Source organism: Bartonella sp. ML70XJBT, assembly GCF_028618425.1.
In the GTDB taxonomy this organism is placed as follows: domain Bacteria; phylum Pseudomonadota; class Alphaproteobacteria; order Rhizobiales; family Rhizobiaceae; genus Bartonella.
This window is the reverse complement of the sequence record NZ_JAQISX010000009.1, coordinates 1-57,671: the sequence shown is the minus strand read 5'-3', so window position 1 is coordinate 57,671 and position 57,671 is coordinate 1. Positions and strand designations below refer to the sequence as shown.

The following is a 57,671-nucleotide window of genomic DNA, read 5'->3' as shown; positions in this document are numbered from 1 at the left end:
AACCTTGATCAATGGGTGGCGCGTGTTGGTGGACGCTTAACTAAGAATCCTACAGGTTCTGAAGGCGTGAAAGCTGTTGCTTTCTATGGTAAGCTTTATCTTGCTCATGGTTTTGGAGAAAAACAGTCTGTGAATTTCAGTGATTCTTTCAAGTTAGGGGCGTTTGGTTCTTCACTAGAGGCTGGGGTAGGATTTAATGCCAAACTATTGCCACAGTTCTCTCTGCATGCTGATATTCTTTATCAACATAAGCTTAATAAGGCTGGTTTTTCTGGAGCAAGTTTCTCCGGAGGCGTGCGTTATCAGTTCTAATATAAGGTATAGGATGTACTTTTTTAAAAAAGGCAGCACAATGTGTTGCCTTTTTTCTTTATAACAATTTGTATTGTTCTTAAAAGATTCTGGTCTTTTTAATATGAATTTAATGTGAATAGAAAAGACAACGCTTATTGTGCGCACGAGCGCTTTTTTCTACGCTAAAGCAAATTTTCTTAACATTTTTGCTGATGATGATGCGATAGAGTAACACACTTGTATGGGCTTTTAAAATATTCAGGAGCCCAGTCTGTGTTATGTTATCTTTTTAAGTTCTGTATTTGATATTATCTAATATAATATTTGATGCTTTTTAAAGCTCATTTTTGAGCGCTTTTTTCACTGATTTAAATCATTTTTTCATTCATTTTGTTGTGGAGTAATTTTTAAAATCATACAATGATAAATTGTGCCTTTAATTAATTACACGTACTGATTTTATTTTTTCTTTACACGAAATACAGAATGCATTATACACCTATAAATTGTGTTTTGTAATTATTCTCTTTTAGATGGTTTTGTGCCTAGAGCTTCTGCCAAGTTTATAGGGATAATTTATTACACAATTCAAATGAGCATGAGGGAGATGTCTTTTGTACACCTTTTGTATGTTGAGGTGGTGCAGGTGGATGTTTTGTGAGTGCTTTTATTTTTAATGAGAGGGGAAGGAAAGTTTCGAGGGAACTATGATTAAAGTGTTTAGAAATCATGTATGTTTATGTGCTTGTACAACAGCTATCCTTTCTTTACTCCAAAATGGAGGAGTGGTTTATGCAAGTGCAGAGGAGCGTCTTAATCGGTCTTCTTATGGTCTTAGCGTTAGCGATATCGGGGCTGATATTTATGTCCTCCCAATTGTTTCGCCCATTTCAAACAGAAACTATCTTATCAGTAGTGTTGAGGGGCATCCTATTATGCCTCCTCATATAAGTAGTGTTGAGCCCTCCTCCCCTATCAGTGCTCTTCCTAATGATAATGTTATCAGTGGGAAGGGAGGCTATAGTGGTCATCTTAGTGGAAGTAATGTGCATAAGCCTCCTCTTAAGGGACAGAGTGGAGATAATTATTCTCCTCCTAATAAGATTAATATTGGCAATAACGATGATGGTATTCGTGGCGGGAGTGATTATCGTGAGTTGAGTGGCGTGGATGGAGAGAATGGACGACAGGAAAATATAGATAACTCTGTTAGAGATGCAGACTCTGATAAAAGAGGTGTAAATCCTGGGTTTTATTACTATAGTGGGTTGTATTATATATGCGATAACTGTGGCGAAGCTAGGATTGATAATAAATCTTATAAGATTACGAATGAAAATGCTTCAAACTATCCTGCTGATCCAACGGCTATAACGGTAAAGCAGAGAGGAACTAGAGTTGAGGGAGAAAATGTAACGGTTAGCAGTGACGTTCTTGGTCGATCTTTTTTGCGTGGGGTCGCTGTATCAGATAATGGAAAGATTGTTTTGATAAACCCTACGCTTCGAAATACAAAGTTAGCTCTTTTTGCGAACGACGGCATTATTGAGGTCAAACAAGGGCGTATAGAGGAAAGTGATAGGGCTGTTGAAGCTATAGGAAATTCATTGGTTATTTTAGAGAATACAAACATTAACACGAGTGGTGGACCAACAAGCCTCTTAAGTTATAGTGGGGCTGAGATCGGGGTTGAAGGTGGTAAGATTAACTTTGTGGACAGTCACGGTGTTTCGGCAATGTTAGGGGGGAAGGTCTTTCTTGATGGTGTTACTGTTACTGGAAAGGGGAAAAAAGGCAAAAACCATGCGGTCTTTTTAATGGATGAAGGGGGAGGGGTTGAGTTTAAAGGGGGGAATATTAAAGCTGAGGGTGTGCATGGTATATTGTTAAAAAATTCACTCAAGCCTTTATATTCTGCACCAGAACGATCTGAAGAAGAATCTGATACCGAAGACGCTGTTGGGGATTTATCGAATAACTTTTATGTAACTGAGGCTAATTTTAAGTCTTCCTCTGTTACCGTAAAGGGTGAAGGATCTTATGGTATCTATTTTCAGGGAGAAAAACCATGGAGCGAAGGTAGGGATAAAAAGGAAGAGACTTCATTAGAGGATGAAAAAGCACCACCACGATTAGAAGTTGTTAATTTTGATACAACAGAGTTTTCTGTTTTAGACGATACGGCTCTTTATGGTGAAAATGTTATTTCTGGTGCAGTGAGTTTGATGAAAAGCACGCTTCGTTCTGAAAATTTTTTATTAAAAGCTGAGAAAGGGGCTTCTATAACGGTTTTAGCTGATGGTTCTACTCTTGGAGGTCGTGCTCACGTTGATAAAGATTCTAATGCCGAACTTTATTTGGGAGACTCTACGTGGATTCTACCACAAAAGCTGCAGAGAGATCAACAGGAGGATGCAAGTAACTCTTCTATTTCTCTCGTCAGTCTTATGGGCAAGAGCTCTATTCATTTTAAAAGACAAGAATCTTCTTCTGTTAATGATTATCAAACCCTTCGTATTGGAAAGGGAAAGGGTGAAGTTTATAAAGCACGGGACGGTGCCTCTATTTTTCTTCATAGCTATCTGGATAAGGGGGGGGATCTTGGTCAGCAAAAGACGGATCGTGTTTTAATTCATGGTGATGTTTCGGGAAAAACAATGCTCCGTGTGCATGCTGTTGCAGGAAGTCCAGGAGGATATACGGGAAAGGGGGGGAATGAGGAAGGTATTTCAGTCATTCAGGTTTCTGGAGAAGCAAAGCAAGATTCTTTTCAATTGGAAGGGGGGTATGTAGCGTTAGGCGAATTACCTTATCAGTATAAGCTTTATAGTTATGGCCCAGGGTCTCTTTTAGGAAAAGCAAGTGCAAATCAAAGATTAGTTGAAGGGAATGGAGAGTTTTGGGATTTCCGTCTTGAAAGCCAATCGATAGATTCTGATGTAAAACCTCAACCAGATCCTCGTCCAACACCTCCTCCTGCTCCAACGCCTCCCCCAGGACCGGCTCCGGAGCCTCATCCTCGTCCTAAGCCGGGCGTTAAGGCTGTTGTTCCGCAGGTTCCGACTTATCTCCTTTTGCCTAATGCCTTACGTCATCTTGGTTTGATGAATGTTAGCAATCAAAATCAGCGATTAGAAGCTTTGCGAATTGCTTCTGGCGGTTTGTTAGAAAATCGCGAAAAACCTCTCTTTTTTGTGCGCGGTTATGGTGGCAATCATCGTTATACTTCAAATCTTTCTGCGCTTGAATATGGTTATGGCGGTGAGCTTGATTATAATGCTGTAGAGGCCGGTGTTTTACTAAAAGCAATTGAAAATATGTATGGGACCACTTCTTTTGGAATTATCGGGTCTTACGAGAGATTTTCTTTGCAACCTTTGAATGTTGAACAGAGTCAAAAAAGCACATTTAATAAATGGTCAGTTGCAGCATATGGCGGTGTGCAGCATGATACAGGTTTTTACGTTGATGGCCTTGTGTCTTATGGTTTGTTTAAGGGGGATGTTCTAACAACAGCACGAGGCAAAACAGCAACATTAAAGGGAAATCCTTTAAGTGCTTCATTGACAGCTGGTAAAACATTTACGGTAGGAGAAGACGGTTTTGTTTTTGATCCACAAGTTCAGGTTGTTTATCAATATCTTCAATTTAATAAAGTGCGTGATGTAGACAGCTTTGATATTGAATTAGGAAAGCTTCATCAGTGGGTAGGACGTGTTGGTGGGCGTTTAACAAAGATGCTGGTTGCCACTGATGAGTCTCAAGTTATTTCTTTCTATGGCAAGATTCATCTTTCTCATGGTTTTGAAGGAAAACAATTTGTGCACTTTAAAGATCCTTTTCAGCTAGGTGCTTTTGGTTCTTCATTAGAAACTGGATTAGGTTTTAATGCCCAATTATCTCAAAATTTTGCGCTTCATGGTGATTTGGTTTATCAGCACAAGCTCACAAAAGCTGGTTTTTCTGGAACGAGTTTTTCGGGTGGACTGCGTTATCATTTCTAGTGTTGTTCTTGATTTTGTTTAACCTTTGAATGTTTAATCTTTGAAAAAGCCACAATCATGACTTGTGGCTTTTTATTTTCTATTAATTTTGTTGTTATAGCCTTTTATAGAGTATGAGTTTTACATCTCTTTAATATGTTTTAGGGCTGGATTTCTTTTATTTTTCTTAAAAAATTGCACGTTATCGTTTCAAAACGCGTATTTCAGAACTTCTTTCATATTATTTATAATATGCTGATTGATAAAAATATTTTCAATGTTCTTGAATTCATAAAAAAGCTTTCGTTTGCATGGAGAGGATGGATAAGTGGATAAACAATCATTGAAGAAAAGACGTCAATATCGTTTTGTAAATTCTATTAAGAGGAAAGAAGTGATACCATTAAAGTTGGTAAAGGATACACTTCAAGGGTAAAGAGGTTGTATTCAATCAGCTTTATATTTTTTCTGCCGTTGTGAAATGGGGGTGGAAGAAATGAGAGATATATTTGAGAAAATTGGTGAATAAGAAACATAATATTGTTTTTTATGAAATGTGTTGTCTTAAAAGGAATACGATAAATGACAGAATGAAGTCATCTGGAATCTTCATTTTTTTAAGATTAGGAGTTTGGATGCTTTTGAATGTTGTAAAGTTGTGTTGAAAGAGACGGTAAGGATAGGAGTTGATTTTGATTTTTATACATTCCTATTCTAAATTAGGCTTTCTTTCCATGAAGATTATCTAGAAACAGACGTGTGTGCTCTTTTTATTTCCTAATTTGGACATATGGTTTTTTCTGCTTACAGAATGCTTATCCTCTTAATAGAATATTTATCGTAAAGATGTTGATTATATTTGCTTTGGTGATGATTAGGCAACATTTAAAGGGAAGCATCTAATGTATGCAAACCGATTAAAACCATTTTTGCAGAAAGCAGCTTTAGAGATGATGTTTGTTTTGTTTTTCAGCTCTATTTTATAATTTTTTTGTAAAAATGACAGAGCTAGATTGTATTTTTTAGTTCTTTTCTAATTTCATATTTACATAAAACACAAAAAATACTAATAAACTCCATATATCAAATCAAAACGTATTAAATTTTCTTTTGGTTAAGTTTTTAATACGTTATGTATTTTCTATAAGTAAGGGGGGAAAAATTGTGGTGGAATTATGGCTGATCTCTTAAAAAATCGTTTCTCCTTATTTACTTTCACGACAGCACTTCTTTTTTTGACACATCCTATTGATGGTTTTGCGCGCAATGCTGAATCTCAAGTTCTCTCTGGGAAAAAGCAGTCTTCATGCGATCAAAATGCAGCATTTTATCAGTGTGATGATGGTGAAGCGCATGAAATTAATAATAAAGTTTATTCGCTCACAGATCAAAATGCTCATGGTGTTCATGGAGCTATAGAGGCGTCTAAGGCTAATACATCTCTTCGTGGAAAGAATATAACTGTTAAGGGTATTGGGGATGAAAAGAATAACTCGGAAAAGAAATTTTGGAAATATGGCGTAAAGGCTTCAGAAAAGGCGCACGTCTCTCTGTCCGATTCCACGTTGAGTGGGGTTTTAGTGGGGGTTGAATCTCAAGGTGCCTCCATTGCAATATCTGGTGGATCGATTGATGCAATTAAAGTGGGGGCTTTGGCAGAAGGGAAATTTCAAAGTTCAGTTCATTTAACAAATACTCAAGTGAGTTTCGGGGGCATTGGGGTTAAAGCAGGAGAAAAAGGGAAATTTATTTTAGAGGGTGTCTCTATGAGCGGTAAGGGTGGTCCTAGCAAAGGGGGACAAGGACAAAATACGGATTATCAGGGTGATAACGCTGCTTTTCATATATCTGGAAATGGTTATGTTCAGTTTGTGAAAGGTTCTGTTGATGTGAGTGATGCCCATGGGCTTTTATTTCTGGCAAATAAAGGTTCTCAGATTGATATTGGAGATTCCAATATCACAGTAAAAGGAAATGCATTTCATGGTATGCACTTTGAAGGGCAGGAAGCATCAGAAGGGCAGGGAGCAAAAGCACGTGTTGATTTGAAAAAGACGCGTTTTGTCGTTCCAGAGAGTATAGCTCTTTACAGCAGTAAATTGGGGAAATCTGAGATATCTTTAAAGGACACAAAGCTTTTTGGAGATTTGTTGCTGAAGGCTGAAGGGGGCTCTTCTATAAAGGTTACCACTGATGCTTCTGCACTTGTTGGTCAAACTCAGATTGATAACAGTTCTATAGCCGATCTTATCTTGAAAAATAATTCACAGTGGGCTTTGTTGCGACCAAGACATAAAAATTTACAAGACCCTGATTATAGAGATGTTTCATTTATTTCATCGCTCCATCTTGTTGACAGCTCTATTGTTTTTGAAAAACCAAAATCCAGTACCGCTCATACCTATCAAACACTTCATATTGGAAAAGGAAGTGGTGTTGTTTATCAGGCATCAGGTGATGCTTGGATTCATTTGAATGCACGATTAAATCCTCATGATACAAGTAACAATCAAGTAACGGATCGGCTCCTCATTCATGGTGATGTTAAGGGAAAAACTATAGTAAACATACAAGGGGTTGCTGGAGGTTTAGAAGAAAAAAACGAAAAAGCGCATAGCGTTTCAATTATTCAAGTTTATGGCAACGCGTGGTCTGACTCTTTTCAATTGAATGGGCAGTATGTTGCATTGGATGGCGCGCCTTATAAATATGTTCTTCGTTCTTATGGCCCGAAGGCAACTGGAAGGGAAGAACATGTTAAACAGCGATTTGCTCAAAACGGAGGGGCGTTTTGGAATTTTCGTTTAGAAAACGAATATGTTCAAACATCTCCTGATTATAGAGATACTCCTAGAGTTTCTAAACGAACTCCTCCTACACGTGCTTCTTTTGAGGATATTATTCCAGCGTCTTCTGCGGGTGTTGTTCCGGCGTTTTCAGCAGATAGTCTTTCTAAGATTGAAACTGTTTCTCTATCTGGGCGTGGTGTAAGATCGGTTGTTCCGCAAGTTTCAACTTATCTCATTTTACCCAATAGTTTGTTCCATACTGGTTTGATAGATATCAGCAATCAAAATAAGCAGTTGGAGGTACAGCGTGTTCATCTTCGTGAAATGTTGGAAATTCGTGAAAAACCTGCTTCATTTTTGCGTGGTTATGGGGGGAGTTATCGTTATACTTCAGATTTGTCTGCGTTCGAATATGGTTATGGAGGCGATCTAGGGTACTATGCCCTAGAGGCGGGTATTTTGTTACAAAAAATTGAAAATGTTGAGAGTGCCGTATCCTTTGGGGTTATGGGATCGTACGGAAAACTTTCTCTGCAACCTTTGGATGTTGAACAAAGTCAAAAAAGTACATTTGATAAATGGACTGCTACAGTTTATGGTAGTCTGCAGCATGATACAGGATTTTATGTTGATGGTCTTGTATCTTATGGTTTGTTTCAGGGTGATGTTGTGACAACTGTACGGGGTAAGACAGCAACATTGAAGGGAAATCCTTTAAGTGTTTCCTTGATAAGTGGTCAGAAAATTGCCACAGGATATGAAGGTGTTGTTTTTGATCCACAAGCGCAAGTTGTCTATCAATATCTTCAGTTTAATGAAGCGCGTGATATTGATCATTTTAATATTGAGATGGATAAGCTTGATCAGTGGGTGGTGCGTGTTGGTGGACGTTTGATGAAGACACTTGCTGCGCCTGAAAAGGATCGTGATGTTTCTTTCTATGGTAAGATTCATTTTGCTCATGATTTTGGTAAAGAAAGATCTGTGCGTTTTAAAGATTCTTTCCAATTGGGCGCTTTTGGTTCTTCTCTAGAGGCAGGATTGGGGCTTAATGCTCACTTGTCTCAAAAAATCGCACTTCATGGTGATTTGGTTTATCAGCATAAGTTGAGCAAAGGTGGTTTTTCTGGAATTAGTTTTTCTGGTGGATTACGCTATCGTTTTTAGAATGATTGCCTTTGGGATTAATTTAAAAAAACCACAAGTATCGCTTGTGGTTTTTTTATTATTATTTTGTTTGCAACTTTGAAGATAAGCTTTTTAAAAGAATGTTTTTTTGCATGAAAAAATTTGTTTCTTTTTAGAAACGAGATAAGGCTTTATGGGGCTCAATTTTTGCTTTTTATGCTGTTTTCTTCTATGCAAGATACTGATCTATAATAATTGATTGTTTTTTTATTGAATGAGAAACACAAAATATCGTGGGATTCTCTTATTTTAAATCTGTTCTATGTTGAATCGATAAAAATCATTCGTTTACACATTACAAGTGGGGAGAGCCGTGTGAATAAAAACTGGATAAGAGAGAAGTTAAAATGTCTCTTCTGAGCTGTCTTAAGGAGCCAAGGGCTGTTATAACATTTTAGGATTGATAAAGTAGGGGGTCTCGGTTTACTTATTCATAAGTGTAAAAACGGGATGTTTAATGAATTTAATATTATACTCTTCATGGGCGCTATCGCAAAATGAGCTTCGGTGTGTTGAGAGATGTGTTTTTAAAACAAGCATGTGATTGGCAACATATCTATATGCTGTTTGGGGCTATTTTATATGATGATTGTGATTTTCTTAGAGAACGCGATAAACATAAAGTTATGAGGCAATATGTCTCTCCTTTTTTATCAATTTACAAATTTTCTTGAGATTACTGCTTTGGGATGCGGGGGATTTCATTCTATTTTTACGCGTTTTTTTGTAAATAATACAATTTAAAATTGTGATATTTTTAAATTATGGCTTTACATAAAGTGCATAGTGGATATATAAAACACAAAACGTATTTTAATTATCACGCGTAACTAACGTTATTAAATAGAACGCGTGTTTTTTTATTTTTAGAGAAGGGGAAGAAAGTTTGTAGAAAATTATGTTTAAAAATCATCTCTCTTTATGTCGTTTTACAACGGTTATTTTTTTCTTTGTACACAATGCTGATGCCGGTGAAGTTTCCTCTCAGAAAAAGCAATATTCATGTAATGAAAGTGCCTCATTTTATCATTGTAATGATGGTCAAACACATGAAATTTCTAGGAAAACTTATCAACTCACGGGTGAAAGTTCTAAGGCAGCTTTAGAGGCATCAGGAGAAAATACACTCATTGAGGGAGAAGCTATAATCATTAACAGTGTTTTGAATGCTGATGGACACTCTGAAAAAGACACTTGGACAACAGGTGTAAAAGCTTCAAAAGGGGGAGGCGTTGCTCTATTTAATTCCATGTTAAATAATGTGTCGATAGGAGCCGATATTGAAGAGGATGGCGCTTTTGATATGCAAAACGGGGTGATCAAAGCAACCAGAATGGGGATCAGTGCTTCGAGTGAGCAGTCGCTTGTTTCTTTGACCAAGACAGAGATTAAGACATCTGCTGGTGCAATAGCTCTTTTAAGTCATAATGGGGCAAAAGTCTATATGAAAGGAGGAAAAATTGACTTTGCGGATGGTATTGCCGTTCAAACAGGAGGAGGGGGAGAATTTAATTTAGAGGGAGTTTCTATAACAGGAAAGGGAAAACAGGCAACAAATACAGACAATCACCATAAAAGTTCTGCTTTTAGTATGCTTCAAGGAAAAGGTATGATTCATTTTCAGAAGGGAAATGTTCATGTTAACAATGCTCATGGCCTTGTCTTGCAAGGGAATAATCATAATGCTGCTCATATCAAACATTCCAATGTTTTTGTAAGAGGACAAGCATTTCATGGTATGCACTTTTTTTGGCAAGCTGTCTTGAATGATAAAAAAACAATCATACCTGGAAAAGGGGCAGTCCAGTTGACTCAGACAACTTTTATGGCCCCAGAAAGTACGGCTCTTTATAGCCACGAATTTGAAAGTTCTGTTAAACTCCTACAAAATTCAAAAGTTTCTGGCGATTCACTTCTGAAAGCAGTTGAACATTCCAATATCAAGATTGAAGCTGATGCTTCTACCTTACAAGGAAGCGCATATGTTGATGAAAGTTCTACAGCTGAGATAGTGTTAAAAAATGGTTCAAAGTGGATTTTATCGCGACCAAAATATGGACAATTACAAAGCTCTGATGTGTCTGGTTCTAGGTTAGGAAATTATTCTTCTATTTCATCGGTCGAACTTACGGATAGTTCTCTTATTTTTGAGGAACTCAAATCCAAAACAACAGATGGTTATCAGACACTTCTCATCGGAAAAGGATTAGGGACTGTTTATAAAGCGTACGGTGACGCATATCTTTATCTTAATACCTATTTAGATAAAGGAGGAAGGCTTGAAGATCAGAAAACAGATCGTCTTTTAATCAATGGTGATCTTGAAGGAAAAACAACAGTTGATGTTTATAAGGTTCCTGGAAGCCCAGGGGCATTGACAGGAGAGGGTGGTAATGATCAGGGAATTTCCATTATTCAGGTTTATGGACAAGCCGCTGAAGATTCTTTTCAGTTAAAGGGGGGGTATGTTACACTTGAAGACTCCCCCTATCAGTATCATCTTAAAAGTTATGGTCCAAGCTCTGTTTTAGGAACGGCTGATTCCAATCAAAGGGTGCTTAAAAACACTGGAACATTTTGGGATTTTCGCCTTGAAAGTAAAATGGTTGATTCTTCCTCTTTTGATCCCACTGAAGTTTTTCCTGTTCTTGATTTCATTGACCCTCCTGTTTCTGATGAGGTTCCTTCTTTCCCTAAAACTCATCCTAATATAACTAGAGGTGAAGAGGAGGCTATTGATCCTAATTCTCAGCAAAAGCCTCAGGAGCCAAGTCTTTCTTCTTCTGTAGATTCTTCTGATAGGGATTCCCATCTTAAAACTATATCTGATGCTTCTGATGTTTTTGTGCTGGATGTTCCAAATCCTCCTCCTGTTTCTCCTCCTTCCTCTCTTGCACCTGTTATTCCAGTTATGACTCCATCTCATCCAGTTGTGCCAACATCTGGTTTATCTGTCCCGCCCTCTGTCGCTCCTACTTCTTCTGTTGTTTCTCCCCCTGCATCTGGCTCATCTGTCCCGCCTTCTGTTACTCCCCCTATTTTTGAGCTTTCTTCTCACTTTTGGCCAAATGTGAGGACTATTGTTCCACAGGTTTTGACTTATGTTCTTGTGCCAAATACCTTATTTCATGCTGGATTGGTGGATATCAGTTATCAAAATAAGCAGTTGCAAACACTGCGAACTTTTTCTCGTCGATTGTTGAAAACTAATGAAAATCCAGCTTTATTTTTGCGTGGTTACGGGGGACATCATCGTTATGCTTCCAATTTGTCTGCACTGGAATATGGATATGGAGGCGACCTTGATTATAATGCACTAGAGGCAGGTGTTTTACTCAAGAAAATCGAAAATGTATATAGTACGACATCTTTTGGAATTATGGGAAATTATGGCAAACTTTCTTTGCGTCCTCGAGAGGTGAAACAACATCAAGAAAGTATATTTGATAAATGGACAATCACAGCATATGGGAGTATGCAGCATAATACGGGACTTTATATAGATGGTCTCTTCTCTTATGGTTTGTTTAATGGCAATGTTCTTACACGTGAGCGAGGTAAAACGGCTGCATTGAGAGGCAAGCCCTTAAGTTTTTCCTTAACCGCTGGTAAAACATTTATGATAAGCTGTCGATGTTTTATTTTTGAACCACAGGTTCAATTTGTTTATCAAAATCTTCAGTTTCATAATACGCGTGATATTGATAACCTTAATATTGATATGCGAAGACCAGATCATTGGGGGATGCGTATTGGCGGGCATTTAACCAAAACACTGACATTGATGAAAGATGCACAGGTTCTCTCATTATATGGTACGTTTCATTTCGTTCGTAATTTTGATGATAAACAATTTGTGTATTTTAAAGATGCTTTCCAACTTGATTCTTTTGGTTCTTCTTTAGAAGCTGGATTTGGTGTTTATTCGCAATTATCCACAAAAATCACTTTTCATAGTGACCTGATTTATAAGCATAAATTTACCAAATCTGGCTTTTCTGGAATGCATTTCTCTGGTGGACTAAGCTATCATTTTTAATTTTATTTTTCTTTAATGCATCTTTTGTGAAAACTATAGACACAAAAAATGACCTTATTGTGTTTTTTTCTGATTTTTAACTTTACGTATAATCCAAAAAGAATTATGTTAAAAAACATAATGGTAATAATCTATCGATGAACTAGGTCTTTTTTTTCGATTTTTAATGAAGATGAAGTAAGAGAAGTTTAGAACTAATCGTGATGGAAGCATTAAAACCTCATGTATCTTTATGTGATCTTAGGACGTCTGTTCTATTCTTTGTTTACAATGTAAAGGAACAGGAACGTGTCGTTTTCTTTTAAAGTATTATTGATGTGATGCTTTTGAAGAGCGTGGGTTGTGGTGTGAGTGATATTCGTTCAGATGCTGCTGATACTGATAGCAGTTTTTCTGGTGTTTTGAAGGCAAAAAAGTTTGGTTAGGTAAGTATTAAGGTAGAGAAAAAGGAAGTTAGAGATTGGTGGGGTTTTGGCGTTAAAAAAACACTGCTACAATTTTTTAAGAAGATTTGCATGAGAGAAATGAAGATTGCTTCGGATAAGGTTTTCGTTACTGGAAGTGGTGAGAACACGGTTAATGATAAAAGTATAAGCGTCTATGATCATGGTTTTCATCAGGCTGTTTGGGGACTAAAGCCAAGGCGATTTTCTTTTTATTAAGGATGGTAAGATTAATGTTTCAAATATTGATGGTCTCGTGATGGAGAGCATGGAGGTTGTTTTTAAGAATTCAAGTATTTCTTTTCATGGTCGTGAAATTCGAGAGAGGACTTTAAAAGAACGTCCCTCACAAGAAGAATATATAGAATCAGAGGCATTGGCTGGATTGGAGAAATTCAGTTCAAAAGACTAACTTTAGTGTTTCTAATGGCACAGCTATTTATATCGGTAGCCTTTTTCTCTATGGGATATTTAAAAGGGGTGTTCTCATGCAAGCAAGAGGTAAGACAACAACATTGAAGTAAACAGCTTTGGGAGGGCTTCATTAATTGCTGGAAAGTCATTTATGAGCGGATATAAGGGGCGTATTTTTGATCCGTAGTTTCAGATCGTTTATCAAAATGTGTGCTTTGATAAGACATTAGATATTGATGGTTTTGATATTGAAAGGGGAAAACTTGATCTGTGGCTGATGTTTGGTGTGTGGGCGTTTAAGCAAGACGCTTGTGGCTTTTTGAAGAGGGAAAAGTTGTTTCTTTCAATGAAAAGTTTCATTTTGCCAATAGTTTTAGAAAAAAACAATGTGTTCAGTTTGGAGATGAATTCTAATGAGGAGCTTTGGGTTCTTTTTTAGAAATTGGAGCGGAGTTGAATATGCAGTTGTCTTCAAACTTTGTATTGTATGGAGATGTCACTTATCTGCATCATTTTAGAAAAGTAGCTTTTTCAGGGATGATTTTTTCAGACGGGTTGCGCTGTCATTTTTAAGCGTCCATGAAATATAATCTGAATTTTATATAAGCTACAGAGTGTTGTGTTAAGTATAAAATGAATATCTAAGTTGTATACTTCTCACTATTCATTTGTTTAAGTGAGTGTTATTGCGCGTATTTTTTATTTTTAAGTCAGGAAGGGGGGAAAAAGAAAAATTGGGAATAGAATTATGGTTAATGTATTAAGGGATTATAGATTTTTATTTATCACAACGGCTATTGTTTCTTTTTTGCCAATCGTGAGTGTTCATGCAAATTCTCTTCATTTAGGAAATCGCTGTGATCCAAATGCTCAGTTTTATAAATGCAATGATGGTAAAAAACATACGATTGAAAATAAAACTTATCATTTAAAATATTCTCAAGAATATATTTCTGACACTACTCCTATTTCAGCTCTATATGTGGAAAAAGCAGGTACAGTTGTTGATGCATCTCAGATAACTGTTACGGGTGATAGCGCAGATGAATTATATGGCTATGGTGCATTAGCAAAAGAGGGAGCTCGTCTTAATCTAAAAGATTCAAATTTTAAGAATATACCAGCCCTTCATGCTGAAAGTGCGGTTATTCGCATGACAGATGGCACTATTACAGGAGTTTCTCACGCTATTTCTGCATTGGGTAAAGGAACAGATATTGCTTTAGTGCGTGTCAAGATTGAAACGACACCAAGAGAAAGGACATCGAAAGAATTGAATGGTATAGGAGAGATTGCTCTGATTAGCAGTTTGGGTTCAAAGATTAGGTTGTCAGGGAGTAGCGTTATTTTTAATGGGAAGGGCCCGTTTTCATCACTTTTTGGGGGAGAGTATAGTTTCGATAGTTCTGTCATTAAGGGAAAAGGAGAACAAAAAACTGTTATTGTTGGTGAGAAAAGTGTCAATAAATTACCAGAAGCTTTTGATATCTCTCAAGGTGGCTTTGTTCAATTGAATAATAGTTCTATGGAACTGAGTGATATGCATGGTTTTTTGGTTAAAATTTCTTCAGGGAATGTGAATAATAAAGGTAGGTTGTTGCGAGCATTTAATTTAGCTGATGCATTTAAGAAGACGAATATTAAGATTGAAAAATCCAATATTTCTATTCAGGGGAAGGGCGCTTATGGTCTGTATTTCTATGGATCAGATTCTAATGATATATGGGGTAATATGAGTGCTCTGAGAGCGCAGGGTGTTGCTCTGGAAAAAGCCTCTGTTCAGTTATCAAAGACAAATTTTTTAGTTCCAGAGGGGATTGCCGTTTATGGTACGGGAGATGCTGGTTATGGGGCTGAAGCTATCCTTGAATTATCGGAAAATACAAAGATTTCTGGTGATTTATTGTTAAAAGCTGAAAATAATTCTTCTCTTCGTGTTCAAGCCTATTCTTCGACTCTTACAGGAGGAGCACGCATTGAAGGTAGGTCTCGTATTGATTTGCAGTTAAAAAATAGTTCAACATGGTATCTTACTAAGAGTAAATATCAAGGCTCACAAGACTTTACGGTTTCATCACTTTCTACTTTGAGCCTTTTGGATAGTACCGTTGTTTTTGAGAAATATGTCTCTCAAGATTATCACACATTGTATATTGGAAACAAAATAAACAATGGAGACGATATTCATACATTGGACAATAGCAATAAAACAGCTGGTATGAATGACGTGTCCAATAAAGTATACAGTGCGGAAGGTAATTCTCAGATTAAGATGAGCACATTTATGCATAGTGATGGTTCATTTAATTCTCAACAAACGGATCGCATTTTGATCTATGGGGATGTTGTGGGAACCACCCTCATTGGGATGGAAAAATTTCAAAAAACTTCAGATAAAGAAGCAGGCAGTGAAGGAAGTCAAAGTGTTTCACTTATTCAAGTTGCAGGGACGGCAGAGGAAAATTCTTTTAAGTTACTCAATAGTTATACGACGGTAAATGGTTTTCCTTATCAATATAAACTTCGTGGCTATGGTCCAAATTCTTCTGCTGGAAATGCGGATCCCCAAAATAGATTGGTTGCAGGGAAAGGAGATTTTTGGGACTTTCGTCTCGAGAGTGTTTATATTGGTTCTGAGTTAGATTCTTCTGAATCTGCTTCTAAGCCGACGCCTACGGTTATTCCTCCTCAATCTGAGGAAGAAAAGACCCCTTCTGAGCGACCAACAGAGACTATTTCGCCTGAACAACCGCCTACTGTTGAGCCTCCACTTCTATCATCTACACCTTCTTTGCCTGAAGGATCTAACCCATCTGAAACATTTTCTCCTACGGATTCTACACTTACTCCTTTTAAACCTGTTTCGCCTCAGCCTCCTTCTGTACCAACGGCTCCAGAGGATCCTTCTACTGTGCCTATGCCTTCTGTTCCCGTTGAGACTTCTAGTGATGAGGTTATGCCATCTAAGCCATCTGTTCCGGTCGTTCCTTCATCTACAGATTCTCCTTCTCTACCCCTTGAACCAAAGCCTTCTAAACCTTCTGCTCCTGTTGAGCCTTCATCTCATCTTTCTGTCCCATTTAATGGGCAGGCTGAACAAGGAATTAGAGCTGTTGTTCCTCAACTGCCAACGTATCTCCTTTTGCCAAATGCTTTATTCCAAGTGGGGTTGATGGAGATGACTCCGCAAAATAAGATGTTAGAGACAATGCGGGGTGCTTTTTATTATTTTTCTAAAAAGAATAAAAATACAGCCTTTTTTCTGCATGCTTATGGGGCAAGCCATCATTATGCTTCCAATTTATCTGATCTTGAATATGGCTATAGTGCTGAGCTTGATTATAATGCGTTTCAAGCAGGTGTTTTGTTAAACGAGATGGAGAGTTTATATACGCGTACATTCTTTGGGGCTTTGGGAAACTATGGAAAACTTTCTCTAGCACCGCAGAATGTTGAACAAAGCAAAAAAAGCTCATTGGATAAATGGTCTATTGGGGCCTATGGAAGTCTACAGCATGATACAGGTTTGTATATCGATGGGGTGTTATCCTATGGTCTTTTTAAGGGAGATATTTTAACCCTTGCACGAGGCAAGGTTATGGCGTTAAAAGGGAAACAGTTTAGTGGATCTTTAACGAGTGGCAAAACGTTTGTAATAGGGTGTAAAGGTATTGTTTTTGACCCACAGGTTCAGGTTATTTATCAGCATCTTCAGTTTAATCAGGCATATGATGCTGATCATATTGATGTTGATTTGGGAAAATTTCATCAATGGATGGGGCGTGTTGGTGGGCGTTTAAGCAAGACGCTTGGTGTTGTGGAAGAGGGCCGAGAGGTTTCTTTTTATAGTAAGTTTTCTTATTTGCATAATTTTGAAGATAAGAAATTTGTTTCTTTTAAAGATGATTTCCAGTTAGGTTCTTTTGGTTCTTCTTTGGAAGCAGGGCTTGGGTTTAATGCACGTCTTTCTTCAAAATTTTCGCTTTATGGGGATGTCACTTATCAGCATCGGCTTAAAAAAGTTGGCTTTTCTGGTGCGAGTTTTTCTGCTGGATTGCGTCACCGTTTTTAAAAGAGCTCCATTGTGCATTTTTATAGGAAAGGCAGAAAAATTTTCTGCCTTTTTACTCTCTTATAATTTATACTCCCTCGTCAATATGGTTATTTTTTAAAGTATAAAAATGATTTCTTTGATTGATGATTGAAGTTACTCAAGATGCTTTCTTCTATGTAATGAGAATTTTTTCTACAAGTTTTAATATTGTGATATGAGGAAAGATTTCATTATGAATGTGATGAAAATCTTTTATATTGAAAGCTTTGTTGCGTAATCTTTCAAAAGAGGTAGTATTGATGGTTGTTTGTATTAATATATAGTAGGATTAGGACTGTTTTTTTAGCGTTTTTCTTAAGATTTTTTTAGGATTATTTTGTCTGTTTCTTTATTCGTTTTTTAGATCAAACGTTGAGATTTTGTGATCTTTATATATTGTTTTGAATTTTATTTGAGAGAAAAAAATAAACGGTATTCACGTTTATATTCGTCAATATGCATATTTTTTAAGATGTTTACTTGGAGATTTTAGATAAATACTTTTATTTTTAGAAAATACTGAGAGAATTTGAGATTAAATTACCATAAAATAAAGGATACTTAATCGTGTTTTTAAGGGTATTTTTTCTTTTTTGCAAATAATAGATGCCAAGAGCAACTTTGATAAGATATAGATTATAATAAGTGGGCATCATTATTCTATTTTCTAGGCTTTCAATATTGCACTGACTTTAGCATTTGAAAGACTTCATAAGAGGCATGTTTAATCTTTTCTTGAACGTTTTGTATGGATACGGGATTTTCCCTGTTTGTAATGTGCAAGCAGACGGTTTTGGTTACTTTAATATAAATAGATTTGAATCGAGAGAATTTTATGATTTTAAGGTTTTTCACTTGACATGTAAAACAGTAAACACCCCTTTATTAAACCGATTTGATATGTCTAGATAAGAAGCTACATTGTTGATCAGAATTGTTAAGGAATTTTATTTTTTGAGGTATGGAGTAGCGGTCAAAAAATTTTTATTGAGAAAAATAGTTTTGAGTCCTCTTCTTTTAATCGTAGGAATAAAAAAGCTTTTTGGGTGATAATAGAAGCTATGTTTTGCTGAAGTTTTAAGAAATGTATCTTTATGGGAGTGTGCAGCCTATGGCATAAATTATTATAGAGAAAGTTTGCTTTATAAGGGATGGGGGCGGTCTTATAGATGATATTCTTGTATGGAGAAAATAATGTTTAAAAGGTCAAAAACTTGTTTAAGGTCTTGTCTTGTTTAAAGGGGGGAGAGAGGAAGATGGAAGGCTTCATGATTATAAGGACTTTGGGGATTGGGGGAGGGTGTTTGGAATTTCTGTGAGTTCTATAGATGGGTGGGGGTTCAGATTTCTAAAGGATTGCGTGGATATTTCAATCAGGGATAGTTGTACTTATTGGTGCTTGGCTTAATCAGTGATATTGATGATACCACATTCACCATTTTCACTGCCGAAGGTGAGATTGTGTCCTGTTTGATCCCAATTGAGTGCTGAGATAGCGCTTTTCCCATCCCTTCTTAGAAGGACTTCTTTTCCATCACGAAAATGTGCCGCTAAAATCATTCCATCATTGAAACCTATGGCGACAATTTCTTTGCTCGGATGGCATGAAACGGTGCTAACAAGTGCATTTGCTCGTGTTCCAAGTTCTAAGGGTGTTTTTCCCATGGGGCCCTCTTTTGTATGAAAGGGCCAAACAATTGCAGCACAAGCACCTGATGTTGTGAGCCATTTTCCTTTTGCACTCCAAGACCAGCTTTTGACTTTACTTGGGTAGCCACTCATCCGTAAATGTTGATGATCGGTAAGACGCCAGCCGTGTAAGGCGTTTTCTTGCATCGTGGAAATGACATAGCGGTTATCTGGTGAAAAGGTCACACCACAATGAGCGCCTTTCCATACCAATGTTGTGGGAGATATTTGTGTTGAGAGCCAATGAAGCGTAACGCCATTGTAATGGGCAACGGCAAGCCGTAAACCTTTTGGGGCAAAAGCCAGACCCTCTACACTGCGCTCATGTGGGAGCCCTTGTTGCTCTTTTCTAACATGCACAAATGCAAGACGAGCAGAGGAAAAGGCAAAAGCTTTTTGGGGACCAAAAGCAACGTTATTTATCCATTTGCGTTCTTTTAGACTAAGCAGTTCTGTGTGTCCATTAGCTGTTGTTTGACAGACTTTTCCATCTTCTCCCCCTGTAATGATTGCAGTATTGTCATGGGAAAAATGACTTGAAATTATTCCTTTATGAACTTCAAAGATTTGTGGGGTTGGGGTTAAAAAAACAATCAAACCTTCCACGGAAACAAAGGCTGGTTTATTGCCTATAAAACCACAGGAAAGGCAGTAACTTTTGAGATCATAATGGATAATGTTTGGCATTGTCACTCATTTTATGCGCAATTTTCAAAATCAGTTTTTAATTTTTCGCCATCAAGAGAGCGTCCGATAAAAATAAGGCGGCTTTCTCGTTTTTCATCTTCACGCCATGGGCGTTGATGTTGTCCATCAAGAAGCATATGAATGCCTTGAATGACATAACGATCATCATCTCCTTGAAAGGCAATAATGCCTTTAAGACGCAAGATATCAGGTCCTTGTTGCTGCGTAAGCTGTTGGATCCAAGGAAAAAACTTTTCTGGTTGTAGGGTACCTGTTTTTAAACTTACAGAAGTGACGGTAATATCATGAATGGTAGATGTGTGATGATGATGATCATGATGGCAATTGGGACCACACACATGATCTTCAGGTTGGTTTTTATGCTCGTGATCAAGAAAATGAGGCTCATGGTCTAGAGTCCGTTGGAGATCAAAGAAACCACGATTGAGAAGTTTATCAAGAGGAATATTGGTACGCTGTGTTGTATAGAGTATAGCGCGAGGATTAATAGCAAGAATAAGCGATTCTACATGGGCACGTTCTTGTGCCGTAACGAGATCAATCTTATTTAAAAGAACGATGTCTGCGAAGGCAATTTGCTCTTCAACTTCACGACTGTTTTTCAGTTGAATAGGAAAATGCTTTGCATCAACGACCGCTATAACACTGTCAAGCGTTGTTTTTTCATGGACTGTATCATCCATGAAAAAGGTTTGTGCAACAGGAACGGGATCAGCAAGTCCTGTTGTTTCTATAATAATCGCATCAAATCGATGAGAACGTTGCATCAGACTTTCTAGAATACGAATGAGATCGCCACGTACAGTGCAGCAAACACAGCCGTTATTCATTTCATAAATTTCTTCATCTGATTCAATGATTAAGTCATTATCAATCCCAATTTCACCAAATTCATTGACAATGACAGCATAACGTTTGCCATGATTTTCACTAAGAATGCGGTTGAGAAGGGTGGTTTTTCCTGCACCAAGATAGCCTGTAAGAACCGTAACAGGAATTTTTGTTGGGGGTATCGTTTCCATGGAGAGACCTTGTATTGTTCTTTACTGCCATGTATTTATATTAAACCGCTTGATATCATCAAGTAAATCATGAAGCTGAGATAGAACATGAGAAAAGATAGCTTTACCGGCTTGAGGTGTTGCTTTGCTTGCGTTTCCTGCTGCACCTTGCGTGTTGAGATCACGCATTGTCCAGCCAAAGGCATGAGGACCATAAGCGCGTAAATAGCGATAATTGGCAATCATATCCGCTTGTTTATTATGAAAATTTGTTGCCTTTTCCATATGAACTTTTTCTGGAGCTAAATAAAGCATGAGAGAGGTTTCTATAAAACCACCATGGATATCAAGAGGCTGTTGAGAAGGATCTATCAGACCTTGTGGTAAACCAAAACGGCTCCAGCTTGTCGCTACAGCAAGCATTGAAAAGCGCCTTCGTAATTCGGTGATAACAATGCTCATTAAAGGTGAATTGCCTCCGTGAGCATTGAGAAGAAGAAGACGGTTGATTCCTTTGTGATAGCAGTCTTCACCAATCTTTATCCAACGATTAATCGCATCAGAAAAGGTCAGGGTTTGTGTTCCTTTAATATCTATGTGTTCTATAGAATAGCCAATTTTCTCAACCGGTAAAAGGGTGATATGAAATTGTTCTTTTGTTTCTAACGTGAGGGCTTTTGCAAAAGCTTCAGCAATAATCCAGTCGGTTTCAAAGGGAAGGTGCTCTCCGTGATATTCGTGTGCGCCTAAAGGTAAAAGAGCGAGAAAAGGCGTGTTAGATACCATAAATTATTGCCCAACAGAGGAGTTTATAAAGATAAAGTGATCAAAAGGTTCTGTCACTATTTAATCTATCTATAAGAAAAACGCAAATAGGTGTATTTTTACATTCCATAGGGATACTCTAAAAATGAGAGCTTTATTAAAAATAGTGAAGATTTTATTGAGAGAAGCTAACACAGTTTTGATGGAATATGCGCTATTCCTTCTAAAGATCAATAACTTTTGTAAGAATTTTTTATTAATTCTTTTTGCCATGGAGAAAGGATAACCAAAGCATTTATGTTGGTGTGAAGGCTAGGATGGCATAGTTTTTGGTTTTAATTAGGATTCTCGCATTCTGAATTCAAGTTTATAGAGATGTCTTACAAAACGAATAGAAATGTTTGTACATTTATTTTACTTTGAATAATGTTTTAATAGATTTTAGTGTTTATGAAGAAAAAATGAATGTAATGAAAAGAATTTACATGAGATGAAATCACATAATGACACTATATTGATTTATAAAGAGTATTTATTTTTTTCATGTTGAATGAGAGTCTCAAAAAATTATAAGACTTTTTTTATTCCAAACTTGTTCCATTTTGAGTGAATAAAACTATGTTTTTTGTACATCACAAGTAGATTAGCTGTGAGGCGTGAAACTGTACAGGTAAGCTTCTGATTAACTATCTTAAATGCTAAGATCTTTTCTCACAATATCAGGCGGCTGGTAAAGTGTGTGATGGTGCCGGTTTGTTCTTTTATGAAGTGTCAAGATGGTGGTGCTTAATGAATTTACCGTTATACTCTTCGATGCGCAGCGGTGCGAAATTACAGAGAGCTTGATGCGTTTATAACTTGATGAGCGATCAGATGATAAAGAAGAAGTACCATTGAAATCAGGATAAGCAAAATCCCATTGCGTTGCAAGCTGTTTGTTTTAAAGAAAAAGCAAGTATTCAAGCCTATTTTGTAACGCTGCATATCGAAGAGTATAACGGTAAATCCCTATAATAGCAAAACAATTTTATATGATCATTTTTAAACCTTTTAAGTAAAAAGGGGGCACTGCATATACTTTGTTATCTTCCGATTTTTGCAACAGCACTTGGTGCTTAAAGTACCTTATAAGTGTATTTTTTCTTTTTTACCACTTTCGCCTTACACATTACTTTCGTTTGTGATTTGTAAGCAAATAAATTTGATTGGTTCAATATAAACAGCGTTAAAATTAAGGAAAACTTATAATCGTCAGGTGGTCTTTCATTCAACATGCAAAACAATGAATCATGATTATAAATCAGTCTTTTGCTTTTAAGATGAGCTGTTGATAAATTGGTTGATCAATATCGGTTTTTGACGATTATCTTTTTAATTTGTTTATCTTGCAGCTAGTCCTTTTTAAACCCCGATTTTTCACAGGTTACTTTATCACTTTTCCTTAAAATATTTACACAACTTTTTTATTCAGGTGTTAATGACACTTGTATTAAATATAGTATATGTATTATTATATGTATAAAATAGTTTTTTAAGAAATATGTTTTACTTTTACAGTTTTTATTATTAATTTAATTTTTATTTAAAGAAAAATATGGTAATATAAAATCATGTTTAAAATATTAAAAAATAATTTTTATTGCTCTATATTTATAGCATTCATTTTTTTTACACAATGTGCAGAAAGTCATATAAATATTGCTAAATATTTCTTTCAAAGTAAATTATTTTTACTAATCAAGAGAAAAATATAGTAGATCGAAATATAGATATGGCTGTGATTTATCCTATTGAAGAAGAAAATCAGCTAATTTTTATGAAAGTTAGGCAAGAGAGTTGTTTTTTAGCATTTTGGGAGGTGCTCTCATTTTTTATGACTATCTTAGTATTTGGTTTTAAGTAGTTTTCTAGCACTTTTGTGTTGCTTATAATGTTTTTATAAATCTGATAAGTTGTTTTGTTTTATAAGTGCGTTTTGTTAATTTTGAAAATCAAAATTTTCAATGCATTACGCTGTATGAGATAGGGGGGCTGAACAACTTTTTTGAAGATACTATGGGATGTTTTTATATATTAATAAAAGTTAAAGATTATTTTGTTAATGTTTTTTCTGTTTAACCATAGAGATCTTGATGACTCTTTTACACTTTATAACTGTTTTGTCAAAAATAGGACAGACTTTTAAAGTTTATTTCTGGAGATATATTTATTTTAGATCGCTTTTTTTATCTACTCGTGATTTTATTTTTCCGCATTACCAAGAAAAAACCTGTTCCATATCAATGAGTGATATAATAAAAGATTTTTTAAGAAGTACTTAATCTTTCTCTTATCTCAATAATATGCAAGTATTATTATATTGACAGTTTTTATTTTATAATCTTTTAAATTTGTTTTTTTGAGATTTATTTTGCTATGAAAGTTGATAAATTTTTATTATTTTAAATTAGAGTGATAAAAATAATGGAATGTTTTCATATTATCAATGATAAATAATTCTATTATAAGAAGCATAAATTACCTCTAATATTTATAAATATTTTTAAAGTTTTAGGTAATAATAATAGTATAGAGATTAGCGATACATTTTATTTTGGTAAATTTTTTCGTAATATGAGGTATTTATCAATTGTATTCGTTATGTTTTACAGTCATTTGATTTTTAAATAAACTTTCTTAAATAGACCATTCAGAAACTTTTTAGTATTGTTGTTATTATTTTTAAAATTTAAATTACATTGTTTTTATCTCTTTACATGTAATACATAATGTATTATATTATGAACTACATATAATGTATCATTTGTTTTTATATATAAGTATTCTTTTACTTTTTTGGTGAAGAAAAAGAGGAGAAAATAAAGTTATGTTTAGAATATTTAAAAATCGTGTATGTTCATTTACTTTTACATTATTTATTCTTTTTTTTGTACAAATTATAGAAGGGAATGCGAGTTTTGTAAAAAATCAATTTCAAGAAATGGGAATTGTTACTACACTAAAAAACAAATGTTGTTATTGAAGCAGGAGATACGGCTGTTATCCATGATGTTGAAGGACAAAATGTATTTACTTTTGGGAAAGTTGAAAAAGTTTCTGCAATTTCAGATGTAGCTTTTTGGAGAAGGGCAGATATTGTATCAGTTCTGGCTTCTTTATCCGCTGGGGATCTCATTGGTGCTGTTCTAGCTATTTTTAGATTATTTTTCTAATAATATTTGCTAATAATAAATGTATTTTTTGTCTGTGTTATTAGAGTTAAAAATCTTTTAGTGGATGTTTTTTTCTTTTTAAAAGGACTGCAAAATATTTTTTATTTGAAAATAAAGATAAGGATTTTTGTAGCTTCTTTTTGTAATTTATAATGGTTTTGTCAAGAATTCCTCTTATTTAAATTCTTACTTCATAATTATATATTTATTTTATATCGATGTTTTTAATTATGATGAAATTTATTTATATTGTTATAATAATATAAACATAGAATTTTTATATTAATTATTTAAACATTATAATTTTTAAAACTTTTTGCAATTAAAGCTATTTATATAATTTATATTATACAATAATTTATACTTAAAATATGTAAATTTTATTTATTTACATATAGTATATAATATGATATACGCTTCAACGTAATATTTTCTTATTACTTATATTAATAAGCTTATATATAAGTTTATTTTTTTATGTATGAAAATATTATTTTACTTTTTTACTAAATAAAAAGAGGAGCAAAGAAAATTATGTTTAAAATATTTGAAAATCGTGTGCGTTCAATTATTTTTACACTATTTATTCTTTTTTTTATACAAACCGTGGAGGGGAATGCAAGTTTTGTACAAAATCAAATTCAAGAAGTGGGAATTGTTACTATATTAGAAAAAAATGTTGTTATTGAAGCGGTAGATAGGGCTGTTATCCATGATGTTGGAGGACAGGATGGATTGTCTTTTGGGAAAGTTGAAAAAGTTTCTGCAATTTCAGATGCAGCTTTTTGGAGGAGGATAGGTATTAAAGCAGCTTTTTCTTCTTTATCCGTTGGGGATTTTATTGGTGCTTTTCTAGCTATTTTTAGATTATTTTTCTAATAATATTTGCTAATAACAAATGTATTTTTGTCCGCATTATTAAAATTAAAAGCCTTTTAATGGATGTTTTTCCTTTTTAAAAGGACTGCGAAATGTTTTTTATATATCAGTAAAAATTAAAAATCATTTCGTTAATGTTTTTTTATTTGAAAATAAGGATAAAGATCTTTGAAGGCTTTTTTTGCAATTTATAATGGTTTTATCAAAAGTATTATCTTAATTAAATTCTTACTTTATACGTATAAATTTGTTTTATGTATATATTTTATTTATATAAAATTTATCAATATTATTTATTATAAATTATAAAATAAGAAATATACAATTTTTTCGCTTATTATAATAATATAAAGTTATTATTTTTATACCAATTGTTTTAATATTATAGTTTTTTTTAATTTTTGTAATTAAAATCATTTATAAAAATCTATTATATAATATTTAATATTTAAATTATGTATTTACATGTAACACATAATGTGATACACGCTTCTATGTAATATTCTCTTGGTGTTTATATTAAGAAAAATTATATACAAATTTTATTTTATTATGCATGAGAATATTATTTTACTTTTATTGCATTACTTTTTAGTAAATAAAAATAGGAGCAAAGAAAGCTATGCTTAAAATATTTGAAAATCGTGTGTGTTCATTTATTTTTACACTATTTATGCTTTTTTTTGTACAAACTGTGGAGGGGAATGCAGGTTTTGTACAAAATCACTTTCAAGAAGTGGGAATTAGTTCAACATTAGAAAAAATTGTTGCAACACTGGAAAAAAGAATCGTTACTGAAGCGGTAGATAAGGCTGTTATCCATGATGTTGAAGGACAAAATGGATTATCTTTTGTGAAAGGTATAGTAGGGAAAAATCCTGGAAAAGATCCTGGAAAAAATCCTGGAAAAGATCATGGGAAAAAAAAAGGTAGTCTCTTTTCTGGGTTTGAATTTGACATAGGCAAAGGCTGTGCTGTCTTGTTGGGAGGGGCATGTGTTGTGGGACTTGTTGCTTCTATATGTATTGGGGAATTTGTAACTGCTCTTGCATCTGTGGCAGGATTGACAGCTTTAGTGGCACACTATATACCTGAGAACTGATTTTTTATAGTTTATGGTTATTTCATCGTTATAAGACGAGCACTTTTACCTCGCTTTATTAGTCTTTTAAGATTATCTGCATGCTTTGATATGAAGGTTATTCAGAAATATTGCATAACAAGGGATAAAATAAAAAAATATCCCTGTATTCAGGGCATTCATGCAGTAAGAAAAATGATAACAATAAGATGAATTTTAAAGTAATAGCGGGGGGATTTATTATAGATTTATATATGAGTGGGAAGTTTTTGAAGTAAAAGGTCTTGTTTGGCACGAAGACGAGCAATCCATTGATCTTCACGAATAGTTGTATTATGTACTGTAATGAGTTCGTTTTTTTTAATTTCAGCTGTTACAGTTGCGTTTTCTAAAAGACCACAAGGAACGGCTTGGCGAGCGCGAGCTTCTGCAATATTCATGATCCAAGCACGATACGTATAAAGACCGATAAAATCTAACGGATCGCCTGGGTGTAAATCTTTTTTAGCAACAGCACAGACTTCTACTACGGGATGGTTAAGAGGAACCATATCTTTTTTGCCATAAAGCATCACGCGTGCACAGGTGAGGGGAACTTCCATAGCTGTGAGATGATAGGGGCGGTGAAAGGTGAAGTAAGGTCCCCGACCAATTTTTAAATCTTCCATGCGTTCGCGTAAACGTGGGTGTGTTATTTCTGCAATGACAAAGACACCTGGAGAAACACCTTGACCTATTGAATAATCCACCACACCATATTGCTGCAAAATACCGCCATCTTGTTTTGGAATAAGGACTTTGTTTAAATCTTGTAGGGCCGCTTGAGGGCCATGCATTCCTGGGCAATCGGGGAGAAGTCCAGTGGCATTGGCAATGGCTGCCATTTCAACCATCGTTTTGGAACCATCAATAAATTCAACCAACATGCGCACATTCATATTACGCCGTAATGCTTCTTCTTCATAAATATCAGGTGTGGCATCAAAGAATAGAGGATTATTTTTTCCCTTTCCCGCTGCAACAATCTTATGCCCAAGAGCTGAAACAAACTCGATGAGTTCCATACATGAAGTCGGTTCATCTCCCGCACCAAGGGTATAAATAAGCCCTCGTTTTTCTGCTTCATGTTTCAGATACGCGCCAATCGTAACATCGGCTTCAACATTCATCATGACAAGATGTTTGTTGTTTTCAAGTGCTTTAAAGCCAATTTCCGCTCCCGCTTCAGGATAGCCTGTTGCATCAACGATAATATCAATTTGTTCATGGCGCAAGACAAGGTCAATATCGTCTGTTGCTGCAATCAAACCTTTTTCAATGCTTTGCGTGAGGGCATGAGCATTTTCAACTTCACAGACATGTCCCTCTTCGCCGTAAGCAATTGTCGCAGCATCAAAAATACGTGAAGGTGTCCTCGTGGCGACAGCAGCGACTGTTATTCCCTCCATTTGCGCAATACTTGATAATAAATCTGTGCCCATCTCCCCACAACCAATCAATCCAATACGGATGGGAGGATGGTTTTCTGCACGTTGCTTTAAATCATGCGCTAAACCTGTTAGGTTCACATTGCTTGTCATTCTTTTTTCCCATTTGAAAACTATACTACGAAAAGAGTTTTCTTATGAAAAGAGTTTTCTTATGAAAAGAGTTTTCTTATGAAAAGAGTTTTCTTATTCATAAGGTGTATTTGTTTTTAAGACAATTAATCTTTTATTCTTGATGCTCTAATCAACGGGTTTTATAAAAGCAAGGGGGATGATTGCTTTTATAAATAAAATAGGAATAGCGTTATGCAGAAAAAAATCACAGTACAAGATGTCACTACTTTTATTGGAAAAGAAATGGGATTATCGCAGTGGCGTCTTGTTACACAGGATATGATTAATCAATTTGCATGCGCTACAGATGATCACCAATGGATACACGTTGATGAGGAAAAGGCTAAAAAGACACCTTTTGGGGGAACGATTGCTCATGGATTTTTAACATTATCGCTTTTGTCTACGCTTGCTTATGAGGCTCTTCCAGAGTTAGAAGGGGCTACAATGGGGATTAATTATGGTTTTGATAAAATACGATTCATGAGTCCTGTGAAGACAGGAACACGGGTACGGGCGCGTTTTGTGCTCGATGATGCAGAAATTCGCCCTTCTGGTCGCGTAGTCTTCCATTATGGGGTTACAGTGGAAGTAGAACTGCTAAAAAAACCAGCCCTTACGGCTCAATGGCTTATTGTTGCTGTTATGGGGGAAAAACTTTCCAATCCTTAAGATTATTTGAGTGCTTTGTTTGATAAAAATTTTTATATAACTTTATTATAACTTATCTTCGATGATAAAATTAAGAATATATTGATTCATAAGGATAATCTCGTATCATTTATCCTGATACGCGTCTCTAGAGTATCGTGAGGTTTTCTCATTTTAAACTTATTTCCATGTTGAAACAATCAAAAGTTGAAACAATTAAAACCACTCATTTGCACGTTTAAAAGCGGGGAAGTCTGTATGGAGTGGAACTGTGCAAGAAAGGTATGCCTTTGAATCTTCTCAAGTATCAAGGGATGGGATGCTACATTGGCTATTTGCAAAGTGTCTGATGGTATTGGCTTACTTTTTTATAAAGTGTAAAGATGGAGGTTCAGTAGATTGACTATTATACCATTTTGGACACTGTTGCGAAATGGACGTGGTAGTTTTGATCTTCTTTCAAACAAGCATATGAATATGTGAGATAAATCTATTCCATTTAGGGTCTTTATGTTTTACGAGTAGGCTGTGATCCATTAAAGGACGTGATAAACGAAAAGTGTGAGGCAATATGTAATCTCCATTATTTATTGTTTTAGACGCTTTTGAAAGCTTTAATGCTAAACTAAAGAATAATGGTAAGGATGAAAATTGGTTTGCATCTTTACGCTTTTAATATTTTTCCAAAAATTAATTGCTCTTCCCGTTTTAGAACTCTTGATAGATCCGCAATACGCTCGCTTGCACTTTGGCATACAAAAGTAGGAACAGTGTTTAGAGCTTTTATCCCACTCGATCTGTGTTTAAAATGTGCTGCTACATTTGATCTAGATGTTGATTGACAGGTAAACCTTATTTAAGAAAATAAAATAATGTCATAAAACTATGGGTAGATTAGCAATAGAGTGGCGAGATATTTTTGTTTTTTATCAAACACTTTGGAAGACAATAATCATACATTGAGAGTGATCAGGTATAATTATGGCTGAGGTTTTATAGCTCTTCTCATTTAATCTCCTTTTATATTGAAGCCATCAAACTATTTACTTGGTTACAAAATGGGAGCTTATGTCGATAAGGTCGTTAAAAAAAAAGGAAAGTGCTTGTTTTTTTTATAAGCGTTTTCGATTGCTAAGGGTTGATTCATTGGCGAAGTATTGCACTTTAGAAGTGGCAAAGAGGACGATAATGCTGGCCTGTGAAATTCTCAGTCTTTTAATGCTTCGTTTTATCAAGTTTTTGTACGATTTTATCAGAAGTCCATTGGGTTATAATATTGAGCATGATCAAAAGAAGGATGACGATGGTCATGATGAAGGTATTATAGCGTTGATAGCCGTAGCGGATTGCCATGTCTCCTAAACCGCCTCCACCAAGATATCCGGCAAGTGAGGTGGCTCCTATAAGAGAAATGACCATGACTGTAAAACCTGTAATCAGGCTAGGAAGAGCTTCAGGAATAAGAACATGTCTGATGATTTGAAGACGGCTTGCTCCCATAGAGCGGATCGCTTCAATGAGACCGTTTTCAACGGTTTTAAAAGAGAGTTCGGCCATGCGCGCATAAAAAGGAATAGCTGAAATGGTGAGAACAAAAATAACAGAAGGCATTCCTACGCCTCTTCCTACAACGATACGGGTAACGGGAAGAAGATAAAATGCAAGAATAATAAAGGGAATGGCACGAATACTGTCAATGATGATGCTTAAAGGGCGATTGATAAGAGATGAAGTAAAAATTCCGCCACGTGCTGTTGTATGAAGAAGAAGACCTAGGGGAAGCCCTATAATAAGCGCTATCAAAGAAGCACTCATCGTCATCAAGATTGTATCAAAAAGGGCCCTGGGAAGTTCATGAGATAGAACATTAAACATAACCTAACACCTCACAATATCGTCCCTTTTCGGTTAACCATTGAACGGCTTTTTTAAAAGCTTCTTGATCTTGAGCAGGAAGGCATAAGAAGAGACGCCCGATGGTTTCTCCTTGAACTGTATCGATCCCTCCGTGGAGAATACGTGCTCTTAAACCGCTTTCATCTTCCAGAAGATGGAGAAAAGGTTGTTGGGCAATTGCACCGGCAATATTCATTTCAATAATAGCTTCTTGACCGATGGGTTTAAGATTTTGTGCATATTTTTCAGGAAGTTGTGGCGTAACAAGTTTAAGCATGGCAATGGTTGTTTCTTCTTGTGGGGATGTAAAAATATCCTTTACACGTCCTTCTTCCACAATACGTCCTTGATTGAGAACAACAACGCGATGTGCAATTGTGCGTACCACTTCCATTTCGTGGGTAATAAGCACAATTGTGAGATTGAGGCGATTGTTAATATCGGCAAGAAGTTCAAGAATAGACTGTGTTGTTTCAGGATCAAGAGCAGAGGTTGCTTCATCTGATAACAATATTTTAGGATTAGCAGCGAGCGCACGGGCAATGCCAACGCGCTGTTTTTGCCCTCCAGATAATTCTGCTGGATAACAATATTCTTTACCACATAATCCTACCAATTCAATAAGCTCAAGGGCACGTTTGTTGCGCTGTTTTTTGTTTATTCCTGTTAATTTGAGGGGTAATGCAATGTTATCAATCACCTTTTGAGATGAAAGAAGATTGAAATGTTGAAAAATCATTCCAATTCGTTGACGATAAGGCGCCCATTCTGTCTCTGATAGATTTGAAATATTGATACCTTCAAAAAAAAGAGAGCCTGTATCAATTTTTTCTAATCCATTTAAACAGCGAATAAGTGTTGATTTTCCTGCTCCACTGCGACCAATAATACCAAGGATTTCACCGGCATGAATATCAAGAGATAAGTTATCAACCGCTGGATTACCCGCCGTTTTTTTAAAACAACGGCTGACATTTTTTAAGGAAATGAGGGCGTTTTTTTCCATTTAAAATTACCAGAATGTTTAGCAAAACGACGAAAATATGAGGTATAATTACCAAGATGTTTGTGCTGCTGGACCAAAGATTTCTTTGATTTTTGCGCGAACAGGCTCGCTATTGTAGGCAGCAACTAATTTTTTGACCCATGGTTCATCTTTGTCGCTGGTCCGCACAACAATGATATTGTTATAGGGATTATTTTCTGCTTTTTCCCATGCAACAACATCTTTTTGCAAATCTAGTCCAGAAACCAAAGCCCAATTTGTATTGATAACGGCAATATCAAAATCATCGATAGCTCGCCCTAACATGCCGGCATCGAGTTCCCGGATTTGCAAGTTTTTAGGATTTTTAATAATATCTAGCGGAGAGGCTAGAATATCATGAGGGTCTTTTAATTGAATAAGACCTAAAGAATTGAGAAGGAGGAGGGCTCTTCCACCGTTGGATGGATCATTAGGAATGCCAACATGTGCACTATCACGCAGATCTTTTAAATCTTTAATTTTGTGGGAATAGACACCAATTGGTGTAATAAACGTGTATCCTACAACTGAAAGTTTATACCCCCGCTGTTCCATTTGGTTTTTAAGATAAGGCGTGTGCTGAAAAGCATTTGCATCAATCTCTCCTGCATTAACAGCATCGTTGGGCAAAGTGTAATCAGAAAAATAAACAAGCTCAATTTCTAAACCAGCGTTTTTAGCTTGCTCCGCAGCGACTTGCCAAACAGTGGCTTCGTGTCCTTCCATGATACCAAGTTTGATTTTTGATTTTTCTGCGGCCATGGAAAAGGTAGTAGACAAAAAAAGTGTAAAGAGAGAGAGGAATAATCCTATAATACGACCACGAGAATAAAACTTTAATGTCATGTGCTTTTAACTTTCTTTTATAAGAGATTTTTTGAGGAAAGCTTCAATATACTCTATCTTCTTTTATGAAAACCTAAAGTTATACAAGCTTGAGAGAATATTCAATCACTTTTATTTTAAAAAGAATATTCTTTTTTTCTATTTTTTCGCAGTTTTGACGAAATATCATCATTCGTTAAGGGAACCAATGACACCTTAAAAACTTCTTTAAGAGACGATTGGCTAAAGAGCCAAGCAATCAGATGATGTTTTAGCAGTCAATTCATGAGGGACGTACTGCACAATTAAAATCAAAAGTCCCGTGTTTGTGAAGAGGGGTGGAGGGGATAAAGAGAGATTTTGTGGTTATGGGGCTTGGGGTGTTTGGGGAAAATAAAGATTGATGATCACTGGATTTAAATACGGCAAATTTTTGCAAAGGCAAATATTCTGCCCTTTACATGTTAGAGAGGAAGAAAAATAATGTTAAGAAAGAATTTTTTATCAACGACAATGATTTTATGGGCTTTGGGAGCATCAGGGGGGGCTGTGACTGCTTCTCACGCGCAAACTGGGACCATTGCTGGAACCGTTGCTCGTGTTGCATCAGGACAGGTATCTTTACGCACAGGCCCTGCGACAGCTTACAAAGTGATCGCAATGGTTCCAATGGGCGCAAAAGTGCAAATTTATGGCTGCTTATCCAATAAAACTTGGTGTTCTCTTGGGTATCATGGAAAAGTTGGTTGGGCATCTGCTCGTTATGTCAATGTTGCTAATGTTCCTACCATTGCTTTTAAAAAGGTGCCGGTAAAATCAAATTCCATGATAAAATTACCAAAAGTAAAAAAAGAAAAAGTAAAACAGATTATTTCTGATTTTAAAGCCCTTCCAATGATGCAAAAAACACGAAAAAACATGCAAAAACTGTACAGAACCGATGTGATTATCGATTCCACAGGTGTTAAAAAAAGAGATGAACGGACAATTTTAAATCCTTCACCAAAGGCACAAGAAGTTTCTGTAAAGCACGTCAATGCTTATAATCCCTTCTTTCCTGATAAGGTTAATTACAAAAATTTTGAACGCAATGAAACGCGTTACCGTGTTGTGACCTATCCTGCTCCATAAGAATAAAATCAATCTCACAACAGGAATGGCTAAAAGATCAGCAGCATGAGGCATTTTTTGCTTCATGCTGCTGATCTTATTATCCTATAAAATGGCATCAAGGTGGTGAGAGATACCTTATAGGGTGATAAGAGTTAAGAATATTCAGGGTGAAATTTATCAATGTCTCGAGATATTGTCCTTTAGGATAATATTTAATGGAATTTATTAAAGCTGGATTTTTTAAGAGAATGGCTAGTTTTTTGTCCTTATACTTTTGTTTTTATACTATTGTGTCGTAAGGCGACATGAGGATGGCGATTGGTACAAACTGGTATGCGATTGTGTATAAGAGCAGTGTAGATAGAGATCTTCGTTTTTTTAGCGGTATGGGATAACTTTAAGGCGACTTAGGCATTCAAGGATGTTTAGGGTAGAATTTGTCACCCCTCGTAGGACTGTTCTTTAGGGGGGGGTGATATGAATCCTCAGCAGGGGAAGATTCTTTTGAAGAGAAACCGGACTTTTGACAAACAGGCTAGGATTCTTCGTCCTTTTGGATAGGGCTTTTAATTGACGGACTTAGATTTTATCAAATTACGGGAAATGAGTAATTCAGCAATTTGAATGGCATTTAATGCAGCGCCTTTTCTTAAATTATCGGCGACAACCCAAAAAGCTAAACCATTTTCAACGGTGATATCTTCACGAACACGGCTAATAAAGGTGTCATCTTCTCCTGTACCTTCATAAGGTGTGGTATAGCCACCATCTTCGTGTTTATCGATAAGTTGACAACCAGGGGCATCGCGGAGGAGCGCTTGCGCTTCAGATACACTGAGTGGTTTTTCAAATTCAACATGGACAGCTTCCGCATGACCGATAAAGACAGGAACCCGAACAGCCGTGGCTGTGAGTTTAATTTTCGGATCAAGAATTTTCTTCGTTTCAGCCGTCATTTTCCATTCTTCTTTTGTATAACCATCTTCCATGAAAACATCGATATGAGGAATAACATTAAAGGCAATGCGTTTGGTGAATTTTTTTGATGTAATAGGATCTGCAACAAACACTGCGCGTGATTGTTCGAAAAGTTCGTCCATTCCTTCTTTACCAGCTCCAGAGACGGATTGATATGTAGAGACAACAACCCGTTTAATGGTGGCAGCATCATGGAGAGGTTTTAAAGCTAAGACCAGTTGAATTGTTGAACAATTGGGATTGGCGATAATATTACGCTTAGAAAAGGCACTTATCGCCTCAGCATTGACTTCGGGGACAATTAACGGAACATTGGCATCATAACGCCATGTAGAGGAATTGTCGATGACGACACAGCCCGCTGCCGCGATTTTAGGGGCATATTCTTTGGAAATGCTTCCCCCCGCAGACATAAGACACAAATCTGTGTCAGAAAAATCGTAACTATCCAGAGCTTTTACTTTTAAAGTTTTGTCTCCATAAGAAACTTCTTGTCCTAATGAGCGTCGTGATGCTAGAGGAACAATTTCGTGCGTAGGAAAACCACGCTCTTCTAAAATTGTAAGCATTTCACGACCGACATTTCCTGTTGCGCCGACAATTGCAACTTTAAAACTCATTTTTTATACTCCTTCGTGTCTCTCCACGTTTATTCCCCGCGCTATACTCAGGAGAGAGTGAGTTGGTCAAGGAAAATCATAAATTATATCTTCAATAAATCCGATGTTGTGCACAGCAATCATAATCGTCAGCACAATAAAGTATTGTATTGCAATAATATTGTCTTTTTTGATTCTTTCAGAATTGAAAAAATTGAATATTTTACGCGGAGTTTTCATCTCTTTGCGAGAGCACTTAAGTGAATTTTTTCTCTTCTGTCAATTGTTTCTCTTCACACTTTTAAACTTTTAAAAGATGGTACGACACATTGCCTTGGGAGATTTTTTTGTCTTTTATCTGTTAAGTACTCAATTATTTGATTTCTTCCCTCTCTTTAAAGACAAAAATTTTTATTCAGTCTGTTTTCAGACCGGATAAAAATCTTCGTCTTTTGGGGTGAAGACGGTTAAAAGGCTTTTCAATGTTATTGAAAATAGTTGAGAGTTTCTCAGTAAATTCATAAAAATAAGGGGGTGTTTTTTTCATCAGAAATCAACTGCAAAATTGCTCTTTGTTTTTTGCGGGTAAGCTCTCTGAAATTTTTCAAAAGTAAATATTCTGCTTTACTGGATATTCTGTCATCACAATGCGAGGAAGTTTCTTCTTTTTTTGTGCTCTCAGCGTAAAAGAAGGAAACGGGAACTTCCAGTACATCAGCAATTTCCTGTAAACGTGCTGCGCTCACACGATTTAAACCTTTTTCATATTTTTGGATTTGTTGAAACGTTACGCCCAAATGACTTCCTAATTGTTTTTGAGAAAACCCCATCATATTTCTTCTGAAGCGAATTTTCCTGCCTAAAGAAATGTCGTAAGAATGTGAATTTTTAGCTCGCACTTTGTTTCCCCTCCGGTTGCGAGCGCCCTCGCATTGGTATCCGGGGTCTGGAAGTGCTGACTCAAAACAGCCTTTTGCTTTTAGTGCTTAAGAGCACTTGGACATAACAAAAGCCCCCGGAAATTCCGGGATACCCGCAAAAAGCGGTTTTATTTCTAGTTTGAGTTTTTCGGGCTTCCAGACCCTATTTGATCGTCGCGTATACGACCAAAAACACAAGCTTTATTCATAAGGCAATAGTTTTCAGTCGTCAATTGAAATTCCAATTGCTTATTTCAGGCAAATAAAGTGTATTTTTTAGCCGATGGATTTAGCCTATAGAAATGTCATTAAAATCTGGATATTTGGCTTATACTTATGCCTTTCAGGTGCAAGTGCCCTCGGCATTGGACTTTCGGGATTTGGGGACTTCCAAGATTTGGGGGCTTCCGGGATCTGGAAGTGCTGAAACCGAGTCAGCCTCTTGCTTTTAGTACTAAGAGCACTTGGACATGACAAGAGTCCCGGAAGTATATTTACAAAGTAGGATTTAATGTTTGAATTTGAAAGCTTTCCATTGACCGCTGTGTATACTGATCAAACCTTAAGGCGATAGATTTCAATCGTCAATTGAAATTACAACCCATTTTCCTTGTTGGTTTTTTCAAATTTTGATGTCATCAATGTATCCACGATAGATAAAAATATCGTTTGAGATATTTTGAAAAGTTGTAAAGTTGAATTGTAAACCTCTTTTTCTCAAGAGACTAAGATATTATCTTGACAGAAGCTTGATAATAGTGGGCTTTTGAAAGAAAATTGTCTGAAGAGTGTCTATTTTTTATGGGTTGTTTTTTCATTGTTTTGCAAAGGGCGGGCTTCTGAAGTCAGCATAATGGGAACGCCATCACGAATAGGATAAGCAAGTTTGGCTTTGAGAGAAATAAGCTCTTGTGTTTCTCGGTTGAAAGAAAGTGTGCCTCTCGTCATCGGACAGACAAGTAATTCGAGCATTTTGGGATCTGTGGTCATTTTTTTCATGTTTTTACGTTCATTAGTTTAAACGGTAATCTGTTCCTGTTTGTTTCATGAGTGAGCGTTCTGTTAATGCGAGAAGCGTTTGGGCACGGCTTTTGATATCTGGTGCTTCAAGAAGAGCTTGTTTTTCTGCTGGTGTAAAGGGAATAAGCGCTGAAAAAGCATTCACCAATATCGGTGTAGGGGCTTCTATGATGCTGCTCCAATTGTATTCCATTTCATGGATGGTCAGATATTTCTCAACAACGTCAAGTAAGCTTTCTCGATGAATGCTTTCTTCAATATCGAGTTCTTGTAAATCTTTTATATTTGATTGAATAAGAGCTGTTCGATAGGACTTTGTATTGGTCAATTCTTGTTCTAAGGTAAAGCGGCAAATTCCTTGTAAGATAATAAATAGCTGTCCATTGCCTGTTTCACTATAGTTTGTAATGCGCCCTATACAACCTGTTTTATAAAGTTGTGTAGAAAAGCGGTCCGTATCCGATGAAAGGGGTTGAATAATTCCCAAGAGACGATCGGATACCATAACATTTTCAATCATTTCAAGTGATTCTGGTTCAAAAATGTTGAGCGATAAAAAACCACCAGGCAGTAAGAGTGCACCTTCTAAAGGAAAAAGAGCAATTTGCTTTGGAAGATCATTTTCGCAATTGTAGAAGATATTACCAGCTTTCATGAGTATGTTGTGACCTTTATTTATTCGGTAATTTTAGCCTGTCAATCGTTGCATTACTCAGAAAGCAGAAAATCCACTTCTTCTGCATTAAAATCAACCTTATAAAATACTTGAAGTTCTTATTCTTGATTCTTAAAAGAATACGGAATCTTACTCTAAGGCTGAATCGCACAAGAAAGAATATTGCTTAAAAGAATACTGCTTTGTGATCTTTTTAGTGTGTGACCTTTTGCATGATTTTCAAGGGGTATTTTTGTCTATAACTTTTGATTTTGTCTTAAATTTCCTAAAATGTGTTTCTTACAATTTTTATAAGCTTCAAAAGGAGACTATTATAAATCTTTTAAAGGAGCTTACGCAAGTTTTAAAATGAGAGCTTGTGGTTCACTTTACTAATGACAGTACGATAAAGATAGGTTATAGATTAAAATATGCTGGAAAGAGCGTTATCGTTTCTTTCATTCTTTTGCGGGAGAGTGCAGATTTGCAAGTTTTCGCAGTGCCGCCGAAGGGGAAATAGCCCATAATCTCTCAGGCTTTAAGGACCGTAAAAGGAGGAAGGCAGATCTGGAAAGTCGGGAGAGCCCGCGCCGAAGGTGTAAGCGAAAGTCTTTTCGCGAGTCTCTCAGGTTGATGACAGAGGGGAGCAGAGACGACCATATTGTGTGGGCGTTAGCGCAGCTTTGGAGTTATTATGGGCATACAACAAGAAACATCTTTTTTAAAAACACTTCCTTTATATGATATGCATGAAAAAGCAGGAGCAAAATTTGGTGCTTTTGCGGGGTGGAATATGCCTTTGACTTACCCTCTTGGCGTTTTGAAAGAGCATCTTCATACCCGTGCACATGCAGGACTTTTTGATATTTCTCATATGAAATTGATTGCCGTTGAAGGGTCGCAAGCCGTAGAATTTTTGTCCTATGCTTTTCCTATTGATGCAGCAGCTTTAAAGATTGGGCACTCCCGGTATAATTATTTGCTCAATGAGCAGGCTGGTATTCTTGATGATCTGATTATTACTCGTTTGGAAGAGCACCGTTTTATGTTAGTTGCCAATGCTGGGAATGCACAGGCTGATTTTGAAGAACTGAAAAGGCGTGTTGTTGATTTTGAATGTCAAGTGATTGCTCTTGAAAGGGTATTGCTTGCTCTTCAAGGTCCTGAAGCTGCAGCTGTTCTGGCTGATGCCAATTTGCCAGGGAATGAATTGTTTTTTATGCAGGGATTCGAACCACAACACGATTGGTTTATAACCCGTTCTGGCTATACGGGAGAGGATGGTTTTGAAATTGCTTTGCCCATAGGGCATGCGCATATGTTGGCTGAGAAATTGCTGAGTGATTCGCGTGTTGAGTGGATTGGGCTTGCCGCACGCGATAGTTTGCGTCTGGAAGCAGGGTTATGTTTGCATGGAAATGATATTACCCCTGAGACAACACCTATTGATGCGGCTCTAACATGGGCTGTTCCTAAAAGTGTTCGAGAAAAAGCGCAATTTTACGGCGCAAAGGCTTTTCTTGAAGCGCTGCAAAAAGGACCTGATCGCTGTCGTGTTGGATTAAAACCGCAAACGCGCCAACCTATTCGTGCCGGTGCAGTACTTCTCGATGAGCAGGGCAACGAGATTGGCGTGGTAACATCAGGCGGTTTTGGTCCTTCGTTTGATGGTCCTGTCGCGATGGGGTACGTTCCTGTCGCTTATAAAGTTGAAGGAACAGAAGTTTTCACAGAACTGCGAGGCAAAAAGATTGCACTCTCAGTGCATTCTCTTCCCTTTGTTGAACAACGTTATTTAAAAGGATAATTTTCTTATGTCTAAAACTTATTTTACACAAGACCACGAATGGCTTAGTGTTGAAGGAAAAACGGTCACTGTTGGGGTTACACATTATGCGCAAGAACAATTAGGCGACTTGGTTTTTGTTGATTTACCACAAAGTGGGACAAAACTTTCCAAAGGAGAAGCGGCGGCTGTTGTGGAATCCGTTAAAGCAGCTTCAGATGTTTATTCTCCTCTTGATGGTGAAGTGGTCGAAGTCAATGAAGCACTGGCTGATAATCCTGAACTGGTCAATCAGAAAGCTGAAACAGAAGGCTGGTTATGGAAAATGACATTGCAGGATGAAACACAACTGGAAGGGTTGTTGGATGAAGATGCTTATAAGGTTCTGATTGGATGAGTGTCATGATCGAGCGTTCTTTTTCTTCTCGACATATTGGGCTGCGTCCTGATGAAACACAAAAAATGCTTGATGTTTTAGAGCTCGATAGTGTTGATGCACTCATTTCTCAAGCGGTTCCTAATTCTATTTATTTGGGACGTTCACTGAACCTTCCCAAGGCAGCGAGTGAGAGCCAAGCCTTGGAAGAACTCTCCAAAATGATGGGGCGTAATTGTGTGCACAAAAGTTTTATTGGGCAAGGATATCATGGAACATTTGTGCCTCCGGTTATTTTACGAAATTTGTTTGAAAATCCCGCTTGGTATACTGCTTATACGCCGTATCAAGCAGAAATTAGCCAAGGTCGTTTAGAACTTCTGTTTTATTTTCAGACATTGATTAGTGAACTGACAGGTTTGCCTGTTGCTGCTGCTTCTCTGCTTGATGAAGCAACCGCTTTAGCGGAAGCCAATGCTCTTGCTTTTCGTTTTGCGCGGGAGAAAAAAACAAAAATTTCTCTTCAGAGTCTTTTACATCCTCAGACTTTGAGTGTTGTGCAAACGCGTGCTGAAACACAAGGCATTCGGATCAGCTCTGAGAAAGAAATTTGTTCTGATACAGCGGCAATTGTTCTCTCTTGGCCTGATACAAAAGGTTCTTTTCATGATTATAGTGAGGTCATAAAAGAGGCAAAAGAAAAAGGAGCACTGGTTATCGTTGTGGCTGATCCTTTAGCGCTTACACTTATGGAAGCACCGGCAAAATGGGGCGCTGATATTGTTGTCGGTTCGATGCAGCGTTATGGTGTTCCGATGGGGTTTGGTGGTCCCCATGCTGGCTACCTTGCGGTGAGTGATGCACTCACACGCCTTATTCCAGGGCGAATAGTGGGCCAATCCGTTGATACAGAAGGGCGCGTTGGTTTCCGTTTAGCTTTGCAAACACGTGAACAACATATTCGGCGTGATAAAGCGACGTCAAATATTTGTACGGCTCAGGCTTTGTTGGCTAATATGGCAACCGCTTATGCTGTTTGGCATGGACCAAAAGGTTTACAAGAAATTGCGCAGCGGATTCATCATTTAACATGTCGTTTTGTTGCTGGTTTAGAGGCTGTTGGTGTTTCTTGTGAAGGTGAGTCTTTTTTTGATTGTGTTAGCATTGTTGTAACAGGAAAAGCGAGAGAAATTGCGCATCAAGCTAAGATGAGTGGACGCCTTGTTCGTGTTCTCGATGATGACACCATTGCAATCAATTTTGATGAATTGTCAACAGAAGAAGATGCAGCTGCTTTAGCACAGCTTTGGGGTGCGCAACTCGTTGATCAAGTTTCTCCAAGACTCTTTGGTCAAAGGCGGGATGCTACTTTTCTTTCTCAACCCTTTTTTCATGCGGTTCATTCAGAGACAGATATGATGCGCTTGTTGCGTCGTTTAGCGGATAAGGATTTGGCGTTGGATCGGGCGATGATCTCTCTTGGGTCTTGTACAATGAAGCTGAATGCGGCAGCTGAATTGATGCCGGTGAGTTGGGCGAGCATGGCCAATATACACCCTTTTATTTCACAAGAGGATGCGGCGGGTTATCTGGAGATGATCAATCAGTTAAATGCGTGGTTGTGTGAAATTACAGGATTTGCGCAAGTTTCTTTTCAGCCAAATTCTGGTGCTCAAGGTGAATATGCGGGGCTTTTGGCAATCCGCCGCTATTACCACTCACGGGGAGAATATCAACGGACAGTTTGTCTTATTCCGGCCTCTGCACATGGGACCAATCCAGCTTCGGCGCATATGGCGGGTATGGAAGTTGTTGTGGTAAAATGTTTAAGTGATGGCGATGTTGATGTGAATGATCTCAAAATGAAAGCGCAATTGCATAAGGATAAATTGGCTGCTCTCATGATTACTTATCCTTCAACCCATGGGGTTTATGAGGAAAACATTAAGGAAATTTGTTCTATTATTCATGAAAATGGCGGACAAGTTTATTTTGATGGTGCTAATCTCAATGCACTTGTGGGGCTTGCGCGTCCTGCAGATATTGGTGCTGATGTGTGTCATATGAATCTGCATAAAACATTTGCCATTCCCCATGGGGGGGGGGGGCCTGGGATGGGGCCAATTGGGGTTGCAGCGCATCTTAAACCATTTTTACCAGGGCATGAACAAGATGGTACAACCCATGCGGTTTCAGCAGCACCTTATGGAAGTGCATCTATTCTTGCCATTACGTGGATGTATATTCGAATGATGGGTGCTGATGGCTTAAAATATGCAACACAAATAGCTATTTTAAACGCTAATTATATTGCTGCACGTCTTTCATCCGCTTATTCTATTCTTTATCGAGGAAAACACGGACGTGTTGCTCATGAATGTATTGTGGATACACGCTTGTTGAAAGATCAGTATGGGGTGAGTGTTGATGATATTGCAAAGCGTCTCATTGATTATGGATTCCACGCGCCCACAATGTCGTTTCCTGTTCCAGGAACCTTGATGATTGAGCCAACGGAATCAGAACCCAAAGTAGAAATTGATCGTTTTTGTGATGCATTACTCTCGATTGCTGAAGAAGCGAAGAAAGTTGGGGAAGGGGTCTGGCCAAAAGATAATAATCCATTGGTGAATGCTCCTCATACAGTTGCAGATACTTTAGATGATTCTTGGGGAAGACCCTATTCGCGACAAGAAGCTGCTTTTCCCAATAGTTCACTTGATCCAGCCAGCAAATATTGGGCTCCTGTATCGCGGATTGATAATGTTGCGGGAGATAGAATGCTTATTTGTTCGTGTCCACCCTTGAGAAATACTTATTAAATAAAATTTATGTATTTAATTTGTTCATTTGCATAAATAAAAAAGCCCACACAGCTTGTGTGGGTTTTGTGCTTATTGATCATATTACTATGGTGTCATTTGTCTATTTTTTAGATGTCTATTTTTTAGAATTTTTCCCATGTTTTTACAACATGAGCAAAATCGAAAAGTTGACAAAAAAACTATACTTTGTCGGTGATAGGCATGCTTCCCCTTTTTTCTCCATCGTATGACATGGTTTAAGTTGATTAGGCGTATCAGTTATTTCTAAGCTAGCAAATCTACATAAACGAGAGTAAAACCTATGGGGATAGGGTTCACAGTCTGTTACATGGGGTATGACAGTTAGTCTCACTAAGGTGACTATGACCAGTTGTAAAAGGAATAAATTTACTTTTAATGCTTCTAATCATAAAAGGTACGCGAAACTTTATTGCCGTATCTCGTCAACTTTTCAGATTTTCGAGCCAAGAATTGTCTAAATATTTTTCTTCTATCGGCTCTTTATGAAGATGATGCAAAAAATATAGATGAACACCAGTCTGAGTGTGTAAACGCAAAATCAAATGGTATTATGGCTTCTTGTTTCAGAGCCTTTTATAAAAAGCCGGTACATTTTTCCAGTTTATTGCAGATCAGTTTTCGACTTTATGGCATTATTTTTTAAAGAGCGTGTGTGCTTTAGCTGTTGCCTATCAATCAAATCCAGACCTAGCATAGTAGCATATTTGAGCTAGAGATTAAAACGAAAAAGAGCTTTGTAAGAAGTTTCAGCTTTTTCATGCCTGTATATCATATGAGGGTGCAAAGGAATTGCGTATCTGTGTTGGTTAATCTTTAAAATTGAAAAACAATCTCATTTGGAAAAGCTGTAAAGGTGAAAGTCAATCCTCAGTTTGTCATCCCTTCAACTGTATGGCTTTCAAAAGCATCTAAAGCCATATTTTTAAGAATGGAGATTAGACATTGTCCCATATTTTGGGGTTTATTGTGTTCTTTAATAGGGGCATGACCTTTATGTAAAACAGAATGCTCTAACCTAAACAGAATATACTTGGGGTGTTAATTCACTTGTTTGTTTTAAAGAGACATTTCGCTTCCAACCCTATTTCGCGACGATGCCTGTGGATAGGGTAATGATAAATCTATTGAGCACCCCAATTTTTACCTTTCATTAAGGAGTAAGTTGGCACTATCATGCACTTTATTATCACATACTTTGCTTGCACCTAATAGTATAAGCTCTTGGACTTGAGAGGGATCATAAGAGGTCTTATTTCTTAATTTTAAATCATCTTTATCTCTCCTCCAGCCCTGCTTGTGGTATGCAAAAGAACAAATTTGATTGCTTTACGATGAACAAAGATAGAAATAAAAGAAACTTACGAGATTGGTTGCCTTGTTCGATATGGAGAGAATGACTAATTTGACATTAATTTTAAAAATTTAGCAATAGATTCTCTCTCGTTCATTTATGTAAGAAAAAAGTTTAATTTTTGTGTTTTGGGTGACGTTTACTTTTATAAAATAGCTCATCAACTTGTCTATTTTGAGACTTCTGTGAATAGGCGGCGTCTTACGACCATGCTATGCCATTGATGGTTGTAAAATCTTTCTTAGAAGCTCTCTAATTTTTTTAAATGATGATTTGTATCGGTTTGTTTATTTAAAGAGCCTTTAGGTGTAAATGTATTTATAGCGTGATCCAAGAGATGTTAGAATTTCATTGGGAAGGGTGTTGGCATCGAGAGATACTTTTTCAAGTGTTTGATGAGGACCAATCAGTTCTACCCAGTCTCCTGTTTGAGGTTTTTGATCAAGATCGGTTGTATCTACAATAATGGAATCCATAGAAACGCGCCCAACCATGGGAAGTTTGTGCCCATTGAAATAAACAGCTCCTTTATTCGAAAGAGTACGGAGCCAGCCGTCTGCATAGCCAATAGAAATGGTTGCAAGAGTGCTTGGTCTGTTGGTTATAAAGCTTTCTCCATAACCAACAGGTGCTTTTGCACCAACAACACGGTTTTGAATGACTTGGGCTTCAAGTTTTAAAACAGGTTTTAGAAGGGATGGGTGTTTTCCTGAAGGGTCGATTCCATAAAGTGCAATACCGGGGCGAACGAGGTCAAAATAAAAATCTGAGCCTAAAAAAATCCCTCCAGAATTTGCAAAGGAAACTTTACAAGGGGGCAGTTGTGCGAGAGCAGTTTTGAAAGAAGTTAATTGGGTATAATTTGATGGGTGAGTATCATCTTCTCCATTAGCAAGGTGACTGAGAATATATTTTATGTCTGCGTTTTCAAAAATTGTAGGGTATTTGATGAGTTTTTGTAATTCTTTTTGATCAAGTCCTAATCGGTTCATATGGGTATCGATTTGAACAATTGCTGGAAATTTTTTATCCTTTTTTTTACAAACATTTTGCCAAACTTCAATGGCATTCCAAGAGTTTAGAACAGGAACAATACCAGATTGTGCAACAAACTCTTCTGCTAAATGTGGAAGTCCATTCAGAAGGGCAATCGTGACATCTGATGGTAAAATGCTTTTTAAGTGCAATGCTTCTCTGATCTGAGCGACAAAAAAAGTACGACAACCCGCTTGATAAAGAGCAGGAGAAATTTTGTGAGCACCTAGCCCATAGGCATTTGCTTTGACAACGGCTGAACATTGTGTTGGCGCCACACGTTTGGCTAAAGCGATATAATTGGCCACAATGGCACTGATATCAATGGTTGCGACAGCTGCATAGAGGTGTGTGTTTATTTCATCATTAACGGATTTGTTCATTTTAAAATCTTATCTTTGTTTGTACGTACGGCTTTTTCTTTGGTTATTTTACAAAGGTTCCTTAGATAAAAGAAAAAGATATTGTCTGCGACAGTTAAGATCATAAGTCTTCCATACTGAATTATGCACCATGAAAGTTGTTTTTATGTAAAATAGTACTGTGAATATAAGGGATATTTTAGTTTTATTTGTATTAGCAACGCAGTGCCTTCTGATAATTTACAAAACATAGACTTTTTTTTTACTTATTTTCTCTTGTTGAGGCATATTAAAAAAATAAAGCATAACTTATTGTATCATTTTGAAGAGTGCAATGTTATGCTATTGTTGCAGGTGAAGTTGTTTCTCTTAAAACAAGCATGGTTCGCTTATTCAGAGAATGTAAAATGGTAAATTATTCACTCTTAAGAAATAACTTACAAGCAATGACCTGTAAGTTTTATAGCACGATGAGGGGGACGGTTATTCATCTAGGCAGCTTTAGGCGTTATTTTATGCACTTAAAATTACTTTTGTCAAATGGTGAAGAGTGTGTAAATATACCGCTGATACATTAAAAGCCGTTGATTTGGATATTCTTTGTTTGCAAGATGAAACCATATTACTTTCTATTTTTAGGCTGGTTTTTAGTTAAATCATTTTAGTGGTTATAGAGCGTATTAGATTCATTTATTTATGGAAAAAGAAGGGTAAAAAAGGTTAAAAACAATGGATGTAATGTTGGATTTTTTTGGGGGAGTCGTGTGGTTATCGTTCAATTAATAAAAGTTTTAATTCTTTTATTTTAAGGTGTTGGGTCATGAACTTTGTAAAGTGAAAGAATGTTATAGCGTTATAATGGACAAATAGCATGATGTGTTAAAGGGTGCTGTTATTGTTTAAGCTTCAATTTTTTTAAATGTGATTTACAATTGTATTTTTTTCATTCGATTAATTTGGAGATAAAAGTGTTAATCCTAAGGCTTTTGTTTTAAGAAAATTGTTGGCAGATGGGGATGCAAGTACTATATCACGTCAAGGATTCGAAATTTAACGTTCAATAAAGATATGGGGAAGAGTATGAATACGTCTGCTACCAATGTTCCATCAAACAGCGGCAGCGTTGCTTCAGATTTTCCGATCCCTGAGAATGTATTCGCTCTTACTGTTCAAGAAGTTTATCATTATACGGATCGTTTGTTTAAATTCCGCTTAAATCGTCCGGAGAGTTTTCGTTTTCGTTCGGGTGAATTTGTTATGATTGGTTTGCCAAATGCAAAAAAGCCGATTTATCGCGCTTATTCGATTGCAAGTCCCTTTTGGGATGAACAGCTTGAGTTTTTTTCGATAAAAGTTCCAGGAGGGCCATTAACCGAGCATCTGCAAAAAATTAAAATTGGTGATACAGTGCTTATGCGTAAAAAACCTACAGGAACGTTGGTTCTTGATGCTCTTATTCCTGGAAAACGTCTTTATCTTCTTTCAACTGGTACGGGGATTGCTCCTTTTGCAAGTCTTATTCGTGATCCTGATACTTATGAAAAATTTTCAGAAGTTATTCTTATTCAAACAACACGTGAAAAGAATGAGTTGACTTATGCAAAAGAACTTGTTTGCTCTTTGCAACAAGATCCGCTAATTGGGGCATATGCGCAACAGTTGAAATTTTATCCTATGACTACGCGTGAACCTTCTGAGCATATGGGACGTATTACGACTGTTATGGAGAGCGGTGCTTTTTTTGAAACGACTGGTTTACCGAAAATTTCTCCTGATGAAGATCGGGTGATGATTTGTGGTTCTATGGCGATGTTAAAAGATTGCGCAAGGATGTGTGAAGGTTTTGGTCTTGTTGAAGGGGCAAATAATGCTCCTGCGACTTATGTTGTAGAGCGCGCTTTTGTCGGATAATGATTGGGGCTGGTGCTCCTTTTGCAAGCCTTATTCGTGATCCTGAACTTTGTAAAAAATTTTCAGAAGTTATTCTTATTCAAACAACATGTGAAAAGAACGCGTTGACTTATGCAAAAGAACTTGTTTGCTCTTTGAAACAAGATCCGCTAATTGGGGCATATGCGCAACAGTTGAAATTTTATCCTATGACTACGCGTGAACCTTCTGAACATATAGGACGTATTACGACTGTTATGGAGAGCGGTGCTTTTTTAAAAAACGACTGGTTTACCGAAAATTTCTCCTGATGAAGACCCTGTGATGATTTGTGGCTCTATGGTAGGTGTTAAAAGATTGCGCAAGGATGTGTGAAGGTTTTGGTCTTGTTGAAGGGGCAAATAATGCCCCCGCATCTTTATGTTGTAGAGCGCGCTTTTGTCGGGTGAGAGGAAAGTTGTGATGCAGTATGCGCTAATGCGCTAATCGAACCCCAATCCTTTATAGCAATGAGCTCTTGAGGCGCTATCCAAGAACCGCCAACGCAGAAGACGTTAGGAAGTTGGAGCCATTGTGTTGCACTTTTTTGTGTTATCCCGCCTGTAGGACAAAAGAAGACTTCAGAAAAAGGAGAGGCTAACGCTTGGATGAGGGCAAGACCTCCAGCAGCTTTGGCAGGAAAAAATTTAAGATATGAATAGCCTTTGTCTAATGCTTGCATGAGTTCGCTTGGGGTCATTGCTCCAGGAAGGAGGGGAATTTCACTATTTTTTGCACAATTGATTAATTCGTTCGATAATCCAGGGCTTACGATAAATTTTGCTCCAGCTCGTTCAGCTTGTTCGTAGTGTGTTGTGTTGAGAACTGTTCCGGCTCCAACAATTGCCTCAAGGACTTCTTGTGTAATTGTTTTAATTGCTTGGAGAGCGTCTGGTGTTCGCAAAGTGATTTCAATTGTTTTTAATCCGCCTTTGACAAGAGCACGTGCTAAAGGTACAGCACTTTGTAAATTGTCTATGGTCAAAACAGGTATAACGGTTTGTCCTTGGAGATATAATAAAAGGTTTTCTCTTTTTTGACACATGATATTTTTTTCTTTTTGGATATGGTATTGTTTATATCGTTTGATTAAGCACAATATGTTAAAGAGTATATGAATAGATCTTGAAATTGAATGAAACGCACGTTATGGCAAAACACATGGAAAAGAATTTTAAAGTTGCTGCACTTTATTGCTTTGCAGATTTGAAACATTATTGTCAATTACAAAAGCCTTTGCAGGATTTATGTCAGGCAAGGGATATCAAAGGGACTCTCCTTTTAGCACAAGAGGGAATTAATGGAACTGTTGCAGGTTCTTGTGAAGCGATTGAGGCATTGATCGGTTTTATTACGGCTGAGCCAGCCTTTCAAACGCCGGAGATTAAATATTCATGGGCATCGAAAATGCCTTTTCATCGCATGAAAGTGCGGTTGAAAAAAGAAATTGTGACAATGGGGGTTGAAGGAGTTGATCCGCTAAAAGTTGTGGGGACTTATGTGGAGCCTGAAGATTGGAATGCTCTTATTCAAGATGAAGAGACAATTTTGATCGATACCCGTAATGATTATGAATATGCAATTGGGAGTTTTCAAGGAGCGATTGATCCACAGATTAAAACATTTCGTGAATTTCCTGAATGGGTGCGTCAACATGAAGCTGATTTGAAGAAAAAAAAGAAAATTGCTATGTTTTGTACAGGCGGTATTCGTTGTGAAAAATCAACAGCGTATGTTCGTGAACTTGGTTATGAGCAAGTGTACCATTTAAAAGGAGGAATTCTGAAATATTTGGAAAAGGTCCCAAAAGAGGAAAGTTTATGGTGGGGAGAATGCTTTGTTTTTGATGAGCGGGTTTCTGTTCAACATGGTCTTGAAGAATGTGGACGCGAACTCTGTCGCGCGTGTCGTTCTCCTTTGAATGCTGAAAGCAAATTATCGCCTCATTATGAGGAAGGTGTTTCTTGTGAGGCTTGTTATAATACGCGTAGTGAAGCAGATAGAGAGCGTTTTCGTGAGCGCCATAGACAATTCCAATTGTTGAAGTTGCGTGCAATTGATGCTCATCAAGGGATATAAGGATATCGTCGTGTAGGGATTTAAACTTTATTGTTTTTATCTTGAATAAGAGATCTGAATATCGTGAGGGTTTTCTCATTCCCAATCTATTTCTATGTTGAATCAATCAAAACCCATGTCTTTTGGATGTTACAAGCGAGGAAAGTCCTGTAGAGTAAAATGATACAAGAAAGACATGCCTCTTATGAATCCTCTCAAATGTCAAAAGCTGTTGAACATTGGTTCAGAGTATGATGTTGATTGGCTTGCTCTTTTATGAAGCTTAAAGATGGTGAAACGCAGTTGAGTTATACCATAGCAGCTCTATTATACATTGGATTTTGTATGATCTCTTTCTTTAAAGATGCTGCTGCTTCAGCCCAGATATCTCCAGATTTCAATGTTGGGATTCCTTGTATTTAAGGAGTTTATAAGAGGTATTTTATACTTTTGGTGCGCAAAAGATATGATTTCAATTGATGCATTGTAAGAGAGGGGGGGGGAATGAAAGCATTTTACGATCGGATTCTTGATCCAAGGTTAGAACAATAAAGTATCAATGATTAAATTAATATGTTGAGTGTGATATATTACGTTGTTTTCTATGGATGATGTTGGAAAAATGGAATGGGCAAGTTAAACAAGAGGCGCTTTTAAAGCAAGATTGTGATTTTTGTTGTATGGATTATGTAGGGGAGTGATCTCATAAAAGTGGGTGGATGGCTTTGTCTGGTGGAAGAGAGTGTTGCTTTTTAGCACCATGTTCTCTTTAAGAATTAAAAAATGTTTAAAATTAAAAAAATGATTGAAATGAGAAAGGATTCGTTTTATAGAACTCCTTGCCCAAAGTCGCACGTGCCTGTGGGTGTCCGCTGGTTCTCAAATGGTGAGGTCAACCGGTACGGTACCTGGAACTAACCGCTCCAGTCATTCTTACAGCCAATTGAAAGAATGAGGACATCTTGAAGCAACGACGGTGCGGGCCTTTCTGGTGTCTTCCAGCTGTCCAAATGCTGGGATAACTATAGAGGCACACCTCATTGCCTTCAGTGCGGAAGTGGTTTTCTCAACTCCAATCAAAAAGGCAGATTAAAGTAGGATAACGCAGTTCCTGCGCTGTTCTTTCATTGTATGCAATATTGGTTTCTTCTTGGTTATGAAAGTAATCAGAGTGCTGATAGAGGCTACGCTTATTTTGTCCTTTGGCTATTGGCAGCTCTTTGCTGTCCAAGCATAGAGGAGGGATTTTATTCCCTTAGGAGAATTGGTGATGGTAACGCAACGTATTCGTGATTTTCTTGCAACACATCGTTCTGAAGGTCCATGCTTAATTGTTGACTTGGATGTTGTGCGCGAAAACTATTTAAATTTTGAAAAAGCTCTTCCACAGTCTCGTATTTTTTATGCAATAAAGGCAAATCCAGCTCCTGAGATTTTGCGTTTGCTTACCTCCTTAGGATCATCTTTTGATGCAGCTTCTGTTGCAGAAATTGAAATGGCTTTAAAAGCAGGAGCAACTCCTGATCGTATTTCTTTTGGGAATACGATAAAAAAAGAGTGCGATATTGCTCGTGCATATGCACTTGGCATTTCACTTTATGCCGTTGATTGTATTGAAGAAGTTGAAAAAGTTGCGCGCGCTGCTCCAGGAGTTTGCGTATTTTGCCGTGTTCTTACCGATGGAAAAGGTGCAGATTGGCCTTTATCTCGTAAGTTTGGTTGTGTTCCTGCTATGGCAGTTGATGTATTACGTCGAGCACATCAATTGGGTTTAAAGGCATATGGTGTTTCTTTTCATGTAGGATCTCAACAAACAGATCTTGATGCGTGGGATCGTGCTTTATCGGATGCAGCTAAAATTTTTAAACATTTGGAGCAAGAAGGAATTTCGTTGAAATTGGTGAATATGGGTGGTGGTTTTCCAACACGTTATTTGAAAGATGTTCCTAGTGAGCAAACTTATGGTATGGCTGTTTTTGATTCGTTAAAAAAATATTTTGGCAATCGTATTCCTGAAACGATCATTGAACCAGGGCGTGGGATGGTCGGTAATGCTGGTGTTATTCGCACAGAAGTCGTTTTGATATCCAAAAAAGCTGACAATGATAATGTCCGATGGGTTTATCTTGATGTTGGAAAATTTAACGGTCTTACTGAAACTATGGATGAAGCAATTCGTTATCCTATTGAAACCCCTCATGATGATAAGGTTATGGAGCCTTGTATTTTGGCTGGACCAACATGTGATTCGGTAGATGTTCTCTATGAAAAAACACCTTATCCGCTTCCTTTATCTCTAACAATAGGAGATAAGATATTGATTCATGGAACGGGTGCTTACACAGCAACTTACGCATCTGTTGCCTTTAATGGGTTTGAGCCTTTACGATCGTATGTGATCTGAAATTTCCTTTTAACGGTAGCTGTTTTTAGATTTTTGGCTGTGCTCGTCATTGCGCTATAAGAGGGTGGATCATCGAGATGAACATGATTAATTTTCAAACAAAAAATGGGGCATGTTTTAAACTTTTATTGGAGCAAGAAGCAGATAAGCCTTATCGAGAAATTTTGCTTGATGCGACGATGGGGTGTGGACGTAAACGTAAGTCATCAGAGGCTTTACGTCGTGGACGATTAGCGGCTCAGGGGCTTTCTTTTGTGGTTAAAAACGCGCTTGGTGAGCTTGTGGGGAGTGTCCGTCTTTGGCATGTATCTTTTTTAAAAGAAAAAAATGAAACACAACATGCTTTACTTTTGGGGCCTTTGGCTGTTGCTGCTGAATGTGCTGGTATGGGAATAGGATCAATTTTAGTCCGCCATGCAATTGAAACAGCCAAAAAATTAGGATATGGCGCTATTTTATTGGTAGGAGATTTTGAATTTTATCAACGTTTTGGTTTTTCAAATCGCTTAACAGAGAATTTGGCAATGCCTGGTCCTTACGAAAAGCATCGTTTTCAAGCCTTAGAACTGATACCGCGCTATCTTTCTGGTTGTTATGGCACTTTGGTTGCTAGCGGAGAATATGCCGTTTCTAGGCGTTTTCAGCATCATAAAGTGGCTTGAAGATTTTATTTATTTCATTTTTCAATAGTGTGAGCATTGGAAGAGAGCGCATTAGCGGGAATAAAGGGGTTGTACAAAGTTTTTTTAGGGGGGGAGCGATTGTTTTCTATGGCTTTTTTTATGGAGCTGGTTTCTTATTTTTGATTGTTTCAATGAAGGTTCTAAAAGTATATTTAAAGCTCATTTTTTTCAAGAAGTAGTGTTCTTTTCATAATCTTGAAAGTAACTGAATTCTTAGGTGATTTTGGATACTTTGTCTGGTATCATCATAAAATTTTCTAGCGCTTAATATCATTGGTCGATCTTATATAGAGGACGGTTTTTACTCTTAATAGTTTTTATTTCCCTGCTTGTGGGGGGACAAGGGAATGGTTTTAATTGCTTCATCATGAGTCGTTTTCAAATAGGAAAATATTTACAATATTTAGATTGCTCATTATAATATGTAAAATGATAAATTATATTTATAAATCAATATATTCTTACAATGAGAACTCATCGTTTATATTCTTGAATTTTTTATATCAGAAATAATGATTTGCCTATCAGGAAAAGGATATCCGAAACATTCTAAAGTATTTTTGAGTGGATTTCAATATCAATGAATGTGCGTCTTTAAGAGGTTAAACAAATGTGTAGACGTTTATATTAAAGATGGGACTACTGTCGTTCATAATTGTAGATCCACTATAGGTATAATTGGGGCATAGAAAGTAATCATTCATTGATCAATGTTCTTTCAAAAAAGAGGCATTTTGAAAACTTTTTTAAAAAACATGCTCTTACTTCTTTTACTCTGAAGATAATGTTTTCCAATTGGTATGAGTGTGTCGAATACAGAATTCTCATTTCAAGTTTCGCATGCAAAATCAAAAAAATCGTTCCTCTACATATTGTAAAGAAAATGCGCTTGTTAATAAAAATTAAAAAGATCATAAATCTTTTATGGAATAGTTCAAGAAGAGGGTGCCATGTAGAGTAGGAAAAGAGAATGCTGTTCTATTCTCGTAATCCTAAAAAAGTGAAGCGCACAGAATTTTATAGGATCATTTTTTATGAGGGCAGTAGCATAAAATAGGATTGGTCGAAAGATGAGAAATCAAGAATCTTATAGAAAGAGCTGCTTTATTTTTATGGTGTATAGCACTTTAGATAAGTTTTTTGTTTACATCTTCTCTTCTAAAACAACTTTTTATATGAGAAGTTATTTTTTAATGCCTAAAGAACCATGCATTGAAAAAATTTTTGTCAAAAAAAATCGTTTAGAATCATATATAGACTTATCTTATCTCTTAAAAAAAGCAATAAGGTTATAGAGGATAAAGGAAAGCAATAAAATATTTCTCAATTTAGGTTAAGTTTAGTGGCTTGGTGGAGAATCAGTGAGGGGGGGTATTTTTTTGAGAAAAATGGTCATCAATGTCAAAAAACCAAAGATGATGGTTATGATAAAGAAAATATCACTCAAAGCCATAATCATTGCTTGGATGCGCGCTATACCAGATAGTTGAGAAAGAGCAAGTGTATACGAATCAAAGGTTTCTGTTGTAAATAATAAAGAAAGTTTTGAAAGCATTTCAGTTGCTTGTCTATTTGCGTGATTGAGCGTTTCGGCTATTCGTTCGTAATGGAAGTCTGTGCGTTTTGTCATGAGAGTGCTGATAATGGCAAGCCCGACAGCTCCCCCCAGATTCCGTGTGAGATTAAAAAGTCCAGAAGCATTTTGCATGCGTTCTGGCGGAAGTGTTCCCAAGGCAATGTTATTAACAGGAACCATACATAACATTACAGAAGCACCACGGAAAACTTGTGGCCAAAAGAGTTGCCAAAAATCCCAGTTGTCTGTGATAGAACTAGCCATCCAAGTTCCTATTGCAAAGCCCAAAAGTCCTATCGCCATCATCAAACGTGCATCTATTCGTGCGGAAAGATATCCTGCAAGGGGAGCGGTTAATAGCATGACGAATCCTGAAAGAAACAATGTTTCTCCAATCATGAGAGCATCATAATGGCGGATTTGGCTCAAATAGACAGGATAAAGATATGTGAGTCCGTAAAGACCTATTCCCAAAGAGAAGGAAAAAATGGATGCAGCAGAAAAATTAAAATTAGAAAAAGCCGTAAGATCAACAATAGGCTCTTTTGCCGTAAAAGCGCGCCAGAAGAAGAGGGCGGCAGACAAGATCATGATAATGAATAAGTTTCGAATCAGCCTATCATTTAGCCAATCATGGCGTGCTCCCTCTTCTAGTACATATTCTAAAGTTCCTAGAAAAACAGCCATAGAAATGAGGCCCAACCAATCAAATTTAGCCATGAGAGATGGGGTTGCTTTATCAAAATTAATCAATTTCCACGCGAGAATTGAAATAATAATTCCAAAAGGCACATTGATGAGAAAAAGCCAATGCCATGATAAGAGATGACAGAGGTAACCCCCGACCGTTGGACCAATCGTGGGGGCGAGTGTTGCGACGAGTCCAACAATAGGGACGACAACTGGTCGTTTGGAAGGAGGAAAAAGAACATAAGAGGCGACAAAAACGCTTGGGATAATTCCGCCACCAATAAAACCTTGCAATGCACGGTAGATAATCATCTCTCCAATGGATGCTGCTGTTGCACAAAGAATAGAGGTAACCGTAAATCCAATCGCCGAGATCGTAAAGAAAACGCGTGTTGAAAGCAATCTTCCTAAGAAGCCAGAAAGGGGTAACATGATGACTTCAGCGATGAGATAGGAGGTTTGAACCCATGAAATTTCCTCAGAGCTTGCAGCAAGACCCGCTTGAACTTCAGCTAAAGAAGAGGCAACGATTTGGATATCCAAAATAGCCATGAACATGCCAAAGGCCATAACGATGAAAATCACAACGTTACGGATTTCTATGCGTTCTTGAGACTGTATAGGCTTTGGTATGGAAGATGTCATAATAATAAGGTTATTTTCTTGTTGTTATAAGAGACTTTTATCTTATGGTTGTGTGCGTGTATCAACTTCTACTGAAACGCTCATTCCTGCTCGGATATGACCGGTCTTTAAGACTTCTTCTGGAATAGAGATCCGTACGGGAATACGTTGAACAATTTTTGTAAAGTTTCCGGTAGCATTTTGTGGAGGAAGAAGAGAAAAAACAGCACCTGTTGCAGGTGAAATAGAAAGCACTGTTCCTGTAAAGACTTCCTTTTTGAAGGCATCAACAGCAATATAAGCTTTTTGTCCCGCATGAATATTTTGCAACTGTGTTTCTTTATAGTTTGCTTCAATATAAAGCGCATGGATAGGGACTAACGCTGCAAGACGTTGGCCATTTACGACAAAATCTCCCGTTTTTGCTGTTAAATTTCCTATAATTCCGTCAAATGGCGCGCGTATAATGGTTGAAGCAAGATCACGTTGTGCTTTTTCCCGCGAAAGTTCTAAACTCTTTGTTTGGCTTTCTGTTTCACTTCGTTGTGCCTCTAGTACCTGGATATTGGCACGTGCAGCAGCGATTTGTGCATCCGCACGGTTAACATTGGCAATGGCTTGTTCATAGGCTGATTTGGCATCATCAACATCTGATTGAGGGGCATAACGATTGGCTTTCAGTTCTGTAATGCGTTTTAAAGTGAGTTGTGCATTGGTTGCTATGGCTGAAGCCGCTGCTTTTTGTGCTTGTGCATCATCTAGCGCACTGTGAGCAGCGGTAATTTGTGCATCAATACGTTGAAGCGTTTTTTGTTGTGTGTTAAGATGCGCTTTTGTTTGATCCAAGGCTATTTGATAATCACCGTTGTCTAAGTAAAATAAAACATCGTCCTTTTTTACAACTTGGTTGGCTTTAATCGCAATTTTTTCAATATATCCACTTAATTTAGGCGCAATTGCAGCTATATCTCCTTGCACATAGGCATCTTCAGTGGAGAGCATATAACGCCAATGTGTTATCCACTTATAGCCAAACCAAAGCATAAAAAGTGCAAAGACGATAAGAAAAACCTTAATTACCTTCTTTTGTTTTGTTTTATCAAAGTTTTTGGTTGAAAAAATTGTCTCAGCTATAGACATGATTTTATACTTTCAATATTTGTATCCCAATGAACATAATAAGCCCATAACTATAGGCAAGGGCTGCTGTGCATACAAGGACAAGTAAGAGCTTTTCAAACAATAAGTAACGTTTGAAGAATAATGGTAAATGTATGAACTTACAAGTTCAAGCGCTTATTTTATTACGCATTTTTTACAAAGACCTCGTACTTCTAGAGTGCTTTTGTGGGCTTGGAAGTTAACAGCTTGAACCATTTGTTTTAAACTTGATACAATCGTTTGATTTTGTATTTCATTAACTGTGCCACAGTTTTCGCAAATGATGAAAGTTGTAAGTTCGTGTTGACACTTTTCAGGATGTAAACAAACCATAAAAGCGTTTACACTTTCGAGACGATGAATACATTTTAATTGTACGAGTTTTTCTAACGCACGATAAACTTGGAGAGGGGCACGAAAACCTTCTTCACGTAATTGGTCAAGAATTGCATAAGCACTTAAAGGCCCTTTTGCATTCTTTAAAGTGTTCAAAACCAATGTTTGGTTACGCGTCAGTTTAGAGGACATTGACATCTTCTTCCTTTTGCTTTCATGGAAAATCATAAAGCGTGTAAGGTGTTTATGCAATGGTGATTATAGAATATGTCGCCTATCTTTCTTTTACATGATGTGCGCGTCATGATATTTAAGGAGAGTTATAACCGTTGTGAGAGGAGAGGGGTATTGTGATCTAAAAGAAGTCATTATCCCGCAAGAAACTTTCATGCAATGCGTCTTTATAATTGATCAGTCCTGGTTGTTTATGTTTTTTTTAGAAGCGTGCTGTTTATTTTTAGTTATTTAGTTATTTTTTTGAGATGTCTTGAAATAGATGTTTATTGTTATAATGTTATATTTTTACAAAAAAGTAAAAAATGATATTGACTCTTTTGGGGAAAGGGTTCTATATAGCGTTCGTTGACGAGG

The 57,671-nt window shown here is 36.9% G+C and carries 36 protein-coding genes and 1 riboswitch (1 of these 37 running past the window's edge); of the genes, 19 read left to right on the top strand and 17 right to left on the bottom strand.

Annotated features, from left to right (window positions below; translation table 11 throughout):
* From PVV65_RS05065 to PVV65_RS05035, 7 genes are all read left to right on the top strand, one after another.
* On the top strand, nt 1-312 hold the end of the coding sequence (locus tag PVV65_RS05065) for an autotransporter outer membrane beta-barrel domain-containing protein (protein ID WP_273789425.1). 5,415 nt of this gene lie to the left of the window's left edge; the window shows 312 of its 5,727 coding nt (coding positions 5,416-5,727); its start codon lies off the left edge, out of view; the stop codon is at nt 310-312.
* 689 nt (nt 313-1,001) lie between these two features.
* Entirely contained in the window at nt 1,002-4,298 is a 3,297-nt protein-coding gene (locus tag PVV65_RS05060) for an autotransporter outer membrane beta-barrel domain-containing protein (protein WP_273789424.1), read from the top strand.
* A gap of 1,154 nt (nt 4,299-5,452) precedes the next feature.
* Nucleotides 5,453-8,233 (top strand): autotransporter outer membrane beta-barrel domain-containing protein, encoded by a 2,781-nt coding sequence (locus tag PVV65_RS05055; protein WP_273789423.1) that lies wholly within the window; start codon nt 5,453-5,455, stop codon nt 8,231-8,233.
* Nucleotides 8,234-9,152: 919 nt separating this feature from the next.
* Nucleotides 9,153-12,293 carry an autotransporter outer membrane beta-barrel domain-containing protein gene (locus PVV65_RS05050; protein ID WP_273789422.1) on the top strand — a complete coding sequence of 1,047 codons (3,141 nt, stop codon included), beginning with the start codon at nt 9,153-9,155 and terminating at the stop codon, nt 12,291-12,293.
* Between the two features lie 515 nt (nt 12,294-12,808).
* A complete protein-coding gene (locus tag PVV65_RS05045; protein ID WP_273789421.1) occupies nt 12,809-12,955 on the top strand; it encodes a hypothetical protein in 147 nt (48 codons plus the stop codon).
* Nucleotides 12,956-13,004: 49 nt separating this feature from the next.
* Nucleotides 13,005-13,148 carry a hypothetical protein gene (locus PVV65_RS05040; protein WP_273789420.1) on the top strand — a complete coding sequence of 48 codons (144 nt, stop codon included), beginning with the start codon at nt 13,005-13,007 and terminating at the stop codon, nt 13,146-13,148.
* 750 nt (nt 13,149-13,898) lie between these two features.
* Nucleotides 13,899-17,222, top strand: a complete 3,324-nt coding sequence (locus tag PVV65_RS05035) for an autotransporter outer membrane beta-barrel domain-containing protein (RefSeq protein ID WP_273789419.1) — start codon at nt 13,899-13,901, stop codon at nt 17,220-17,222.
* 1,425 nt (nt 17,223-18,647) lie between these two features.
* On the opposite strand, the gene PVV65_RS05030 is transcribed toward PVV65_RS05035, so the two are convergent.
* The 4 genes from PVV65_RS05030 to PVV65_RS05015 form a co-directional block, all read right to left on the bottom strand.
* Nucleotides 18,648-19,619 carry a WD40 repeat domain-containing protein gene (locus PVV65_RS05030; protein ID WP_273789418.1) on the bottom strand — a complete coding sequence of 324 codons (972 nt, stop codon included), beginning with the start codon at nt 19,617-19,619 and terminating at the stop codon, nt 18,648-18,650.
* An 11-nt stretch (nt 19,620-19,630) separates the two neighbouring features.
* On the bottom strand, nt 19,631-20,662 hold the full coding sequence (locus PVV65_RS05025) for a GTP-binding protein (RefSeq protein ID WP_273789417.1): 1,032 nt from the start codon (nt 20,660-20,662) through the stop codon (nt 19,631-19,633).
* Nucleotides 20,663-20,683: 21 nt separating this feature from the next.
* Complete coding sequence (locus PVV65_RS05020) at nt 20,684-21,427, bottom strand: creatininase family protein (RefSeq protein WP_273789416.1); 744 nt, start codon at nt 21,425-21,427, stop codon at nt 20,684-20,686.
* Nucleotides 21,428-24,404: 2,977 nt separating this feature from the next.
* A complete protein-coding gene (locus PVV65_RS05015; protein WP_273789415.1) occupies nt 24,405-24,581 on the bottom strand; it encodes a hypothetical protein in 177 nt (58 codons plus the stop codon).
* A gap of 571 nt (nt 24,582-25,152) precedes the next feature.
* On the opposite strand from PVV65_RS05015, the gene PVV65_RS05010 reads away from it, so the two are divergent.
* Nucleotides 25,153-25,497 (top strand): hypothetical protein, encoded by a 345-nt coding sequence (locus tag PVV65_RS05010; RefSeq protein WP_273789414.1) that lies wholly within the window; start codon nt 25,153-25,155, stop codon nt 25,495-25,497.
* Nucleotides 25,498-26,119: 622 nt separating this feature from the next.
* Nucleotides 26,120-26,599 (top strand): hypothetical protein, encoded by a 480-nt coding sequence (locus tag PVV65_RS05005; RefSeq protein ID WP_273789413.1) that lies wholly within the window; start codon nt 26,120-26,122, stop codon nt 26,597-26,599.
* A gap of 227 nt (nt 26,600-26,826) precedes the next feature.
* On the opposite strand, the gene PVV65_RS05000 is transcribed toward PVV65_RS05005, so the two are convergent.
* Nucleotides 26,827-28,158: an NAD(P)H-dependent oxidoreductase gene (locus PVV65_RS05000; RefSeq protein ID WP_273789412.1), complete on the bottom strand. Its 1,332-nt coding sequence runs from the start codon at nt 28,156-28,158 to the stop codon at nt 26,827-26,829.
* 213 nt (nt 28,159-28,371) lie between these two features.
* Here PVV65_RS05000 and PVV65_RS04995 point away from each other — a divergent pair, with 213 nt between their 5' ends.
* Entirely contained in the window at nt 28,372-28,851 is a 480-nt protein-coding gene (locus PVV65_RS04995; RefSeq protein WP_273789411.1) for a MaoC family dehydratase, read from the top strand.
* 1,194 nt (nt 28,852-30,045) lie between these two features.
* Here PVV65_RS04995 and PVV65_RS04990 read toward each other — a convergent pair.
* Genes PVV65_RS04990 through PVV65_RS04980 form a run of 3 tightly spaced genes read right to left on the bottom strand, consistent with a single transcriptional unit; the run spans nt 30,046 to nt 32,599 of the window.
* A complete protein-coding gene (locus tag PVV65_RS04990; RefSeq protein ID WP_273789410.1) occupies nt 30,046-30,705 on the bottom strand; it encodes a methionine ABC transporter permease in 660 nt (219 codons plus the stop codon).
* The gene (locus tag PVV65_RS04985; RefSeq protein WP_273789409.1) at nt 30,698-31,732 is read right to left on the bottom strand and encodes a methionine ABC transporter ATP-binding protein; all 1,035 of its coding nucleotides are present in this window, start codon (nt 31,730-31,732) and stop codon (nt 30,698-30,700) included. Before PVV65_RS04985 ends, PVV65_RS04990 begins: the two co-directional genes overlap by 8 nt.
* Nucleotides 31,733-31,780: 48 nt before the next feature.
* Nucleotides 31,781-32,599: a MetQ/NlpA family ABC transporter substrate-binding protein gene (locus tag PVV65_RS04980; protein ID WP_273789408.1), complete on the bottom strand. Its 819-nt coding sequence runs from the start codon at nt 32,597-32,599 to the stop codon at nt 31,781-31,783.
* Nucleotides 32,600-33,061: 462 nt separating this feature from the next.
* Between PVV65_RS04980 and PVV65_RS04975 the strand changes: the two genes are divergently transcribed.
* Nucleotides 33,062-33,709 carry an SH3 domain-containing protein gene (locus PVV65_RS04975; RefSeq protein WP_273789407.1) on the top strand — a complete coding sequence of 216 codons (648 nt, stop codon included), beginning with the start codon at nt 33,062-33,064 and terminating at the stop codon, nt 33,707-33,709.
* A 548-nt stretch (nt 33,710-34,257) separates the two neighbouring features.
* Here PVV65_RS04975 and PVV65_RS04970 read toward each other — a convergent pair.
* From PVV65_RS04970 to PVV65_RS04955, 4 genes are all read right to left on the bottom strand, one after another.
* Nucleotides 34,258-35,289 (bottom strand): aspartate-semialdehyde dehydrogenase, encoded by a 1,032-nt coding sequence (locus PVV65_RS04970; RefSeq protein WP_273789406.1) that lies wholly within the window; start codon nt 35,287-35,289, stop codon nt 34,258-34,260.
* Between the two features lie 497 nt (nt 35,290-35,786).
* On the bottom strand, nt 35,787-36,167 hold the full coding sequence (locus PVV65_RS04965; protein ID WP_273789405.1) for a helix-turn-helix transcriptional regulator: 381 nt from the start codon (nt 36,165-36,167) through the stop codon (nt 35,787-35,789).
* Nucleotides 36,168-36,980: 813 nt separating this feature from the next.
* The gene (locus tag PVV65_RS04960) at nt 36,981-37,187 is read right to left on the bottom strand and encodes a Trm112 family protein (protein ID WP_273755339.1); all 207 of its coding nucleotides are present in this window, start codon (nt 37,185-37,187) and stop codon (nt 36,981-36,983) included.
* Nucleotides 37,188-37,200: 13 nt separating this feature from the next.
* The gene (locus tag PVV65_RS04955; RefSeq protein WP_273755338.1) at nt 37,201-37,863 is read right to left on the bottom strand and encodes an LON peptidase substrate-binding domain-containing protein; all 663 of its coding nucleotides are present in this window, start codon (nt 37,861-37,863) and stop codon (nt 37,201-37,203) included.
* Between the two features lie 459 nt (nt 37,864-38,322).
* Nucleotides 38,323-38,421, top strand: a riboswitch (glycine riboswitch).
* 136 nt (nt 38,422-38,557) lie between these two features.
* Here PVV65_RS04955 and gcvT point away from each other — a divergent pair.
* From gcvT to gcvP, 3 genes are read left to right on the top strand one after another with little or no spacing between them, the layout of a single operon-like run.
* Entirely contained in the window at nt 38,558-39,670 is a 1,113-nt protein-coding gene (gene gcvT, locus PVV65_RS04950; RefSeq protein ID WP_273789404.1) for a glycine cleavage system aminomethyltransferase GcvT, read from the top strand.
* A gap of 7 nt (nt 39,671-39,677) precedes the next feature.
* The gene (gene gcvH / locus PVV65_RS04945; RefSeq protein WP_120122641.1) at nt 39,678-40,046 is read left to right on the top strand and encodes a glycine cleavage system protein GcvH; all 369 of its coding nucleotides are present in this window, start codon (nt 39,678-39,680) and stop codon (nt 40,044-40,046) included.
* A 5-nt stretch (nt 40,047-40,051) separates the two neighbouring features.
* A complete protein-coding gene (gene gcvP, locus PVV65_RS04940) occupies nt 40,052-42,847 on the top strand; it encodes an aminomethyl-transferring glycine dehydrogenase (protein ID WP_273789429.1) in 2,796 nt (931 codons plus the stop codon).
* Nucleotides 42,848-44,524: 1,677 nt separating this feature from the next.
* On the opposite strand, the gene alr is transcribed toward gcvP, so the two are convergent.
* Complete coding sequence (gene alr, locus PVV65_RS04935; RefSeq protein ID WP_273789403.1) at nt 44,525-45,640, bottom strand: alanine racemase; 1,116 nt, start codon at nt 45,638-45,640, stop codon at nt 44,525-44,527.
* A 1,059-nt stretch (nt 45,641-46,699) separates the two neighbouring features.
* On the opposite strand from alr, the gene PVV65_RS04930 reads away from it, so the two are divergent.
* Together PVV65_RS04930 and PVV65_RS04925 are read left to right on the top strand one after the other, a co-directional pair.
* The gene (locus PVV65_RS04930; RefSeq protein WP_273789402.1) at nt 46,700-47,530 is read left to right on the top strand and encodes a ferredoxin--NADP reductase; all 831 of its coding nucleotides are present in this window, start codon (nt 46,700-46,702) and stop codon (nt 47,528-47,530) included.
* Nucleotides 47,530-47,820, top strand: coding sequence for a hypothetical protein (locus PVV65_RS04925; RefSeq protein WP_273789401.1), 291 nt, complete (start codon nt 47,530-47,532; stop codon nt 47,818-47,820). The genes PVV65_RS04930 and PVV65_RS04925 overlap by 1 nt, the downstream gene beginning before the upstream one ends.
* 107 nt (nt 47,821-47,927) lie before the next feature.
* On the opposite strand, the gene eda is transcribed toward PVV65_RS04925, so the two are convergent.
* A complete protein-coding gene (eda, locus tag PVV65_RS04920; RefSeq protein WP_273789400.1) occupies nt 47,928-48,593 on the bottom strand; it encodes a bifunctional 4-hydroxy-2-oxoglutarate aldolase/2-dehydro-3-deoxy-phosphogluconate aldolase in 666 nt (221 codons plus the stop codon).
* Nucleotides 48,594-48,709: 116 nt separating this feature from the next.
* Here eda and PVV65_RS04915 point away from each other — a divergent pair, with 116 nt between their 5' ends.
* The 3 genes from PVV65_RS04915 to PVV65_RS04905 all read left to right on the top strand — a co-directional run bounded on the left by PVV65_RS04915 (nt 48,710) and on the right by PVV65_RS04905 (nt 52,672).
* A complete protein-coding gene (locus tag PVV65_RS04915) occupies nt 48,710-49,627 on the top strand; it encodes a rhodanese-related sulfurtransferase (protein WP_273789399.1) in 918 nt (305 codons plus the stop codon).
* Nucleotides 49,628-50,876: 1,249 nt separating this feature from the next.
* On the top strand, nt 50,877-52,010 hold the full coding sequence (locus PVV65_RS04910; protein WP_273789398.1) for a type III PLP-dependent enzyme: 1,134 nt from the start codon (nt 50,877-50,879) through the stop codon (nt 52,008-52,010).
* A 77-nt stretch (nt 52,011-52,087) separates the two neighbouring features.
* The gene (locus PVV65_RS04905; protein WP_273755330.1) at nt 52,088-52,672 is read left to right on the top strand and encodes a GNAT family N-acetyltransferase; all 585 of its coding nucleotides are present in this window, start codon (nt 52,088-52,090) and stop codon (nt 52,670-52,672) included.
* Between the two features lie 1,360 nt (nt 52,673-54,032).
* Here PVV65_RS04905 and PVV65_RS04900 read toward each other — a convergent pair.
* From PVV65_RS04900 to PVV65_RS04890, 3 genes are all read right to left on the bottom strand, one after another.
* Nucleotides 54,033-55,604, bottom strand: a complete 1,572-nt coding sequence (locus PVV65_RS04900; protein WP_273755329.1) for a DHA2 family efflux MFS transporter permease subunit — start codon at nt 55,602-55,604, stop codon at nt 54,033-54,035.
* Between the two features lie 42 nt (nt 55,605-55,646).
* Nucleotides 55,647-56,723 (bottom strand): HlyD family secretion protein, encoded by a 1,077-nt coding sequence (locus PVV65_RS04895; protein ID WP_273789397.1) that lies wholly within the window; start codon nt 56,721-56,723, stop codon nt 55,647-55,649.
* Nucleotides 56,724-56,879: 156 nt separating this feature from the next.
* Entirely contained in the window at nt 56,880-57,272 is a 393-nt protein-coding gene (locus tag PVV65_RS04890) for a Fur family transcriptional regulator (protein WP_120122629.1), read from the bottom strand.
* Nucleotides 57,273-57,671 lie beyond the last annotated feature (399 nt).

Coding starts and splice junctions, on each gene's coding strand:
- PVV65_RS04930 (WP_273789402.1), top strand. CDS start 46,700: ATGAATACGTCTGCTACCAATGTTCCATCAAACAGCGGCAGCGTTGCT.
- gcvH (WP_120122641.1), top strand. CDS start 39,678: ATGTCTAAAACTTATTTTACACAAGACCACGAATGGCTTAGTGTTGAA.
- PVV65_RS04915 (WP_273789399.1), top strand. CDS start 48,710: ATGGAAAAGAATTTTAAAGTTGCTGCACTTTATTGCTTTGCAGATTTG.
- PVV65_RS04975 (WP_273789407.1), top strand. CDS start 33,062: ATGTTAAGAAAGAATTTTTTATCAACGACAATGATTTTATGGGCTTTG.
- gcvP (WP_273789429.1), top strand. CDS start 40,052: ATGATCGAGCGTTCTTTTTCTTCTCGACATATTGGGCTGCGTCCTGAT.
- PVV65_RS04925 (WP_273789401.1), top strand. CDS start 47,530: ATGATTGGGGCTGGTGCTCCTTTTGCAAGCCTTATTCGTGATCCTGAA.
- PVV65_RS05000 (WP_273789412.1), bottom strand. CDS start 28,158: ATGACAAGCAATGTGAACCTAACAGGTTTAGCGCATGATTTAAAGCAA.
- PVV65_RS05020 (WP_273789416.1), bottom strand. CDS start 21,427: ATGGTATCTAACACGCCTTTTCTCGCTCTTTTACCTTTAGGCGCACAC.
- eda (WP_273789400.1), bottom strand. CDS start 48,593: ATGTGTCAAAAAAGAGAAAACCTTTTATTATATCTCCAAGGACAAACC.
- PVV65_RS04970 (WP_273789406.1), bottom strand. CDS start 35,289: ATGAGTTTTAAAGTTGCAATTGTCGGCGCAACAGGAAATGTCGGTCGT.
- PVV65_RS04890 (WP_120122629.1), bottom strand. CDS start 57,272: ATGTCCTCTAAACTGACGCGTAACCAAACATTGGTTTTGAACACTTTA.
- PVV65_RS05005 (WP_273789413.1), top strand. CDS start 26,120: ATGCTTAAAATATTTGAAAATCGTGTGTGTTCATTTATTTTTACACTA.
- gcvT (WP_273789404.1), top strand. CDS start 38,558: ATGGGCATACAACAAGAAACATCTTTTTTAAAAACACTTCCTTTATAT.
- PVV65_RS04910 (WP_273789398.1), top strand. CDS start 50,877: ATGGTAACGCAACGTATTCGTGATTTTCTTGCAACACATCGTTCTGAA.
- PVV65_RS05055 (WP_273789423.1), top strand. CDS start 5,453: ATGGCTGATCTCTTAAAAAATCGTTTCTCCTTATTTACTTTCACGACA.
- PVV65_RS04900 (WP_273755329.1), bottom strand. CDS start 55,604: ATGACATCTTCCATACCAAAGCCTATACAGTCTCAAGAACGCATAGAA.
- PVV65_RS04985 (WP_273789409.1), bottom strand. CDS start 31,732: ATGGAAAAAAACGCCCTCATTTCCTTAAAAAATGTCAGCCGTTGTTTT.
- alr (WP_273789403.1), bottom strand. CDS start 45,640: ATGAACAAATCCGTTAATGATGAAATAAACACACACCTCTATGCAGCT.
- PVV65_RS04990 (WP_273789410.1), bottom strand. CDS start 30,705: ATGTTTAATGTTCTATCTCATGAACTTCCCAGGGCCCTTTTTGATACA.
- PVV65_RS04955 (WP_273755338.1), bottom strand. CDS start 37,863: ATGAAAGCTGGTAATATCTTCTACAATTGCGAAAATGATCTTCCAAAG.
- PVV65_RS05040 (WP_273789420.1), top strand. CDS start 13,005: ATGGAGGTTGTTTTTAAGAATTCAAGTATTTCTTTTCATGGTCGTGAA.
- PVV65_RS04980 (WP_273789408.1), bottom strand. CDS start 32,599: ATGACATTAAAGTTTTATTCTCGTGGTCGTATTATAGGATTATTCCTC.
- PVV65_RS05010 (WP_273789414.1), top strand. CDS start 25,153: ATGTTTAAAATATTTGAAAATCGTGTGCGTTCAATTATTTTTACACTA.
- PVV65_RS05030 (WP_273789418.1), bottom strand. CDS start 19,619: ATGCCAAACATTATCCATTATGATCTCAAAAGTTACTGCCTTTCCTGT.
- PVV65_RS04905 (WP_273755330.1), top strand. CDS start 52,088: ATGAACATGATTAATTTTCAAACAAAAAATGGGGCATGTTTTAAACTT.
- PVV65_RS05035 (WP_273789419.1), top strand. CDS start 13,899: ATGGTTAATGTATTAAGGGATTATAGATTTTTATTTATCACAACGGCT.
- PVV65_RS05015 (WP_273789415.1), bottom strand. CDS start 24,581: ATGAGATCCCCAGCGGATAAAGAAGCCAGAACTGATACAATATCTGCC.
- PVV65_RS04995 (WP_273789411.1), top strand. CDS start 28,372: ATGCAGAAAAAAATCACAGTACAAGATGTCACTACTTTTATTGGAAAA.
- PVV65_RS04960 (WP_273755339.1), bottom strand. CDS start 37,187: ATGAAAAAAATGACCACAGATCCCAAAATGCTCGAATTACTTGTCTGT.
- PVV65_RS05025 (WP_273789417.1), bottom strand. CDS start 20,662: ATGGAAACGATACCCCCAACAAAAATTCCTGTTACGGTTCTTACAGGC.
- PVV65_RS05060 (WP_273789424.1), top strand. CDS start 1,002: ATGATTAAAGTGTTTAGAAATCATGTATGTTTATGTGCTTGTACAACA.
- PVV65_RS05050 (WP_273789422.1), top strand. CDS start 9,153: ATGTTTAAAAATCATCTCTCTTTATGTCGTTTTACAACGGTTATTTTT.
- PVV65_RS04895 (WP_273789397.1), bottom strand. CDS start 56,723: ATGTCTATAGCTGAGACAATTTTTTCAACCAAAAACTTTGATAAAACA.
- PVV65_RS05045 (WP_273789421.1), top strand. CDS start 12,809: ATGAGAGAAATGAAGATTGCTTCGGATAAGGTTTTCGTTACTGGAAGT.